A 57,671-nucleotide genomic window follows, 5' to 3' on the forward strand; every position below is an offset into this window, starting at 1 on the left:
GTCGAGGCGTTCCGCTCCACGATGGAGGAGGTCGGCGACTCCGACCTGATCCTGCACGTGGTGGACGGTTCGCACCCGGCCCCGGAGGAGCAGCTCGCCGCCGTGCGCGAGGTGATCAGGGACGTCGGCGCCACCGGTGTGCCCGAGATCGTCGTGATCAACAAGGCCGACATGGCCGACCCGCTGGTGCTCCAGCGGCTGCTGCGGGTGGAGAAGCACTCCCTCGCGGTGTCGGCCCGCACCGGCCAGGGCATCGACGAGCTGCTCGCGCTGATCGACACGGAGCTGCCGCACCCGTCGGTCGAGATCGAGGCGCTCGTGCCGTACACCCGCGGCAAGCTGGTCGCCCGCGCCCATGACGAGGGCGAGGTCCTCTCCGAGGAGCACACCGCGGAGGGCACCCTGCTCAAGGTCCGGGTGCACGAGGAACTGGCGGCGGAACTCACGCCGTACGTTCCGGCGCCGCTCGCCTGAGCACCGCCCCGCGGCAACGCCTCGCGGATCACGGACCGAGGGCCCGCCCCCTGTCGCAGCAGGGCGGGCCCTCGGTCCGCGTGGAGCGTCGGCCGCCTCACCCGCCGCCGTGCGCCTTGCTCATGGTCCGGTACATCGCCTCGGCCTCCGGGCCCAGCCGCGGGCCCGCCAGCCAGGTGTTGTCGAGCGGCCCGATCGACGTGTTCGAGACGAGCCTGGTCTCGCCGTCCACCACCCGGAACCAGCCGCCGCCCGACGAACCGCCGGTCATGGTGCAGCCGATGCGGTACATCGTCGGCAGCGACGGGCTCAGCGACAACCGGCCGGGCCGGTCGAGGCACTTGAACATCTCCAGGCCGTTGTACGGCGCGGCGGCCGGATAGCCCCAGGCGCCCATGCTCCCGGCGTCGGAGGCGGACGGTGCGGAGAAGTCCACGTCCAGTGCGGCACCCACCGTCTCCTCCAGCGACTTGCCGCCCTGCTCGGGCCGCACGCGCAGCACCGCGTAGTCGTACGCGGCACCGTCGCCGCCGGTCCCCGAACCGCCCTGGATCCACTGGTTCGAGGTCGATGCCCAGTCGGCCCACCAGGTTCCGTACGGCGCCAGCTCGGTGGTCGTCGCGCCGGACAGTTCCGCCTCGCTCCTGCCCAGGTCGTTGTACGAGGGCACGAAGGCGATGTTGCGGTACCAGCCCCCGCCCCCGCCCGCGTGCACGCAGTGGCCGGCGGTCCACACGAGGTTGGACTCGCCCGGATGGTTCACGTCCTTGACGACCGTGCCGGAGCAGACCATCGAGCCCTCGGGCGAGTCGAAGAACAGCTTGCCGACCGGGGCCGCGTGCTCGTGGTACGGCTTCTTCTCGGCCTCGGCCTCCACGGGCGCCGGTTCCGGGTCGCTGACTCCCTGACCGGCGGTGGCGTCCTTCGTCGTGACCGTCTTGTCGGCCTCCTCGGCGGACTTCATCCGGTCCGGGTTCCACAGGCCCTCGATCACCGGATTGACGAAGTCCCCGGCCTCACGCAGCCACTTGTCCTTGTCCCAGTCCTTCCAGCCGCCGTCCGCCCAGGCGTCGACGTCGATGCCGTGCTCCTCGAGCCGGTCCGCGAGACCGGCCGGGACCTCGGCCCCGCCGTCTCCGCCGGCGCCGGCCGGCTTCGAGGCGTCGCCGCCCGCCCCGGCGTCGGCCCCGCCCTTCCCCTCCGCCGAACCGCCGCACGCGGTGGCGGTGAGCGCCAGGGCGGCGACCAGCCCGGCGGCGGCCAGGGCGCGCCGGCGCCCGCGCCGCGTCACGTCGGACACAGGTGTGGAAAGCATGATGTGGTGAACCCCCGTGAAAAGTCGGCGACTCGTGGAACGCGCGGCGGGGTGCGCCCGGCCTCGGCCCGTCGCACCCCGCCGCCTTCTCGGCTCAGCGCCCGGTCACTGACCGGCGAACTTGCCGCTGACCGCTTCGTACACGCCCTTGGCCTCCTCGCCCAGCCGCGGACCTGCCAGCCAGCCGGCCGTCACCGGGCCGATGGAGGTGTTGGACACCAGCGCCGGCTTGCCGTCGGACCCCTCCGCGACCCAGCCGCCGCCGGACGAACCGCCGGTCATGGTGCAGCCGATGCGGTACATCGTCGGATCCGACGCGTTCAGCGACAGCCGGCCCGGCTTGTCAGCGCACTGGAACAACTTCTGGCCGTCGTACGGCGGCGCGGCCGGGTAGCCGGTGGCGGTCATGCTCTCGATCTGCGGCACGGCGGGCGCCTTGAAGTCGACCGGCAGCGCGGAACCGACCGTCTCCTCCAGCGACTTGCCGCCGCTGCCCTTCTCCGGCGTCACATGGATGACCGCGAAGTCGTACGAGGCGCCGTCGCCGCCCGTCGAACCGCCCTGCTCGATCCACTGGTCCGAGGTCTGAACCCAGTCACCCCACCAGACACCGTAGGGAGCGACCTCCTCCTTCGTCGCGCCCTCCAGCTCGGCGGTCGACTTGCCGGAGTCGTTGTACGACGGCACGAAGGCGATGTTGCGGTACCAGCCGCCCTGCTTGCCCGCGTGCACGCAGTGGCCCGCCGTCCACACCATGTTCGACTTGCCGGGGTGCGCCGGGTCCTGGACGACCGTCGCCGAGCAGACCATCGTGCCCTGGGGGGAGTCGAAGAACACCTTGCCCGCCGTGGCGGCGTTCTCGTGGTACGACGGCGGCACGGCCTTCGCCTCCACCGGCCGCGGCTCCGGGTCGGTCACGCCCTGGTCACCGGAGATGTCGCTCTCGTCGACCCCCTGGTCGGGCTCCTCGGCGTCCCGCATCCGGTCCGGGTCCCACAGGTCCTCGATGATCGGGTTGACGAAGTCCTGCGCCTCGCGCAGCCAGTCGTCCTTGTTCCAGTTCTTCCAGGCGCCGTTCTTCCACTCGTCGACGTCGATCCCGTGTTCCTTGAGCTTGTCCTTGATGTGGTCCGGGATCCTGATCTCGCCGTTGCCGCCGTCCGCCGCGGCCGAGGCCGACGCGTCGCCGCCGGCCTCGGGGTCACCCGACTCGCAGGCGGTGGCGGTGAGTACGAGCGCCGAGACGAGTGCCACGGCGGCCGGGAGGGAGGAGGTTCTGCGCCGCCCGCCCCTGCTCGGACGCGTGCTGGACGACGGTCGTATGGATCGCATGGTGATGACTCCCCCTGCAGTGAACGAGTGGTGCTGGGCCGTGTCCGCCGCCGAACCCGAGCCGGGTTCGCGCGGTCCGCCCGGCGTCCTGGAACGGCACCACACACTATGCGTTCGCTGTGGGGGAGTTCCGACGGAACGGCAACGGTTGCGTCACGGCAAAGATCTTGAGGCAACCCGTAACCCGGTGGACGGGCGGGGGTTGGTAGCGGTGGGGGGACCGCTGTCCGGACGCGGCCCCCCCGGGCCGAGGGCGGCGACGAAGTCGACATGACGCGACTCGCCCCTGGACAGCGGGAGGACAGGGAGCCGTGGCGGAATCCGCGTACGGGGAGTGGACGTCCGGGGCCGTCGGCGCGGGAGGCGCCGGGCGGGACCTCGGGGCGCCGGCGCGCGCCCCCCGCGACGGCGCGCCGAGGCGTCAGGCGGCGCGCGAGTCCGCGGCGCGGACCTACGCGCGTGCCCTGCCGATCGTCCCGGTCCGGGCCCGGGGGCTCACCATCGAAGGCGCGGACGGCCGCCGTTACCTGGACTGCGTGTCGGGCGGCGGGACGCTGGCCCTCGGGCACAACCACCCGGTCGTGCTGGAGGCGATCCGCAAGGTACTCGAATCGGGTGCCCCGTTGCAGGTCATGAACCTCACCACCCCGGTGGAGGACGCCTTCGTCACCGAGCTGCTGCACACCCTGCCGCCCGGGCTGGCCGACCGCGCGCGGGTGCGCTTCTGCGGACCGCCCGGCACCGACGCCGTGGCCGCCGCCGTCGGGCTGGTCCGCGCGGCCACCGGACGCAGCCGGGTGACGGCGTTCACCGACGCGCCGCTCGGCCCGCCGGCCGACGAGCCGTTGACGCGGGGGGACCGTGACGGCGCGCCGTTCGACCGCCTGCCGTACCCGCGGGACGCCCGCGGGGCCGAGGCCGCGCTCGACGCCCTGAGTTCACGGCAGTCGCCGCCCGCCGGACTGGTCGTCGAACCCGTGCGGGGCGGGGGCACGGTGTTCCCCGCCCCCGACGCCTGGATGCGGCGCCTGCGGCGGATCACGGCCGAGCGGTCGGTCCCGCTGATCGTCGACGAGACCGACACGGGTGTCGGACGCACCGGCGCCTTCTGGGCCGTGGAGCACAGCGGGATCACCCCCGACGTCCTCGTCCTGTCCAGGGCGATCGGCGGCAGCCTGCCGCTGGCCGCCGTCGTCCACCGCGACGATCTGCCCGGCGGGGGACCCGGCACCGGTGCCTTCCGCGGCAACCAACTGGCCCTGGCCGCAGGCACGGCGACCCTCGCACACGTCCGCGAGCACCGTCTCGCCGAGCACGCCGCAGCCGTCGGCGCCCGCGTCCTGGCCCGACTGCGCGAACTGGGCGAGGAGTTCGCCTGCGTCGGCGAGGTGCGGGGGCGGGGCCTGCTGATCGGGGTCGAGATGCTCGCGCCCGAGGGCGCGGGCGCCGCCGCCCCGGAGACGGCCGCCGCCGTCCAGCGGGAGTGCCTGCGACGCGGGCTCATCGTGGACCGCGGGGGCCCGTCCGCGAACGTCGTACGTCTGCTGCCGCCGCTGACCATCACCAAGGAGCAGGCCACGGCCGTACTGGACCGGCTGGCCGACGCGGTCCGGGCGGTGGCGGCGGCCGCGCCGCGTACCGACCGCGCCGCTTCCCGCGAGCCGCGCGGTCCGCACTGAGGCCCGCCGACGACCGCCGACTCCGCCGCCCGACCGAGCACGATGCGAGGATCCGCGTTGCACACAACTCCCGCACCCGAACCGGGACTCGTCACCGGCTCCGTCCCCCGGCCCGCCGACCCCCCGTGCCCGGAGGGCACCGGCCGGCCGGAACCGGACCGCCCGGATCCTCTGCACCACCCGGACCCCCACACCGCCGCGCAGGGCGCCGCGGTGGAGAACCTGCTGCGCTGCTGGACCCGCGAGACCGGCCTGCCCGCCCCCGGCGACGGCCTCCTGCGCATCCCGCTGCCCGCCAGCGGCACGGCCCTGCTCGTCCCCGTGCGCTACTGGTCCCCGACCGGCCGGCACCGGTTCGGCCCGCCCCGCCTCGCCGGCGCCCCCGCGTCGGCACGGCCGCCGGACGCGGTGACGGTCGCCGCGCTGCTCGTACGGGAGACGGCCGGACAGGCGGACGCCCACGGCACGGACCTCGTCGCACGCGTCGCCGACTCCGTGCGCCGTACCGCCGTCTTCGTCCGCGACCGGCGCGAACACGCCGAGGACGGCCCCGACCGCTTCCTCGCCGCCGAGCAGGCACTCACCCTCGGGCACCCGCTGCACCCCACCCCGAAGAGTCGTGAGGGACTCACCGACGCGGAGGCCCGGCTCTACTCACCCGAACTGCGCGGCTCCTTCCCACTGCACTGGCTCGCCGTCGCGCCCTCGGTGCTCGCCGGCGACTCGGCCTGGACCGAGCGCGGGCGCCCGGTCCCCGCGGCCCGCCTCACCGCGCGCCTCGCCGGCGGCGGCCCGGCGCTGCCCGACGGCCACGCGGCGCTGCCCCTGCACCCCTGGCAGTTCCGCGAGGTCCAGTACCGGCCGCGGGTCCGGGCACTGCTGGACGCCGGGCTGCTGCGCGATCTCGGCGCCCACGGCGACCCGTGGCACCCCACGTCCTCCGTGCGGACCGTGCACCGCGGCGGCGCCCCCGCCATGCTCAAGCTGTCCCTGGCCCTGCACATCACCAACTCGCGCCGGGAGAACCTCCGCAAGGAACTCCACCGGGGCGTCGAGGTCCACCGTCTGCTGCGCTCCGGCCTGTCCCGGCGGTGGCGGGCCGCTCACCCCGGCTTCGACATCGTCCGCGACCCGGCCTGGCTCGCCGTCGACGCACCGGACGGCACACCCGTACCGGGGCTCGACGTAGTCATCCGGCACAACCCCTTCCGCCCCGCGGACGACGTCACCTGTGTCGCCGCCCTGACCGCGCCGCGTCCGGACGCGGCCCCTGAGGGAAGCGCCGCCGCGCCCTCCCGGCTGGCCGCGATCATCACCCGGCTCGCCGCGCGCACCGGCCGCCCGCGCGGCGCGGTCGCCGCGGAGTGGTTCCTGCGGTACCTCGAACACGTCGTCCGCCCCGTGCTGTGGCTGGACGCGGCGGCCGGCGTGGCGCTGGAGGCGCACCAGCAGAACACCCTGCTCCTGCTGGACGCCGACGGCTGGCCCGCCGGCGGCCGCTACCGCGACAACCAGGGCTACTACTTCCGCGAGTCCCGCCGCGCCGAGCTGGACGCCCGGCTGCCCGGCATCGGGGAACGGAGCGACACGTTCGTCTCCGACGAGGTCGCCGACGAACGCTTCGCCTACTACCTGGCCATCAACAACGTGTTCGGCCTCGTCGGCGCCCTCGGCTCGCAGGGCCTCGCGGACGAACCATTGCTGCTCGCCGCCTTCCGCCGCTTCCTCGCCCCGCTCGCGCAGGACCCGGGCAGGCCCGGCGGCCCGCTGCCCGCCCGCCTGCTCGACTCGCCCGTCCTGCGCTGCAAGGCCAACCTGCTGACCCGGATGCACGGACTCGACGAACTGGTCGGACCGGTCGACACCCAGTCCGTCTACGTCACGATCAGCAACCCCCTGCGCCCGTGAAGACCCGACACCCCCCCGGACCTCCCTCCCGAAAGCAGCGACACCATGGCTTCCCCCCGTGCGAGCGCCGACCCCGCCACCGCCCCCACCGCCCACGGCACCGGTACGGACGCGGGTGCGGACGGGGAGGACACCCTGGACCTGCACCTGCCGGAGGAGTTCGCCGCCCTGTTCCGGACGGAGCGGGCCGGCCCCGCCCCGGCCGCGCCGGCCGGCGCCGACCTGCTCGACCGCGTCGCCGACTGGGGCCCGGCCGCCACACCCGACGGCCCCTTCGAGCTGGTGCCCGTCCAGGACGCCCGCGACATCGCGCTCGTCGGCCGCTGGATGAACGACCCCGCCGTCGCCGCCTTCTGGGAGCTGAACGGGCCGCCGGAGGTGACCGACGCCCACGTGCGCGCCCAGCTCACCGGCGACGGACGCAGCGTCCCCTGCCTCGGGCTGCTGGACGGCGTGCCGATGAGCTACTGGGAGATCTACCGGGCCGACCTCGACCCGCTGGCCCGGTACTGTCCCGTCCGCCCGCACGACACCGGCGTCCACCTCCTCATCGGCGACGCCGCCGACCGCGGACGGGGCCTCGGCACCACCCTGATCCGAGCCGTCACCGACCTCGTGCTCGCCCGGCGACCCCGCTGCACCCGGGTCCTCGCCGAGCCCGATCTGCGCAACACGCCGTCCGTCGCGGCGTTCCTCGGCGCCGGGTTCCGGCTCGCCGCCGAGGTCGAACTGCCCGGCAAGCGGGCCGCGCTCCTGGTCCGGGACCGGGGCGCGCCCGGGCTGCCGTAGGACCCGCCCGCCGACCCCGCCCGCCGAGGAGCCCGCCGTTGTCCCCGCCGCCCCCGCCGCCTCTCCCGCCCCGCCCGTCCGCCGCGGTCACCCGTTTGTCGGTGCCGGGCCGTAGGGTGGTCGCGCTATGACGAAGCCCTCACTCCCCGAACTCCTGCACGCCGCCGTCACCGCCGTCGGCGGCACGGAGCGCCCCGGTCAGGCGGCCATGGCCGAAGCCGTCGCGGGCGCGATCGACGACGGTTCCCATCTGCTGGTCCAGGCCGGCACCGGCACCGGCAAGTCGCTGGGCTACCTGGTGCCCGCGCTGGCGCACGGGGAGCGCGTCGTCGTGGCCACCGCGACCCTGGCCCTCCAGCGCCAGCTCGTGGAGCGCGACCTGCCGCGCACGGTCGACGCGCTGCATCCGCTGCTGCGCCGCCGCCCGGAGTTCGCGATGCTCAAGGGCCGGTCGAACTACCTGTGCCTGCACCGCCTGCACGAGGGTGTGCCGCAGGACGAGGAGGAGGGCCTGTTCGACCAGTTCGAGGCCGCCGCGCCCACCAGCAAGCTGGGCCAGGACCTGCTGCGGATGCGGGACTGGGCGGACGAGACGGAGACCGGGGACCGCGACGACCTCACGCCCGGTGTCTCCGACCGCGCTTGGTCGCAGGTGTCGGTGTCGTCCCGCGAGTGCCTGGGCGCCACGAAGTGCGCGTACGGCGCCGAGTGCTTCGCCGAGATGGCCCGGGAGCGTGCCAAGCTCTCCGAGGTCGTCGTCACCAACCACGCGCTGCTGGCCATCGACGCCATCGAGGGCGCGCCCGTGCTGCCGCAGCACGAGGTGCTGATCGTCGACGAGGCCCACGAGCTGGTCTCCCGGGTCACCGGAGTGGCCACCGGCGAACTCACTCCCGGCCAGGTCAACCGCGCGGTGCGCCGCGCGGCGAAGCTCGTCAACGAGAAGGCCGCCGATCAGCTCCAGACGGCCGCGGAGGGCTTCGAGCGGCTGATGGAGCTGGCGCTTCCGGGCCGCCTCGAGGAGATTCCGGAGGACCTCGGATACGCCCTGATGGCGCTGCGCGACGCCTGCCGCACGGTCATCTCCGCGATCGGCGCCACCCGGGACAAGTCCGTGCAGGACGCGGACGCGGTCCGCAAGCAGGCGCTGGCCTCGGTCGAGTCCGTGCACGACGTGGCGGAGCGGATCACCAACGGCTCCGAGTGGGACGTCGTCTGGTACGAGCGCCACGACCGTTTCGGCGCGTCCCTGCGCGTCGCCCCCATGTCCGTCTCGGGCCTGCTGCGCGAGAAGCTGTTCACCGACCGCTCCGTCGTGCTGACGTCGGCGACCCTCAAGCTGGGCGGCGACTTCAACGGCGTCGGAGCCTCGCTCGGCCTCGCCCCCGAGGGCACCGAGGGCGACGACGTGCCGCAGTGGAAGGGCATCGACGTCGGCTCGCCCTTCGACTACCCGAAGCAGGGCATCCTGTACGTCGCCAAGCACCTGGCGCGACCGGCGCGGGACGGCGACCGCGGCGACATGCTCGACGAACTCACGGAGCTGATCCAGGCGGCCGGCGGCCGCACCCTGGGCCTGTTCTCCTCGATGCGGGCGGCCCAGCTCGCCGCCGAGGAACTGCGCTCCCGCATCCCCGAGTACCCGATCCTCCTCCAGGGCGAGGAGACGCTCGGTGAGCTGATCAAGAACTTCGCCGCCGACCCCGAGACCTGCCTGTTCGGCACGCTCTCGCTGTGGCAGGGCGTCGATGTGCCCGGACCGAGCTGCCAGCTCGTGGTCATGGACAAGATCCCGTTCCCGCGCCCGGACGACCCCTTGATGAGCGCTCGCCAGAAGGCGGTCGAGGAGGCCGGCGGCAACGGCTTCATGGCGGTCGCCGCCACGCACGCCGCGCTGCTCATGGCCCAGGGCGCCGGCCGTCTCGTCCGCGCGTCGGGCGACCGCGGCGTGGTGGCCGTACTGGACCAGCGGCTGGCCACGGCCCGGTACGGGAGCTATCTGAAGGCCTCCCTGCCCGACTTCTGGTACACCACGGACCGCAGCCAGGTCAGGAAGTCCCTGGCGGCCATCGACGCGGCGGCCAAGCAGACGGAGGGCGCCTGAGCCGGCGGCCGCCGGAGACGACCGATGGGGCCCTCCCGGGAGGGCCCGGACAGCGCAGGGCCCCGGAACCGGCGCAGAGGTTCCGGGGCCCGGTCGGGGCGGCGGGTCGCTGCCGTGCAGGATCCGCCCGTCGTGGCGCTCAGACGCGGCGCAGTACGGCGACCACCTTGCCGAGGATGGTCGCGTCGTCACCGGGAATGGGCTCGTACGCCGAGTTGTGCGGGAGGAGCCAGACGTGGCCGTCCTCGCGCTTGAAGCGCTTGACGGTGGCCTCGCCGTCGAGCATGGCGGCCACGATGTCGCCGTTCTCGGCGACCGGCTGGCGGCGGACCGTGACCCAGTCGCCGTCGCAGATGGCGGCCTCGATCATCGAATCGCCGACGACCTTCAGCACGAACAGCTCGCCGTCACCGACGAGCTGCCGGGGCAGGGGAAAGACGTCCTCGACGGACTCCTCGGCGAGGATCGGGCCACCGGCGGCGATGCGCCCGACGAGCGGGACGTACGACGCGGCGGGCTTGCCGGCGGTGTCCGTGGGCTGTACGGAGGCCGCCTGGTCGGAACCGCGCACCTCGTAGGCCCGCGGGCGGTGCGGGTCGCGACGCAGGAAGCCCTTGCGCTCCAGTGCCATGAGCTGGTGCGCCACGGAGGAGGTGCTGGAGAGGCCGACGGCCTGGCCGATCTCGCGCATCGACGGCGGGTAGCCACGCCGCTGCACGGAGTCCCTGATGACCTCGATCACCCTGCGCTGGCGATCGGTGAGTCCCGAGCTGTCCGCCCGGATGCCGGGAGGTCGGCCCGGCAGGGAGCGCTTCGGCCCCTCGGGAAGCGTGGCGTCGCTCATCGCGTGCACCGGCTCAGGGCGGCCCTGGGGGCGGTCCTGGGCAGTGATGGCGGCACTGTCGGCGGTGGTGGTCACGTCGGCCCCTCTCGATGGTCTCCCTGCAGCACAACGGTAGTAGCTTTCGAAAGGTTGCGCCAAACACACGTTCGAGTGAAAAAAGGCGAATAGCTCACACGGAACAGAAGTCTGGGTGTATAGCTATCGCGGTGCCTGGCGGACAAAAGGACCCATTGCTGTACTCTTCACCGCCGGGTGCGCCCTCGCGGGGCGTCGCCCAGTCTGCCATCAGCGTCGCGCTCGACGGGGACCGGTGTCCCATCTGTCCGGTAGTCCCACGGGCCCTTTTCGCGGCGCCCACCGTATCTCCGCATGTGCGGGGCCGGCCTCCCGCGCATGCGCGCGCGGGCCCCGTGGCGGCGCCGGGCCGCGGCGCGTGTACGCACCGGCACGACACGCGTGCGGGCCGTGTATGTATGAGCCAAGCCCCACATCTAGTGGTTGGATTGCGGCAGCAGCCCACAAGTTGTGGTCCCCCGGGTCTTCGGGTCCTCCGCGATCGCCTATGCTTGGGGCTGCTTCGAGGGGCCTGAAGGGCCTCGTGAGGCTATTTGAGTCTGCTGTGAGGAGGGTTGGGATTCCATGCACTGCCCCTTCTGCAGGCACTCCGACAGCCGCGTGGTCGACAGTCGTACGACCGACGACGGCACGTCGATCCGCAGGCGCCGGCAGTGCCCCGACTGCTCCCGCCGGTTCACGACCGTGGAGACGTGCTCGCTCATGGTGGTGAAGCGGTCCGGGGTCACCGAACCGTTCAGCCGCACCAAGATCATCAATGGTGTGCGCAAGGCCTGCCAGGGCCGGCCCGTCACCGAGGACGCCCTCGCGCAGCTCGGCCAGCGGGTCGAGGAGGCGGTGCGGGCCACCGGGAGCGCCGAGCTGACCACCCACGACGTGGGACTGGCCATACTCGGCCCGTTGCAGGAGCTCGACCTCGTCGCCTATCTGCGGTTCGCCTCCGTCTACCGGGCGTTCGACTCGCTCGAGGACTTCGAGGCCGCGATCGCGGAGCTGAGGGAGGCGACGGGACGTCCCGGCGGGGACGGCGACGGCGCGGGGAGCCAGGAAGACGACCGCGGGTCCACGGGGGCGGCACAGGTCCCCGAGCCCGCAGGCGCCGCCGACTGACCGGCGGCCGGACCCGGGCGCAGGAACCGGGCCCGGCGGGCGGCGGCGAGTGGACAAAGACCTGTTGCGGGCGGCGCAGAGGGGCCCGCAGCACCAGACAGAACACCGTGCCACGGGAACAATCGGGGCACTTCAGGGCGTTTTCGCCCGTACATGGGAGGCGGCATGACAGAGACGGCGAGCGGTCCGGCACGGAGTTCCCGCGCGAAGGGCACCAAGGGCGGCAAGGGACTCCGTATCGAGCGCGTCCACACCACTCCCGGGGTCCACCCCTATGACGAGGTGGCCTGGGAGCGCCGTGACGTCGTCATGACCAACTGGCGCGACGGCTCGGTCAACTTCGAGCAGCGCGGCGTGGAGTTCCCCGACTTCTGGTCGGTGAACGCGGTCAACATCGTCACCAGCAAGTACTTCCGGGGCGCCGTCGGCACCCCGCAGCGCGAGGTGAGCCTGAAGCAGCTCATCGACCGCATCGTGAAGACGTACCGGAAGGCCGGTGAGGACTACAAGTACTTCGCCTCGCCCGCCGACGCCGAGATCTTCGAGCACGAGCTGGCCTACGCCCTCCTGCACCAGATCTTCAGCTTCAACAGCCCCGTGTGGTTCAACGTGGGCACGCCCCAGCCGCAGCAGGTCTCCGCCTGCTTCATCCTGTCCGTCGACGACTCCATGGAGTCGATCCTCGACTGGTACAAGGAAGAGGGCATGATCTTCAAGGGCGGCTCCGGCGCCGGCCTGAACCTCTCCCGGATCCGTTCCTCCAAGGAACTGCTCTCCTCCGGCGGCAACGCCTCCGGCCCGGTCTCCTTCATGCGCGGCGCCGACGCGTCCGCCGGCACCATCAAGTCCGGCGGTGCCACCCGCCGCGCCGCCAAGATGGTCATCCTCGACGTCGACCACCCCGACGTGGAGAACTTCATCGAGACCAAGGTCAAGGAGGAGGAGAAGATCCGCGCCCTGCGCGACGCGGGCTTCGACATGGACCTGGGCGGCGACGACATCACCTCCGTCCAGTACCAGAACGCCAACAACTCCGTCCGCGTGAACGACGAGTTCATGAAGGCGGTCGAGCAGGGCGGGAAGTTCGGCCTGCGTGCCCGCATGACCGGCGAGGTCATCGAGGAGGTCGACGCCAAGTCGCTCTTCCGGAAGATGGCCGAGGCCGCCTGGGCCTGCGCCGACCCGGGCATCCAGTACGACGACACGATCAACCACTGGCACACCTGCCCGGAGTCCGGCCGGATCAACGGCTCGAACCCCTGCAGCGAGTACATGCACCTGGACAACACGTCCTGCAACCTGGCCTCGCTGAACCTGATGAAGTTCCTGAAGGACGACGGCAAGGGCAACCAGTCCTTCGAGACCGAGCGCTTCCAGAAGGTCGTCGAGCTGGTCATCACCGCGATGGACATCTCGATCTGCTTCGCGGACTTCCCGACCCAGAAGATCGGCGAGAACACCCGCGCCTTCCGCCAGCTCGGCATCGGCTACGCCAACCTCGGCGCCCTGCTGATGGCCACCGGCCACGCCTACGACTCCGACGGCGGCCGCGCCCTCGCCGGCGCCATCACCTCCCTGATGACCGGCACGGCCTACCGCCGCTCCGCCGAGCTCGCCGCGGTCGTCGGCCCGTACGACGGCTACGCCCGCAACGCCGACGCCCACAAGCGCGTCATGAAGCAGCACTCCGACGCCAACGGCACCGCCGTGCGCATGGACGACCTCGACACCCCGGTGTGGGCCGCCGCCACCGAGGCCTGGCAGGACGTGCTGCGCATCGGCGAGAAGAACGGCTTCCGCAACTCCCAGGCGTCCGTCCTCGCCCCGACCGGCACCATCGGTCTGGCGATGTCCTGCGACACCACCGGTGTCGAGCCCGACCTCGCGCTGGTCAAGTTCAAGAAGCTGGTCGGCGGCGGCTCCATGCAGATCGTCAACGGCACCGTGCCGCAGGCCCTGCGCCGCCTGGGCTACCAGGAGGAGCAGATCGAGGCGATCGTCGCCCACATCGCCGAGCACGGCAATGTGATCGACGCCCCCGGTCTCAAGCAGGAGCACTACGAGGTGTTCGACTGCGCCATGGGCGAGCGCGCCATCTCCCCGATGGGCCACGTCCGCATGATGGCCGCGATCCAGCCGTGGATCTCCGGTGCCATCTCCAAGACGGTCAACATGCCGGAGACGGCGACCGTCGAGGAGGTCGAGGAGATCTACTACGAGGCCTGGAAGCTCGGCGTCAAGGCCCTGGCGATCTACCGCGACAACTGCAAGGTCGGCCAGCCGCTCTCCGCGAAGACCAAGGAGAAGGAGAAGGCCGAGGTCACCGAGAAGGCCGAGGAGACGATCCGCGCCGCGGTCGAGAAGGTGGTCGAGTACCGCCCGGTCCGCAAGCGCCTCCCCAAGGGCCGTCCCGGCATCACCACGTCCTTCACCGTCGGCGGCGCCGAGGGTTACATGACGGCCAATTCGTACCCCGACGACGGTCTCGGCGAGGTCTTCCTGAAGATGTCCAAGCAGGGCTCCACCCTCGCGGGCATGATGGACGCCTTCTCCATCGCGGTCTCCGTCGGCCTCCAGTACGGCGTGCCGCTGGAGACGTACGTCTCGAAGTTCACCAACATGCGCTTCGAGCCGGCCGGCATGACGGACGACCCGGACGTGCGGATGGCGCAGTCGATCGTCGACTACATCTTCCGCCGCCTGGCGCTGGACTTCCTGCCCTTCGAGACCCGCTCCGCCCTCGGCATCCACTCCGCCGAGGAGCGCCAGCGGCACCTGGAGACGGGTTCGTACGAGCCGTCCGACGACGAGGTCGACGTGGAGGGCCTGGCCCAGTCGGCGCCCCTCGCCCAGGAGCTGAAGGCCGTCGCCACCCCGAAGGCCGACATCGAGGCGGCCCAGCCCGCCCCGAAGCAGGCGCACACCAGTGCCGAACTGGTGGAGATGCAGCTCGGTATCCAGGCCGACGCCCCGCTGTGCTTCTCCTGCGGCACGAAGATGCAGCGAGCCGGCTCCTGCTACATCTGCGAGGGCTGCGGCTCGACCAGCGGCTGCAGCTGATCGGTAGCACCCCGTGAGCAAGGGGCGTCGGCCACGGCCGACGCCCCTTGCTCATGTTCCGGGTGTCAGGAGCGGCGCATGCCCATGACGGCCGTGAACGCCGCCGGGTCGTCCTCGAAGCCGTGGACGTGGCCGCGGAACTCCCACGCGCCCGTCTCGTCCCGCACGAACTCCGCGACCGTCGCGGCCGTCGCCTCGGGCACGCCGGCGAAGTCGTCCTCGGCCAGCACGGTGTAGCCCTCACGGATGCGCAGGCCGGGGTTGGCCACGCCCGCGAAGGTGCGCCGCCCGGAGCGTTGCTGTATCACGACGCCGACCACCACGCGCGCGTAGCGGGCGTCGAGCCGCTCCAGCTCCAGGGTCATGACCTCGTCGTAGCCGAAGCCCTTGCCGTCCTTGCTGTCCCGGTCGAGATAGACGGTGCCGTCGGGGGAGCGGCTGTCGAAGTGCACCGTGTAGGAGGGATCGCCGTACGGATCATCGGCGGGATAGGTCCCGGCGACCAGGTCGAGGTCGGCGGGTGGCGCTCCCGCCGGACTCGGGTCCCAACGCAGCGCGACCTCGACCTTGCGGATTCCCTTGCTGAGGCCGTTCACAGACTTCCCCTTCCCCGGTCCTGCCTTGCCCGCCATGCCAACTACCCCGCGGAGTCGGTCGGTTGCCCATCCTGCCATGGGGGCGAGGACGTCAGGGGGAGTGCGGTCCGCCGGATAGTGACCGGTGCCACGTTCCCTGGCCGTACGATGGCGCCGTGCTGGTCAAGTGGATTCGCTGCACCGTGGTGGACCGCCGTGGTTTCGAGCGGGGACAGCGGAAGTGGGCGGGGCTTCCGGGGGAGCCGGGTTTTCGCGGTCAGGGGGGTGGCTGGAGCCGTCGGCGGCCGGACGTGGCGCACGTCTTCGCGTTCTGGGAGAGCCGGGCCTTCTACGACTCGTTCATGGCGCGCTCGCACGACCGGCTCGCCTCCTCCCAGGCCGGCACGTTCAAGGACGCCCAGGTCAGGCTCTTCGACCACCGGTTCGACGTGAAGACCGGCTTCGAGCCCCGCTTCACGGACGCCGACCTGCTGCGGGTGGCGCTCTGCCGCGTCCACGAGGACCGGGCCGAGCACTACGTCCTGATGCAGGAGAAGGTCTGGAACCCCGCGATGGCCGGCTCGCCCGGCATGACCCGCGGGCTGTTCGCCGAGGCACCGGGCCACGAGTACCTGGTGCTGTCGATGTGGCAGTCGGCCGCCGAGCACGGCAAGTACCGCACCGAGCGGGTGGAGCGGCTCGCCCTGCGCGCCCGGACGGAGGCCGACATCGCCGCCCTCACGGGGGACATCGTGCAGCTCGAACCGTCCTGGACCGTGTGACCCGGACCGTACGGGGAACGCGAGACCTCGGTTCCGCGTCCGACGATCTAGGGTGCTGGCATGGCACGACCACGGCGCATCGTTCTTGTCCGGCACGGCGAGTCGACCGGCAACGTCGACGACTCCGTGTACGAGCGCGAGCCCGACCACGCGCTCGGCCTCACCGACCGGGGCCGCGCCCAGGCCGAGGAGACGGGCAAGCGGCTGCGCGAGCTGTTCGGCCGCGAACGCGTCAGCGTGTACGTCTCCCCCTACCGCCGCACCCACGAGACTCTGCGCGCCTTCCACCTCGACCCCGAGCTCGTACGGATACGCGAGGAGCCCCGCCTGCGCGAGCAGGACTGGGGGAACTGGCAGAACTGCGACGACGTACGCGCGCAGAAGGCCTACCGCGACACCTACGGCCATTTCTTCTACCGCTTCGCCCAGGGCGAGTCCGGTGCCGACGTCTACGACCGGGTCGACGGCTTCCTGGAGAGCCTGTTCCGCAGTTTCGACGCCCCCGACCATCCGCCGAACGTCCTCCTGGTCACCCACGGGCTGGCGATGAGGCTGTTCTGCATGCGGTGGTTCCACTGGACGGTCGCGGAGTTCGAGTCGCTGTCGAACCCGGGGAACGGCGAGACGCGGATGCTCGTTCTCGGTGAGGACGGCAAGTACACCCTCGACCGGCCCTTCGAGCGCTGGCGGGATCCGGAGCCGTACGCGATCAACGGATAGAGTGCGGGGCGATGACCGCTCATTCATCTCCCGAGGAGCCCCTCCAGCGGGCCCTGTCCAGCCTGCGCGGCCTGTCGGTGGGGGACGCGCTGGGCTCGCAGTTCTTCGTGCCGGACAACTATCCGCTGCTCAAGCGCCGCGAGCTGCCGCCGGGGACCTGGCAGTGGACGGACGACACCGAGATGGCCGCCTCCGTCGTCACCGTACTGGCCGCCCACCACCGCATCGACCAGGACGCCCTGGCCCGCTCCTTCGCCGAGCACCACGACTTCGACCGCGGCTACGGCCCGGCGGTCAACCGGCTGCTGCGCCTGGTCCGGGAGGGCGGTGACTGGCGCGAGCTGGCCGCCGCGCTCTTCAACGGCCAGGGGTCCTGGGGCAACGGTGCCGCGATGCGCATCGCCCCGCTGGGCGCCTGGTACGCGGACGACCCGGAGCAGGCCACCCATCAGGCGGAGATCTCCGCCTACCCCACGCACCAGCACCGCGAGGCGGTGGTCGGCGCCATGGCCGTCGCCGCGGCGGCCGCGCTGGCCGCCTCGCCGGACGGTCCGCCGGGCGCGCACGCGCTCCTCGACGGGGTGATCGCGCTCGTTCCGAAGAGTGCCGTCGCCGCCGGGCTGCGTCGCGCCCGGGACATGCTCGACTACGGCGACGCGACCACGGTCGCCGCCGTCCTGGGCTGCGGAAGGCGCACGACCGCCCACGACACGGTCCCCTTCGCGCTGTGGTCCGCCGCGCGGGCCCTCGATGACTTCGAGCAGGCCTTCTGGACGACGGCCCAGGTCGGCGGGGACGTGGACACGACCTGCGCCATCGTGGGCGGGGTGATCGCCGCCGGCAGGGCGGGGGCACCGCCGGCCGAGTGGACGGCACGGACCGAGGCGCTGCCGGACTGGACCTCCGGGGTCGGCCGCTCCGCCGGGTGACGCGACGGCCACGGCCCCGCCGTCGGGAGGGGCCGTGGCCGTCGGACACGCGGTGTGGTGCGGGCCGGCCCCGGATGTCCGGCCGGCGGGATCCCTCCGTCAGCCGATGCCCGGGCCGGCCGAACCGGAGAGCGCGTCCAGGTCGCTCTTGCGGACCCGGATCACGAACCAGGCCGTGGCCAGTGCGAGTACGGCCATGGCTGCGGCGGGGATGAAGGCCGCCGAGATGCCCTCCGCCAGCACGTCGTGCCCCCAGGGGGCGGGCAGTTGGTGCGTCTTGGCGAACTCCGCCTTCTGCTCGGGCGTGCTGTTGGCGAGGAAGCCGGGTATCTGCCTGGCCGCCTCGTCCCTGCTGGCCGTGCCGAACACCGTGGTCAGGATGGCCAGACCGATCGATCCGCCCACCTGCTGCATCGCGTTCAGCAGCCCGGACGCCGCGCCCGCCTCGTGCTGGGCGACGCCGGAGACCGCGGTGAGGGTCAGCGTCACGAAGTTCAGGCCCATGCCGAAGCCGAAGACCAGCATCGGGCCGAGGACGCCGCCTACGTAGGAACTGTCGGAGCTGATCAGGGCCTGCCAGCTCAGTCCGACGGCCGCCAGCGCCGAACCCACGAGCATGAACGGCTTCGGGCCGAACACGGGCAGGAAGCGCTGCGACACACCCGCACCGAGCGCGATCACGACCGTGACGGGCAGGAAGGCGAGACCGGCCTGGATCGGTGTGTAGCCCAGTACGTTCTGCACGAAGAGCACGATGTAGAAGAACATGCCGAACATCGCCGCGGCCAGGCAGAGCATGATCACGTACGTGCCGGAGCGGTTGCGGTCGGCGAACATCCGCAGCGGCGTGATCGGCTCCCTCGCCCGCGACTCGATCAGCGTGAAGGCCAGCAGCAGCACGACCGCGGCGCCGAAGGAGGCGATGGTCAGGGTGTCCCGCCAGCCCTCGTCGGCCGCGCGGATGAAGCCGTAGACGAGGGTCGCCATGCCCGCCGTCGAGGTCACCGCGCCCGCGATGTCGAAGCGCCCGGAGTGCCGCTCGGACTCATTGATGTAGAGCGGCGTCAGCACGGCGATCAGGATGCCGATCGGCACGTTGACGAAGAGGACCCAGCGCCAGTCGAGCCACTCGGTGAGCATGCCGCCCGCGAGCAGGCCTATCGCGCCGCCGCCCGCGGAGACCGCGGCGAAGACTCCGAAGGCCCGGTTCCGCTCGGGCCCCTCCGGGAAGGTGGTGGTGATCAGCGCCAGCGACGTGGGTGACGCGATCGCGCCTCCCATCCCCTGGAGGACGCGCGCCGCCAGCAGTTGCCAGGGTTCCTGGGCGAAGCCGCCGAGCAGGGAGGCGAAGGTGAACAGCAGGATGCCGGTCATGAAGACGCGGCGCCGGCCGAGGATGTCACCGGCCCGTCCACCGAGCAGCAGCAGACCGCCGAAGGTGAGCGTGTAGGCACTCACGACCCAGGTGAGGTCGGTCGTGCTGAACGCGAGGGCGTCTTGAATGTGCGGGAGGGCGATGTTCACAATCGTCGCGTCGAGTACCACCATGAGTTGGCAGGCCGCGATGACCGTGAGCGCGATGCCGGGATGTCCCGCCCGGCGGGCGGCTCCCGGCTTCTGGTCTTTGATCAAGGAAGAGGTCGTCACTATGTGTCCCCCACGACTGACTTAGTGAACGCTCGCGTTCACTGTTGCGTCAACGGTAGTGAATGGACGACAGTGAACGCAAGCGTTCACTTCTCGCGGCCGTGTACCCGTCCCCCGCAGTGGGCATGCGCCGCTTCCCCATCCCCCCGCAAACCGCCTCATTTCACCTGGAGACCCCCGAATGGTTTCTTCGCACTGGGGGGCCGCCGCCGCCCAGGCGCCTTCCCGTCGGCGCGGCGCCGTCCTCGAACGCGCGATCCTCGACGCCGCGCTGGACCAGCTCGGCACCGTCGGCTGGAACGGCCTGACGATGGAAGGGGTGGCCGCGGCCGCCCAGACGGGCAAGGCGGCGGTGTACCGCCGGTGGCCGTCCAAGGAGGACCTGGTCGCGGAGGCGCTGCGGTCCGCGCTGCCGAGCTTCGACAGCGTCCCCGACCTCGGCAGCGTGCGCGAAGATCTCCTGGCGCTGAGTCGGCTGGCCCGCGACGCGATGTTCACGCGGCCCGGCTTCGCCCTGCGGGCTGTCATTCACGAGTGCGACACCGTGCAGGCTGAGCGTTTCCACGCGGTGATCCTCGAAGGCGTCATCGAACCCACCCTCGCCATGCTCCGCGAGGTCATCACCAGGGGAATCGACAGGGGAGAGGTGCGGCAGGACGCCGCGAACGGCTATGTCTTCGACGCCATTCCGGCGATGATGATGTACCGGTCGAAGATTCGCGGAAGCGAATGGAGCGACCGGGAGCTGGAGGAGATGGTCGACGGTCTCATGGTCCCGCTGCTGCGCCCAGACGGCGGCTGAACCCGGGCCTGCGCTGGCCCTTGGCCCGCGCCGGAAACGGTCCGGACTCGATCCGGGAACCGGGGTGTCACCGGAGGTCCGGGGCGGCGTAGGCTAAGGGCGCCATGCCGTACGAACCACCTACTCACACCGTCGAGCGCTCACTCCGCGCCACGACCGGAGCCAAGATCGTCGCCGGTGTCGACGAGGTGGGGCGGGGCGCGTGGGCCGGTCCGGTCACCGTCTGCGCGGCGATCACCGGACTGCGCCGGCCTCCTGTGGGTCTCACCGATTCCAAGCTGCTCACCGTCAAGCGGCGGACCGAACTCGCCGCGGAACTGCGGCAGTGGGTGACGTCCTACGCCCTGGGGCACGCCTCTCCGGAGGAGATCGACGCCATGGGGATGACCGCGGCGCTGCGACTGGCCGCGGTGCGTGCCCTGGAGGCGCTGCCGGTCCGCCCCGACGCCGTGATCCTCGACGGCAAGCACGACTACCTCGGGGCACCGTGGCGGGTCCGTACGGTGATCAAGGGGGACCAGTCGTGCGTGGCGGTCGCGGCGGCCTCGGTGATAGCCAAGGTCCAACGCGACAAAATGATGGCCGAACTGGGTATCGACCATGCAGACTTCGCTTTCGCGGACAACGCCGGGTATCCGTCGCCCGTGCACAAGGCCGCACTGGCGGAGCGGGGCCCCACCCCGCACCACCGTTTGTCGTGGGCGTATCTTGATGCGCTGCCCCGGTGGCGGCATCTCAAGAAGGTCCGCAGTTGGGTGGACGGAAGCGTTCCGGAAATCGAGGGCCAGCTCGGCTTCGACTTCTGACGATTCCGCTCGCAGGGCTGGGCCACCCGCCGACGCCGCCCGCACCAACGTTTGATAAAAATCAGCTCATGCCTCTCATTCCCGAGGAGCCTCAGATTCACGAGAAGGCCCAGGGTCCCCGCGCCACTCCGGCCAGCGGCCGCACCGCGCCGACCCCCCGCCCCGTCCCCGGCCCCCGCCCCGCGGCTCCGCCGCGCCCCGGTCGTCCCGGCCCCCTGAGGCCGACGCCGCCGGCGCAACGCGCTCCGCGTGACACGGCCGCGGCCAAGCCCGGACCCTCGGGTCCGGCAGCTCCTGCCGCCACCACGGCAGGCCCCCAGATCCAGCTCATCCCGGCCTCTCCCGAGGGCGCGCTCGACGCCGTCGAGGAAGCCGTGGACCTGCTGCTGGACTCCGGCCGTACCCCCGGTGAGGTGCTGGTGATCACCACCGGCGAACCGCACCCGTGGGCCGCCCACGAACTGTCCTTCGGCGACGCGGCCTACTGGGCCCAGCACGACGCGGGCGACGACGTGTTCTACGCGGACGCCGCCGTCGCCGAGCGTGCCGCGGCGCGGCCCGTGGTCGTCGTCGCGCTCAACGGCGGTGCCGAATCCGCCGCCGTCACCGCTCTGTCGGCGGCCCACTCCCGGGCCGGCGCCCTGCTGATCGTCTGCGGTGACCCGCAACGGATCAACGCGCTCCTGGGCGCGACCGCCTGAGGCGTTCGCGTCACGATCGAGAGGCAGTGGGCCGACGCCGGTGGCTTCCGGGGTCGGCACTCGCGCCGCGACTGCCCGGGCGACCGGGCGGTGCGTGCGTGCCGGCAGTGCCGGACGGTGGTGCGGTGGCGAGACCCGTACCGGCGGTGGCCGCACGGGTCATGGCCCGTTCGCCGCTGATGCGGTGAGCGTGGGCCGTGAACTGGGTACGGGCGGTGCCGGGGTGTCGTGTTGTGCGGGTGCCTCCGGCGTTCGCCGGGCCTGTGGTGCGTGTCCGGTGCCGGTGGTTCTGGTGCGGCGGTGGCCTTGCGCCTGGGTTAGTTGTACGCCGGGGGTTTCGTGTCTGCCGGGGCGCGCGGGGGTGCGTGCCGGCACCGGTCGGTCAGCGTGCCGCCGCGCGGCGCAGTACGTCCGAGGCGGCACCACCGGTACGCGGCGGCGGGGGCGGTGCCTCCGCCGTGGCGAACGGCTCCGGCGCCGACACCGCGTTGGGCCGACGGCCGCCACGGCCCTCGCCGAGGACCTGCCATCCGTCATGCGTCAGCGTGATGTACGCCCCGCAGCGCAGCCCGTGCAACGTGCAGGCGTCGCGCAGCCCCCACATCCACGCGCCGTCCTCCTCCGTCCAACGCGCGTCGCCCTCGCGGCAGTAGAGCAGCACGGCGGTGCGCACCGGGGTGCGTCGCCGCAGATCGTGCGGGATGACGCGGCGGAGCTGGGAGAGCAGGGCGTTGCGGAACATCCACCCGTCCGCCTGCTCACGGCGGCTGGTGAACGAGGCGCTGGCGCGCAGCCGTTCGTCCGGATCGAGTACGGCCACGATCGCGGTCGCCGGTTCGGGACGGTGCCGCGCGTGCAGGCCGCTGACGACCTCCCGCGGATTGCGCAGCAGGGGGATTCCGGCCGAGGCCCACTCCGAGGGCTCGAGCAGGCGAGTGGCTGAGGTGGCGGACGGCGACAACGACGCCGCCGAGGACGAGGCGAATCCGAAGGTCACGTTCCTCCCTTCGGCTACGCGCCCACACTGCGGGCGGGGTCGGATTCGGGGGAGCGCGCACCGCAGTGAAGCCCTGCCGGGACACGGACCGAGCCGTGCGGGGAGCGGACTTCAATTCTTCCTGTCGAACTGGGTTGCGGCAACGAGCAATTGAGGCCGTCGACCGTTATCGGATGATGCGCGTCCTATATCCCTACCCGGACAGGCGCCGGGCGACGCATCCAGGGAGGGCGGGACGGGGCGGCGCGGACGGGAGCGGACGGCCGTGAGAGCCCCGCTCTGGGCGACCCACCAGGCCACGCCCCTGGTGGTGCGCGCCCTTGGCCGATCAGCCCTGCACGGCCAGGACCAGTGGCAACACCCCCTGCGCGCCGGACCGGCGGAGCAGCCGGGCCGCGACCGCGAGCGTCCAGCCGGTCTCGGTGTAGTCGTCCACGAGGAGGACCGGGCCCTCCTGGCCGGCGAGAGCGGCAGTCAGGGCGGGCGGCACCGTGAGCATCCCGTCGAGTGCCTTGAGGCGCTGCGCGCTGTTGCTGCGGGACATCGGGGGCGCGTCTCCCGTGTACTCGACCGAACCGAGCAGCGGCAACCGGCCGACTTCGGCGATCCGCGCACCGAGCGACCGGATGAGCCGCGGCCGCGAGCGCGAGGCGACCGTCACCACACCGACGGGCCGCGGCGGGGCGTCCACCGCGCCGGATGCCCAGCCGCCGGGGCCCTTCGCCCAGTCGGCGAGCACCGTCACGACGGCCTTCGCGACATCGTCCGGCACCGGGACGTCGGGAGCGTGCGCCGCCAGCATCGGACGCAGCCGGTTGCCCCAGCCGATGTCGGACAGGCGCCCCAACGCCCGGCCCGTCGCCGCCTGTTCCCCCGCGGGGATACGGCCCTTCAGCTCGATGCCGATGGCCGGGAGCCCGGTCGGCCACATCCGGCGCGGCTCCACCTCGACACCGGCGCGGCCCAGGTCGACCCGCGCCGCGTCCACGGCGCCGGGGGAGGTGTCCGCCGTGAAGCGCGGGCCCGCGCAGTTGTCGCAGTGGCCGCAGGGCTTGGCGCCGTCGTCGTCCAACTGGCGCTGCAGGAACTCCATCCGGCACTCCGTCGTCGACGCGTAGTCGCGCATCGCCTGCTGCTCGGCCCTGCGCTGCCGCGCGACCCAGTCGTAGCGCTCGGAGTCGTAGGTCCACGGCCGGCCGGTGGCGATCCAGCCGCCCTTGACCCGCTTGACCGCGCCGTCCACGTCGAGGACCTTGAGCATGGTCTCCAGGCGGGAGCGGCGCAGCTCCACCAGGGGCTCCAGGGCGGGCAGCGACAGGGGCCGGTCGGCGCGGGCGAGGACGTCGAGGGTGCGGCGCACCAGGTCCTCCGCGGGGAAGGCCAGCGAGGCGAAGTACTCCCAGATCGCCTCGTCCTCCTTGCCCGGCAGCAGGAGCACCTCGGCGTGGTCGACGCCGCGCCCGGCGCGGCCGACCTGCTGGTAGTAGGCGATGGGGGAGGACGGCGACCCCAGGTGCACCACGAAGCCCAGGTCGGGCTTGTCGAACCCCATGCCCAGCGCCGAGGTGGCGACCAGGGCCTTGACCCGGTTGGCGAGGAGGTCGTCCTCGGCCTGCTGCCGGTCGGCGTTCTCGGTCTTCCCGGTGTAGGAGGCGACCGTGTGGCCCCGCTGCCGAAGGAACGCGGTGACCTCCTCGGCGGCCGCCACCGTGAGCGTGTAGACGATCCCGGAGCCCGGCAGTTCGTGGAGGTGGTCGGCGAGCCAGGCCATCCGGTGCGCCGCGTCGGACAGCCGCAGCACCCCGAGGCTCAGGCTCTCCCGGTCCAGGGGGCCGCGCAGCACCAGCGCGTCCGACGTGCCGCCGGTACCGAGCTGCTCCGCGACGTCCGCGGTCACGCGCGCGTTGGCGGTGGCGGTCGTCGCCAGCACCGGCACACCGGGCGGGAGGTCGGCGAGCATCGTCCGCAGCCGACGGTAGTCCGGGCGGAAGTCGTGGCCCCAGTCGGAGATGCAGTGGGCCTCGTCCACCACCAGCAGTCCGGTGGCGGCGGCGAGCTCGGGCAGCACCTGGTCGCGGAAGTCGGGATTGTTGAGCCGCTCGGGACTCACGAGCAGGACGTCCACCTCGCCGGCGGCGATCTCGTCCTGGACGGCGCCCCACTCCTCGGTGTTCGACGAGTTGATGGTGCGGGCACGGATACCCGCCCGGGCAGCGGCCTCGACCTGGTTGCGCATCAGCGCGAGCAACGGCGAGACGATCACAGTGGGACCGCTGCCCCGGGCCCGCAGCAGCGCGGTGGCCACGAAGTAGACCGCGGACTTCCCCCAACCGGTGCGCTGGACGACCAGGGCCCGCCGACGGTCGGCGACCAGCGCCTCGATCGCCCGCCACTGGTCCTCCCGCAGGCGGGCGGCGCCGGAGGCGTCCCCGACGAGGCGGGCGAGGACCGTGTCGGCCGCTGTCCGGAGATCCGCGTTGTTCGTGTGCTCCATGCGTTCCATACAACAGGACGCGACCGACAGCCGGTGCCGCGGGCGGCCGCGCTGTGGAAGTCGACTGTTGAAATGACGTGTCCCTGATGGGAGTTGTCCACAGGGTAAAGCGGAATTTCTTGATCCGCGAGATCGTCGGGCCATGACGAACCACAGCGAAACGACTGGATCCGACGGCAACGGCGACATCACCGGACCCGCCCGTCCCAGCCCCGCGGCGCGGACTTCCCGCGACCGCCCGGGCGGCGAACCCCAGGTCACCCTGCGCACCCCGGCCGAGCTGGCCGACGCCCTGCCCTACCTGCTCGGATACCGCCCCGAGGACAGCATCGTGCTGGTCGCCCTGCGCGACAGGGACGGGCGGGGCCGGTTCGGCGGCCGGGCCCGGCTCGGCATCCCGGCGAACCCGGACGACTGGACGAGCGCGGCGGGACAACTGGTCCACGGACTGATCACCGGCAGCGAGCGGCGCGGGGCCCGGCCCGAGCAGATGGTGGCCTACCTCTGCCAGGAACCGGGTCGGGGCGAGACCGGCCGGCAGGTGATGGAGCGGCTGCGGCCCCTGGCCCAGAAGCTGCGCGTCGAATGCGGCACCCTCGACGTACCGGTGGTGGAGGCGCTGTGCATCTCCGACGGCCGCTTCTGGTCGTACTGCTGCGACGACCAGGACTGCTGCCCCTCCGAAGGGGTCCCCATGGGGCTGCCGGGCACGTCCGTGCTGGCCGCGGCGGCCACCTACGCGGGGATCCAGGTGCGCGGCTCACTGAGCGAGCTGCGGGCCAGGCTGCTCCCGTGGGAGGGCTCGGGGGCACTCGCGCAGGAGGTCGCCCTGGACACCGCCGGTCTGACGCTCGTCTCCCGGATCCTCGACGACGCCAGGCGCGCCGACGTCGCCGACGAGACGCTCGCCCTGGCGGAGCGGATCATGGGCCGCCTGGCCCGGGCGGCCCCGGCGTCCGGCACCCGGGCCCAGGACCTCCGGGACGACCGGCTGATCGGGCACGACGAGGCCGCCGCGCTGATCCTCGGCCTCCAGGACCGCACGACCCGTGACCGCGCGGCGGCCTGGATGGAGGGCGACGAGGCGGGCCCCGCGCTCCGCCTGTGGCGAGCGCTGGCCCGCAGGTGCGTCGGGCCCTACGGCGAGCACGCCGCGGCGCCCCTCACCCTCGCCGGATGGGTGGCCTGGTCCACCGGCGACGAGCTGGAGGCCCGGGAAGCCCTGGCCATGGCCCTCGGCGCGGACCCCGACTACCTCTTCGCCCGCCTCCTGCACCAGGCCTGCAACGAGGGCCTCGACCCCGAGTCGGTCCGCCGGTGCCTGCGCGCCGACCGTGCGAGCGGTGAACGCACGCAGGGCGGGACGGAGGCCGACGCGGGGCGAGCCGACGGGCCGGAGCATCGCGCGACGCCCGGCAAAGCGGCCGAAGGGGAGGCACGCACGCCCCGTACACCCCGGATGGCTGCGGCCACCGTCGCCGACGGCGCCGCCCGGCGCCGGACGAGGGCACAGGGGCGCGGTCCGCGAGCCGACCGTGGGCCGCGGGCGACGGTGGTGCGCCCCCGGACCCCGGTGAGCGGCGCACATCCCGGCGAGACCCGGCCGAGCCGTGGACGGCCGCGGACGTCCGACAGGTCCGCGGGCGGACCGGGCACCTGCCCGGAGGGCGCGCGCCGCGGGGGATCCGGAACCGGAGGGGAGCACTGAGGGCAGGGCCATGACCAGGCACGACATCGCCCGCCGGGGTGCCCGGGAAGAGGCGGCGGGACGTGTCGGGACCGAAGTGGATCAGCCATCGAAGCGGCCGACGAAAGGAGTGTTTATCGTCAGGCAGACGACTATGATCGCCACATGCCCTACGACCCGTCAGCGTTCCCGCCCTTCGCCGTCACCGTGGACCTGGTCGTGCTGACCGTGCGCCGCCACTCCCTGTGCGCGCTGGCGGTACGCCGGGGTGAGCCGCCCTTCCAGGGCCGCTGGGCCCTCCCCGGCGGTTTCGTGCGGGCCGACGAGGACCTGGCACAGGCGGCGGCGCGAGAGCTGGTCGAGGAGACGGGGCTGCGCGTCCACGACCCCGCCGTACCCGTCCAGGACAACGGCGCCCACCTGGAACAACTGGCGACGTACGGCGACCCGGGCCGGGACCCCCGGATGCGCGTGGTCAGCGTCGCGCACCTCGCCCTCGCCCCCGACCTGCCGGCGCCGCGGGCGGGCGGCGACGCCAGCAACGCGCGCTGGGCACCGGTCGAGGAACTGCTGGAGCAGGCAGGCTACGGCCGGGACGGAGAGCCGGTGGCGCCGCTGGCCTTCGATCACGCCCAGATCCTGGCGGACGGGGTGGAACGGGCCCGGTCCAAGATCGAGTACTCGTCGCTGGCCACCGCGTTCTGCCCGCCCGAGTTCACGGTCGGCGAGCTGCGGCGCGTCTACGAGGCGGTGTGGAGCGTGGCCCTCGATCCGCGCAACTTCCACCGCAAGGTGACGGGCACGCCGGGCTTCCTCGTCCCCACCGGCGGTACGACCACCCGCCAGGGCGGCCGTCCCGCCCAGCTCTTCCGGGCCGGCGGCGCGACGCTCCTCAACCCCCCGATGCTGCGCCCCGAGGTGTGACGCGGCGGGCTCACGGGAGCGCCGAGCGAACGGCACGCGACGGAACCGCGTGATCGACCGCCTGTGCCCGAAAGCTGCGCGATGCCCGAAAAGTGCGAGATTGCGCGCTATCTTGCTGCGGGTGATCCAGGCCTTCGGACTGACCAGCAAACCCCGCAAGGCGCGTTTGCCCGCCGTCGACGACGTCTCCTTCGAGGCCCGCGCCGGCCGCGTCACCGCACTGCTCGGAGCACCGGGCGCGGGCAAGACGACGGTGCTCAGGCTCATGCTCGAACTCCAACACGGCCGTGGCATCACCTACTTCAGGGGCCGCCCCCTGCACCGCGTCGCCCATCCCTCGCGCGAAGTCGGCGTGCTCCTGGGCGATGTGCCGGGGCATCCCGCCCGCACCGTCCTCGGGCACCTGCGGATGCTGTGCGCGGCCGTCGGCGTGCCCGTCCTGCGCGCGGACGACGTCCTGGAGGCGCTCGACCTCACCGGCCTGCGCGACGAACGCATCGGCACCCTGTCGCGCGGCATGGACCGGCGTCTCGGCCTGGCCTGCGCCCTGCTGGCCGACCCGCACACCCTGGTGCTCGACGACCCGGCCGGCACCCTCTCCGCGCGTGACGCCCGTCGGCTGCACGGCGCCTTGCGCGCCCACGCGGAGCAGGGCGGCGCGGTCCTGTTCGCCACGGCCGACCCCAAGGAAGCGGCACGCGCCGCAGACCACGTCGTCACCCTGGAGAAGGGCAGGGTCGTCGCCGACCAGGAGGCCGCGGACTTCTCCCGGACCCGCCTGCGGCCCCGCGTTGCCGTGCGCAGCCCGCACGCGGCCCGGCTCGGCGCCTTCCTCGCCAAGGAGGCACGCGCGGCCCGTCGTTCCGTCGAGGTCGTCCAGGAGAGCGGCAACCGTCTCGCCGTGTACGGCAGTACGTGCGCCGACATCGGCGAGATCGCGTTCCGCCACGGCATCCTCGTGCACCAACTCGCCGACGAGATCGGTGACATGGGGCCGGGTGCGGGTGCGGGTGCGGTGCCAGTGCCGGTAGAGGAGACGGGCCCGGCTGAGCGGGGCGGGGTCGCCGTGCGGGACCAGTACCCCGGCGCGCGCCCCGGGACTGAAACGGCCGCTTCGGCCACGGGAGCGTCGGCCTTGGTCGGTGTCTCTTCGGCTACCGGCTCGGGCTCGTCGGCCACCGAGGCTGCCACTTCGGCCATCGACCAGGCTTCGTCGGCCACGGGCGTCACCTCTTCGGCCATCGACCAGGCTTCGTCGGTCACCGGCGTCGCCTCCGCGCCCACCGGCCAGGGGGCGGGGGCCACAGGCGCCGCTCCTTCAGTAACCGGGCCGGGAGCGTCGGTCAGCGGCGCGCACCCTTCGCCTGCCGACGCGGACGCTTCGACCGCCGGCGGCGGAACCGGCGCCGATCCCGCCGTCACAGGCACGCCTTCCCCGGCCACCACCGGCACCGACCTCTCGGCCACGGGCACGGGTCCTTCAGCGACCGTCACCAGCGATGGCCCATCAGCCGAGGGCGAGGCCTCCGCAGGCGCCGACGACCCGGCCTCCGCGCCCACCAGCGGTGATCCCGCCACCGGCGCAGGCCCATCGCCCGCCGGCACAGCCCCGTCAGCGGCCATCACCACGCCCACCGCCGCCCCCGTGACCACCGACCACGCTCCGGCCGCCCCCCACACCCCCGCCGAAGTCACCGGCCCCGCTCCCGAAACCACCGACCACGACGGCACCCCCGCCCACACCCGGGCCCCCCTCGCCACGCCTGACACCACCACCCCGCCAAGCCCCGCGCAGCACGACCCCGTAGGCACACCGGAGACAGCCACTCCCCACCGCATCCCCGGCCCCGCCGCAGCGCCCCGGCCCACGGACGCCCCGCCCGCCCACCGGACACCGCGTCCGCGCGGCGCGCTCAACCCCGGTGGGGCCGCCCCCGGCCGGACCCCGGCGCCCCTCCCGCCGCCCATCTCCGTCCGCTCGGCGCCGAGCCCCCTTCGCCCGCTCCGGTACGAACTGCGCCGGGCGACCGGGATCAGGACCGGTTTCCTCACCGGGGCGGTCGTCCTGCTCGTCTCCGCCGTGACCGCCGTGATCGCGGCCCGCGTCGGCCACACCCCGCAGCCGCGCCTGCTCGCCGCGTGGCCACGGGAACTGCCGCTGCCGCCCGCGGCACTCGGCGCGGGACTGCTCGGCGCACTCGCCTTCGGCGACGAGTTCCGCCACCCCGCCCTGGCGGCGGACCGCGGCACCGTGCCCCGCAGGCTGGGCCTGCTGACCGCCAAGCTCGTCGTCTCCGCGGCCACCGCGCTGCTGCTGGCCGCCCTCACCGCGGCCTGTGACGCCGGGGTGCTCCATCTGTTCTACGGACAGGAGATCGCGAGGATTCCCGCGGACTGGCCGGTGCTGGGCGCCGGTTGGCTCGGGCTCTGCGTCGGATGCGCCTGGGCCGGTCTGCTCGCCGCGGGGATCTTCCGGTCCACGACGGCGGGGCTCGCGGCGGTGGTCGCCGTCCCGGTCCTCGTCGTACCGCTCGTACAAGAGGTCTGGGAGGGACCGTCCGTACGGTCCGCCGCCGGCCTTCCGGTGCGGCTGCGCGAGGTGCTCCTGACGCTGTGGCCCTTCGGAGGACAGCGTTACCTGGCCGAAGTTCTGCGGGTGATCGCCGAACCCGTGGGGAGCGCACTGACGTTGTCGCTGACCGCTCTGCTCTGCGCCTATCTGCTCATGACCCTGCGCACCAGGGCCCGATGACGGGCCACTGCCCCCTTCCCGTTCGACCGTGTGCGCAACTCCCCGGGGAAAGCCCATTTCTTTCTGATAAGGCGTCAATTGCGACGGGGTGAGCGATCACCCTTTCGTGTGCTTTTCACCAAAGCCCTCAAGGGAGTTGAGGACGGGGCCGACAAAGGATGCGTGAGTACCCTTGCGCACACCATGATGACCGCCGCCCGCTCCGCCGACTCCGGCCTCGCGAACCCGGGCGAACTCGACCGCTACCCCTACGCCGAGGCGCCCGCCGTCGACCGCGTCGGGGCGCCCGCCTGGGAAGGGGCGGAGCCCGAGCTGGGGCGTGTGGGCCGGCGTACCGCGGGCAGCCGCGGGCGCGGACTGCACGGGCAACTCGTCCAGCAGCTCGGCCAGATGATCGTTTCGGGTGACCTGGGCGCCGACCGTCCGCTGGTGCCGGAGGAGATCGGCCAGCGTTTTGAGGTTTCCCGCACCGTCGTCCGTGAATCGCTCCGTGTCCTTGAGGCCAAGGGGCTGGTCAGCGCGCGTCCGAACGTCGGCACGCGCGTGCGCCCCGTCAGTGACTGGAATCTCCTCGACCCCGACATCATCGAATGGCGTGCGTTCGGCCCGCAGCGCGACGATCAGCGCCGCGAGCTGAATGAGCTGCGCTGGACCATCGAACCCCTGGCCGCGCGCCTGGCCGCCGGGCACGGACGCGAGGACGTCCAGCAGCGGCTGTGCGACATGGTCGGGATCATGGGCCATGCCATGACACAGGGGGACGCCCTGACCTTCTCGCGAGCGGACGCCGAGTTCCACACCCTGCTCATCCAGGTCGCGGGCAACCGCATGCTGGACCACCTGTCCGGCATCGTGTCCGCCGCCCTCCAGGTCTCGGGCGGCCCGGTCACCGGCTGTGACCGGCCGAACGACGCGTCGCTGGCGCAGCACGGCCGGATCGTCGACGCCCTGGCCGCCGGTGACGGAGCTGCGGCCGAGGCCGCCATGCGCCAGCTCCTGACCGTCCACCCCGAGGTGGAGCGTGTGGTGCCCGCCCCGCGCGAGCACTGACCGCGTTCCGCCGACACGGCGCGCGACGGCCGGGCCGGACCCCTCCTGTGGCAGTGGCCGTCCCGTGCGCCGCCGCTCGGACCTCGCGGGCCCCGACCGGTCCCGCGAGGTCCGACGGTCTCCGTACTCTTCCGGCGGTGCGATGAGACGCCGAGGACCCGGCGCGGTCTTCGACGTCATCATCGGCGACCTCATTTGTTACCACTTGACCGGTTTTGAATGCTTACGGGGTGTGACTCGGGCCACGCGGAATGGGCGTAACGCTCCTGGGGTCAACGCGATGACCTAAGAGGTGACAGCCGCGGAAGGAATACGGACGCCGTTCACGGCGCTGTGCCTCTCCCCGGCCCCCGCCCGCGCCGTCGGCCCATCCCCAAGCCGGCGGTCGGCTCCTGTCCGTCCCGGACGGGGCCGGAAGCCGTTTTCCAACGTTCCGAGAGGTTGTTCGTGTCGGCCAGCACATCCCGTACGCTCCCGCCGGAGATCGCCGAGTCCGTCTCTGTCATGGCTCTCATTGAGCGGGGAAAGGCTGAGGGGCAGATCGCCGGCGACGACGTGCGTCGGGCCTTCGAAGCTGACCAGATTCCGGCCACTCAGTGGAAGAACGTACTGCGCAGCCTCAACCAGATCCTCGAGGAAGAGGGTGTGACGCTGATGGTCAGTGCCGCAGAGCCCAAGCGCACCCGAAAGAGCGTCGCAGCGAAGAGCCCCGCCAAGCGCACCGCCACCAAGGCGGTCGCGGCGAAGACGGTGACCAGCAGGAAGGCCACCGCCCCCGCCACCGCGGCGGCGCCCGCCACCGACCCCACCGCCGAGGAAGAGTCGACCGTCAAGAAGGCGGCGGCCAAGAAGACGACCGCCAAGAAGGCGGCCACGAAGAAGACCACCGCCAAGAAGACGGCGACGAAGAAGGCCACCTCCAAGAAGGACGACGCCGAGCTTCTCGACGACGAGGCGATCGAGGAGCCGAAGGCGGCCACCGAGGAGCCCGAGGGCACCGAGAACGCCGGCTTCGTGCTCTCCGACGAGGACGAGGACGACGCGCCCGCCCAGCAGGTCGCCGCGGCCGGCGCCACCGCCGACCCGGTCAAGGACTACCTCAAGCAGATCGGCAAGGTCCCCCTGCTCAACGCCGAGCAGGAGGTCGAACTCGCCAAGCGCATCGAGGCGGGCCTGTTCGCCGAGGACAAGCTCGCGAACTCCGACAAGCTCGCCCCGAAGCTCAAGCGCGAGCTGGAGATCATCGCCGAGGACGGCCGCCGCGCCAAGAACCACCTCCTGGAGGCCAACCTCCGGCTCGTGGTCTCCCTGGCCAAGCGCTACACCGGCCGCGGCATGCTCTTCCTGGACCTCATCCAGGAGGGCAACCTCGGTCTGATCCGCGCGGTCGAGAAGTTCGACTACACCAAGGGCTACAAGTTCTCCACGTACGCCACCTGGTGGATCCGTCAGGCGATCACCCGCGCCATGGCCGACCAGGCCCGCACCATCCGTATCCCGGTGCACATGGTCGAGGTCATCAACAAGCTCGCCCGCGTGCAGCGCCAGATGCTCCAGGACCTGGGCCGCGAGCCCACCCCGGAGGAGCTGGCCAAGGAACTCGACATGACCCCGGAGAAGGTCATCGAGGTCCAGAAGTACGGCCGCGAGCCCATCTCGCTGCACACCCCGCTCGGCGAGGACGGCGACAGCGAGTTCGGTGACCTCATCGAGGACTCCGAGGCGGTCGTCCCGGCCGACGCCGTCAGCTTCACGCTGCTGCAGGAGCAGCTCCACTCCGTCCTGGACACCCTGTCCGAGCGCGAGGCGGGCGTCGTCTCCATGCGGTTCGGTCTCACCGACGGTCAGCCGAAGACCCTCGACGAGATCGGCAAGGTGTACGGCGTCACGCGTGAGCGCATCCGCCAGATCGAGTCCAAGACGATGTCGAAGCTGCGCCACCCGTCCCGCTCGCAGGTCCTGCGCGACTACCTCGACTAGTCGCGGGCGTACGACCGCAAGGCCCGGTTTCCCCGCACGGGGGGCCGGGCCTTCGTGTGGGCCAGCGGGTGCGAGGTACGACGGGCTGGATCACTCTGGGTGTTCCCTGTCCACCCTCAGTGAGGAGTCCGTATGCGTCGCCTCTTTGCCCGGGCCCTGGCCGGGCCGCTGGTCCTGGCGGCCGCGGCGACCGCGATACCGCTGGTGTCCGCCGCCCCCGCCTACGCCGACAGCATCGTCGTCGGGGGTTTCCCCGTCGACGTGTCCGACAGTCCGTGGACCGTGGCCCTGTCCAGCCGTGACCGGTTCGGAGGTACGCGCGCGGGACAGTTCTGCGGGGGCGTGGCCGTCGGCCGCACCACCGTGCTCACGGCGGCCCACTGCCTGGCGAAAGAGGTGCTGGGCTCCCCGCCCGAGAAGGTGTCCGACCTCAAGGTCATCGCGGGGCGCACCGACCTGCTCTCCGACGAGGGAGCCGAGATCCCGGTGCGGGACGTCTGGGTGAACCCCGCGTACGACGACGCCACCAACGCCGGCGACTTCGCCGTCCTCACCCTCTCGCGGGCCCTCCCGGCCGGCTCGACCATAGGCATGGCGGCCGAGGGGGACCCGGCGTACACCCCGGAGACCGGGGCGTTCGTCTACGGCTGGGGGGACATCTCGGGGGCCGGGGACTACGCCAACGGTCTGCGGGCGTCACGTGTGCGTGTTCTGCCCGACGCGGAGTGTGAACGGGCGTATCCCGGAGGCGGTGACGGAACGTACCTCGCCGGCAGCATGATGTGCGCCGGGGAGGAGACGGGCGGGCGGGACGCCTGCCAGGGGGACAGCGGAGGGCCGCTGGTCGCCCAGGGGCGGCTGATCGGGCTCGTGTCCTGGGGGAGCGGCTGCGGGCGGCCCGGCAGTCCGGGGGTCTACACGCGCGTCTCCGCCGCTCTGCGGGCCCTCGGCTGGGAGACGGCCGCGCACCGGCCCCACGGCGCCTGACGCGCTCCACGGGCACAGCACGGGCGGCCGCCTCCGGTGGAGGCGGCCGCCCGTTTGTCGGCCTGTGCCGGGTTCGCTCGTCGTCGGGCGCGTAGGGTCAGCGCTCTTCCTCGGGGGAAGAGGCCGGAACAGCGGTCAGCCGCTCCGTCTCGTCCTGTATCTCAGCGGCGATCTTCTTGAGTTCCGGCTCGAACTTGCGACCGTGGTGGGCGCAGAAGAGCAGTTCTCCGCCGCTCAGCAGGACGACGCGCAGGTATGCCTGGGCGCCGCAGCGGTCGCAGCGATCGGCGGCCGTCAGCGGGCTCGCGGAAGTCAGAACAGTAGTCACGTCGCCTCTTCTCTAGCTCGACGAGCTGTCGTACCAGGGTCAACATCCAACCAGCCCCAAAACGTTCCCGCTCGTGGCTTTTCCTCGAAAAAATTTCTTCCGAGTGGCCGGCTGTTGCCGGTTGGCGGCGAATGTGCCGTATTGCGTGTCTCTGTGTCGTACGGGTTCGCGCAGTCGGTCGGTGGTCGGTCCCACCCGGCTGGGTTGCCGGTTTGTTCATGAGGACGTGCCCGGAGCCTAAATGGTTCATGCCTCGAAGGGAACGTGATGTGTACTTCACTCCATCGAGGGATCGAACACGCATGCGACAGTGGACTAGGGTGAGTTCTCGACGAGGGTGGCGTTACAACGGCTCTACCAGGCCTCGGTACCCTCTGACCGGTGAACCGAGCCGCGCCTTTACCCAGCGGGGCCCCATCTGAAATTCAGCGAGGAGCGAACCGCGTGACCGCCGATACGTCCGTGCCGTCCACTGCGCTGCTGGCAGGAGCAGACCGGGACGGATCCAACTACACCGCGCGGCACCTGCTCGTCCTCGAGGGGCTCGAGGCCGTGCGCAAGCGTCCGGGCATGTACATCGGATCGACCGACAGCCGTGGTCTGATGCACTGCCTCTGGGAGATCATCGACAACTCCGTCGACGAGGCCCTCGGCGGCTACTGCGACCACATCGAGGTGATCCTCCACGACGACGCCTCGGTGGAGGTCCGTGACAACGGCCGGGGCATCCCGGTCGACATCGAGCCCAAGTCCGGCCTGTCCGGCGTAGAGGTCGTCATGACCAAGCTGCACGCCGGCGGCAAGTTCGGCGGCGGCTCCTACGCCGCCTCGGGCGGTCTGCACGGCGTCGGCGCCTCCGTGGTGAACGCCCTGTCCAGCCGGCTGGACGTCGAGGTGGACCGCGGAGGGCACACGCACGCCATCAGCTTCCGGCGCGGCGTCCCCGGCGCGTTCACGGGCGCGGGGCCGGATGCCAAGTTCGAGCCCAAGAGCGGACTGCGCAAGGCCAAGAAGATCCCCAAGACCCGCTCCGGCACGCGCACGCGCTACTGGGCGGACCGGCAGATCTTCCTCAAGGACGCGAAGCTGTCCCTGGAGACCCTGCACCAGCGCGCCCGCCAGACCGCGTTCCTGGTGCCCGGACTGACGATCGTCGTCCGCGACGAGTTCGGCCTCGGTGACGGCGGCAGCAAGGGTGAGGAATCCTTCCGCTTCGACGGCGGCATCAGCGAGTTCTGCGAGTTCCTGGCCGGCGACAGGCCCGTCTGCGACGTGTTGCGCTTCACCGGTCAGGGCACCTTCAAGGAGACCGTCCCGGTCCTCGACGAGTACGGGCAGATGACCCCCACCGAGGTCACCCGCGAGCTCGGGGTCGACGTCGCCATGCGCTGGGGCACCGGGTACGACACCACGGTCAAGTCCTTCGTCAACATCATCGCCACGCCCAAGGGCGGTACCCACGTCGCCGGCTTCGAGCAGGCGGTCGCCCGGACGATGAACGAGGTGCTGCGCGCCAAGAAGCTGCTGCGCGTCGCCGAGGACGACATCGTCAAGGACGACGCCCTGGAGGGGCTGACGGCGGTCGTGACCGTCCGCCTCGCCGAGCCGCAGTTCGAGGGGCAGACGAAGGAGGTCCTCGGCACCTCGGCGGCCCGCCGCATCGTGAACAACGTGATCAGCAAGGAACTCAAGGCGTTCCTGACCTCGACCAAGCGCGACGCCGCCCAGCAGGCCCGCGTGGTCATGGAGAAGGCCGTCGCCGCCGCGCGTACGCGCATCGCCGCCCGCCAGCACAAGGACGCCCAGCGTCGCAAGACGGCCCTGGAGTCCTCGTCGCTGCCCGCGAAGCTCGCCGACTGCCGCAGCGACGACGTCGACCGCAGCGAGCTGTTCATCGTCGAGGGCGACTCCGCGCTGGGCACGGCGAAGCTCGCCCGGAACTCCGAGTTCCAGGCGCTGCTGCCGATCCGCGGCAAGATCCTCAACGTCCAGAAGTCGTCCGTGTCGGACATGCTGAAGAACGCCGAGTGCGGCGCGATCATCCAGGTCATAGGAGCCGGCTCGGGCCGCACCTTCGACATCGACACGGCCCGCTACGGCAAGATCATCATGATGACCGACGCCGATGTGGACGGCTCCCACATCCGGACGCTGCTCCTGACGCTGTTCCACCGCTACATGCGGCCCATGGTCGAGGCCGGCCGGGTCTTCGCCGCGGTGCCGCCCCTGCACCGCATCGAACTCGTCCAGCCGAAGAAGGGCCAGGACAAGTACGTCTACACGTACTCGGACCGCGAACTGCGCGACAAGCTCCTGGAGTTCCAGACCAAGGGTGTCCGGTACAAGGACTCCATCCAGCGGTACAAGGGCCTCGGTGAGATGGACGCCGACCAACTGGCCGAGACCACCATGGACCCGCGGCGCCGCACCCTGCGCCGGATCAACCTGACCGACCTGGAGTCCGCCGAGCAGGTCTTCGATCTGCTCATGGGCAACGACGTCGCCCCCCGCAAGGAGTTCATCTCCAACTCGGCGGCGACGCTGGACCGGTCGCGCATCGACGCGTAGCGGCGGGTCCCCGCGGCGACGGGAAGATCCACGCCCCACCGGCGAGGCGGTCACCTGATGGGGTGAAGCGGGCGGGGAAGAAGAGTCGCGGATCTTCCCGTTCTGTCCATCCTTGGGCATGCAGTCAAGCAATGATCGCTCCCGCCTCGCCGGGGACGGTCCCGGCGGAGCGGCCGGCCACCGCGAGGTCCGGGACCGTGCCGGTGCCGAGACGCCGGGGTACGACGACCCCTGGTACGACGCCCTCGCTTCCGGCTGGGGCGAGCCGGCGGGCCCGGAAGGCCATGTGGCACCGGTGCCGCGGGCGCGCCGGGAAGCGACGGGACCGGCACCCCGGGGCGCGGCCGAGGTGTACCTGGAGGTACAGCGCAGCGCGGCCTTCCAGGAAGTCCGCAGCCGCTACCGGAGGTTCGTGGTGCCGGCGGTGGCCGCATTCCTGGTCTGGTACCTCGCCTACGTGGTGACCGCCACGGCGGCGCCCGGGCTGATGGCCCGCCCGGTCGCCGGATCCGTGAACGTGGCGATGCTCGCGGGGCTCGGTCAGTTCCTCACCACGTTCCTGCTCACCTGGGCGTACGCGCGTCACGCGCGGCTGCGCAGGGACCGGGCCGCGCTCGAACTGCGCTGGGACACCCAGGAACTGACCCGCGGCGTCAGGGGCGGTGCCTCATGACGGGCGATCACCAGACGTTGGCCCTGCTGCTGTTCAGCACCTTCGTCGCCGTCACCCTGGGCATCACGACGTGGGTCAGCCGCAACCGCCACGGCTCCGCCGAGGAGTTCTACGCGGGCGGCCGCCTGTTCTCCCCGATGGAGAACGGTTTCGCCATCGCGGGTGACTACATGTCGGCCGCGTCCTTCCTGGGGATCTCGGGCCTCATCGCGCTCTACGGCTACGACGGCATGCTGTACTCGGTCGGCTTCCTGGTCGCCTGGCTCGTCGTGCTGTTCCTGGTCGCCGAACTCGTGCGCAACTGCGGACGGTTCACCCTCGCCGACGTCGTGGCCGCGCGCATGAGGGAACGCCCGGTGCGGATCGCGGCGGGAACCTCCTCGGTCACCGTGTCCGTTCTTTATCTGGTGGCGCAGATGGTGGGCGCGGGCAGCCTGGTCGCGCTGCTGCTCGGGGGCACCGGCGACGCGGCGCGGACCTGGACCGTCGTCGCCGTCGGCGCGCTCATGGTGATCTATGTGTCGCTGGGCGGGATGCGGGCCACCACCTGGATCCAGATCGTGAAGGCGGTCCTGCTGCTCGGCGGCACGGTGGCGCTGACCGCGCTCGTCCTGATGCGCTTCCACGGCGACATCGACCGGCTGCTGCGCACGGCGGCCGACCGCAGCGGCCACGGCGAGTCGTTCCTCGCGCCCGGACTGGCGTACGGCGGGGACTGGACCTCCCGCTTCGACTTCATCAGCCTCGGCCTCGCCCTGGTGCTGGGCACGGCCGGGCTGCCGCACATCCTGTCCCGCTTCTACACCGTGCCCACCGCCCGCGCGGCCCGGCGGTCGGTCGTCTGGTCGATCGGCCTCATCGGCGGCTTCTACCTGATGACGATCGTCCTCGGCTTCGGCGCGGCCGCCGTGGTCGGACCGGAGGCCGTCAGAGCGTCGAACGCGGCGGGCAACACCGCGGTGCCGCTGCTCGCGCTCGACCTCGGAGGCGGCGCGGATTCCACCGGGGGCACGGTGCTGTTCGCGGTCGTCGCCGCCGTCGCCTTCGCCACCATCCTCGCGGTGGTCGCCGGCATCACCCTGGCCTCCTCGGCCTCCGTGGCCCACGACCTGTACGCGTCCCTGCGCCGCCGTGGCAGCGAGCCGCGCAGCGAGGTCGCCGTGGCGCGCGTCGCCGCCGTCGGGATCGGCGCCGTCGCGATCGCGCTGAGCCTGCTCGCCCGCGACCTCAACGTCGCCTTCCTGGTGGGACTGGCCTTCGCCGTCGCCGCGTCCGCCAACCTGCCGGTGCTGCTCTACTCGCTCTTCTGGCGCCGCTTCACCACCCGGGGCGCCGTGTGGGCCGTGTACGGCGGGCTGATCCCGGCCGTCGTGCTGGTGCTGCTGTCGCCCGTGGTGTCGGGCAGCTCGCAGTCGCTGTTCCCGGACGTCGACTTCCAGCTGTTCCCGCTGCAGAACCCCGGGCTCGTGTCGATCCCGCTGGGCTTCGTCGCGGGCTGGCTCGGCACGGTCACCTCCCGGGAGGCCCCGGACGAGGCCAGGCACGCCGAGACGGAGGTGCGGTCGCTCACGGGCGCGGGCGCCGTGTAGGCAACGGCGGCTCGGCGCTTCTCAGGCGCGGGTCGCCCACTCGTAGCGGTGCTCCGGACGGCCGGCGTCGCCGTACTTGAGGGTCAGCCGGGCCCGTCCCGTACGCTCCAGGAGCTTCAGGTAGCGCTGCGCGGTCTGGCGGCTCACGCCGGTCCGCTCCGCGATCTCCTGGGCGGAGAGCGGCCCGTCCGCCTTCATCAGGCACTGGCGCACCAGCTCCGCGGTGGTGGGGGAGTGCCCTTTGGGCAGCCCCGGCTCCGACGGCGCCGACAGGGCGCCGAAGATCCGGTCCACCTCGGCCTGCTCCGCCTCACCGCCGCCGTCGAGTGTGCGCCGCAGTTCCGCGTACGCCGCCAGCTTGGCGCGCAGGCCCGTGAAGGCGAACGGCTTGACCAGGTACTGCAGGGCTCCCTGGCGCATCGCGGCCTGGACGGTCGACACGTCCCGCGCCGCCGTCACCATGATCACGTCGGTCTGGTGACCGCGTCGCCGCATCTCCTGGACGACCTCCAGACCGGTCCGGTCGGGCAGGTAGTGGTCCAGCAGGATCAGGTCCACGCGGGGCAGGGTCTCCAGGCCTCGCAGCGCTTCCGCCGCGCTGTGCGCCTCGCCGGCCACGTGGAAGCCCGGCACCTTCTCGACGTAGGCGGCGTTGACCTGCGCGACCCGCGTGTCGTCGTCCACGACCAGGACCTCGATCATCGGGACTCCTCCTCGGAGACGGTACTGACGACGCCGGTGTCCGGGGCGGAGGCGAGGGCGGGCCGCCGGTCCGTCCCGGCCAGTGCCTCGGGCAGCACGACGACGAACTCCGCGCCCCCGCCGTGCGCCGCGCCGACGGTGGCGCTGCCCCCCTGCCGCTCCGCGAACCTGCGCACCAGGGACAGCCCGATGCCGCGCTGGCGGTGCGCCGGAGGTTCCTTCGTGGACCACCCTTCCGTGAACACCAGCTCGCGGTGGTCCGCCGGGATGCCCGGCCCGTTGTCGCGCACCGACAGCGTCACCGCGCGGCCCTCCGCGCGCAGCTCGACCTCCACGCGCGCGTGAGGTGCGCCCGCGACGGCGTCCAGCGCGTTGTCGACCAGGTTGCCGACGACCGTGACGAGGCTCCGGGGGTCGACCAGGCGGTCCGGCAGCCGCGTCCGGTCCGACACCCACAGGGTCACACCGCGTTCGGCGGCGACGGTCGCCTTGCCGACCAGCAGCGCGGCCAGCAGCGGGTCCCGGACCCGTTCGGTGATCTGCTCCGCGGTGGCCCGGTGGTCGCCGACCACCTCGCCGACGAACTCCACGGCGTCGTCGTACATCTCCAGCTCCAGCAGCCCCAGCAGCGTGTGCATGCGGTTGGCGTGCTCGTGGTCCTGCGCGCGCAGGGCGTCGATCAGGCCGCGCGTCGAGTCCAGCTCCCGGCCGAGCTGGTCCAGCTCGGTGCGGTCGCGCAGGGTGGCGACGGCGCCGCCGTCGCCGGTGGGCATCCGGTTGGCGACCAGGACCCGCTGGCCGCGCACCGTCAGCAGGTCGGTGCCGGTGACCCGGCCGGCCAGGACGTCGGCGCTGCGGCCCGCCCCGAGCGCCTCGTCGGGGGAGCGGCCCACGGCCTCGCCGCCGATGCCCAGCAGGCGCTGCGCCTCGTCGTTGAGCAGCCGGATCCGGCCGTCGCGGTCCAGGGCGACGACGCCCTCCCGGATGCCGTGCAGCATCGCCTCGCGCTCCGCGAGCAGCCCCGCGATGTCGGAGAAGGCCAGGTCCCGGGTCTGCCGCTGGACCCGGCGCGAGATCAGCCAGGCGGCCAGCGCGCCCACGGCCAGGGCGCCCCCGGCGTAGGCGAGCAGGCCGGGGATGGCGTGGATCAGCCGGGCCCGGACGCTGTCGTACGCGATGCCGACCGAGACCGCCCCCACGACGTCCCCGTCGGCGTCGCGCAACGGCACCTTGCCGCGCGCGGAACGCCCCAGGGTGCCGTCGTCGATCTCCATGACCTCCCGGCCGGCCAGGGCCTGCCCGGGGTCGGTGGACACGACCGAGCCGATCCGCGCCGGGTCGGGGTGGGACCAGCGCACGCCGTGGCGGTCCATCACGACGACGTACTCCGCCTTGGTCGCCTCCCGGATCCGCTCCGCCTCCCGCTGCACCGGGCCGCCCGGCGTCGGCGGGGTGCCGCGCAGGTCCCGGACGATCTGGGGCTGCTGCGCGGTGGTCTGCGCGATGGCGAGGGCGCGGCGCATCGCCTGGTCGTCGAGCTGGTTACCGAGCGGCGCCAGGAACAGCCCGGTGGCGAGCACCGCGACTCCCGCGGCGATCGCGAGCTGCATCAGCAGCACCTGCGAGAACACCCGCCGAGGCAGGCCGAGGCGCAGACGCCGTACGGGGGGAGTGGAGCTCATATCCATGACGGTACGTGGGGGCGCAGCGGGGCGCGGCCGGGTGTGGCGCGGATCTCGCGCGGCGGGGGAACCTCAGCTCGCCAGCGCCGTCACCGCGAGTTCCCGCACCGCCGTGACGTCCATCCGGGCCGGCGAGCCGAGCACCGATGTCCCGCAGCTCTCCGGGCGGGCGGGCAGCGACGCCCCCTGGACGACGGTCACCCTCCAGTGCCGCCCGTCGACGTGGGCCACGGTCACCTCCCAGCGCGGTGCGCAGCCGTCCGTGCCGACGACGCTCAGCACCTGCGCGGCGTCCTCGCCGAGCGCCGCACGCACGGCGAGTTCGGCGGCCTGCCCGGGCCGCTCCCACGCCGAGTTGCCGCGGCAGTCGTCCACCACGATCCGGCCCTCCCGCACGCCCTCGACGATCGCCTCGACGTCATGGGCCCGGACCCGGCCGTAGGCGTACCCGTACGGCAGGACGAGCATCGTCGGCGAGAAGCGGTGCCCTCCGAGGTGGGTGACCTCCCAGACGCCCTCGGTTCCACGGGCGTCGAGTTCCGCGGCCAGGGGCCGGCCGAGGAGCGCGCAGCACCGGTCGCGCTTGCCGTTGGTGCACACGAGGACGAGCGGACCGCCCGTGTGTGACCCGCCGGACAGCGCCGTGTCGAACGAGCGGCTGTCGCCCCTGCCGAGCGCGGCGAAGTCGAGGTCCGTCAGCCGCCGGGGGTCCGTGATCGTGGCGGCGTGCAGCCATACGTTCCCGGGCGTCGTGTGCGCCGCGTACACCCGGCGTTCCGTGACGGTGCCGGCGTCCGCGTGGCGTCCGGGGCGGCGGATGAGCGCGATGCGGACGCCCGTGCCCTTGGCGGCGGCCTCCAGGGCGCGGCCCAGCGCGGGGTCCAGATGGCTCGACGTGAGCGCCTTGGCGCCCCACGGGCCCGGCTGTTCGAGCAGCAGCCAGGTCCGCGCGACGGGGGCCGTTCCCGAAACGGGTTCGTCGAGTTCCCGGGAGGCGGTTGAGCACGTACTCACAGAGGTGAGCCTAACCTGAGTTGGGCGGCGATGACGTCCAGCCGCGCCCTCGGGCTACTCCGGGAGCGGCTGCGGCGGCCTCGGACCCGAGTAGAGACCGCTGGGGCGCATCCGCAGCGGACGCTCCCCGTACTCCTCCAGCGCGTGCGCGATCCAGCCCGCCGTCCGGGCCACCGCGAAGATCGTCTCGCCGGCTGTCGAGGCCATGCCGGAGGAGGCGGTGAACACGGCGAGCGCCAGGTCGACGTTGGCGTGCAGGGGGGTGTGGCGGGCGGTGGTGGCCACGATGTCGCGGGCCGCCGCGAGGGCGGACGCGGCTTCGGGAAGACCCTCCAGGAGAGCGAACAGCGCCCGCGCGCGTGGATCCTCGCCCCGGTAGAGCCGGTGGCCGAGTCCCGGGATCCGGCGGCCGGCCCGCAGTTCCTCGGCGACCACCGGTGCCGCGCTGCCCCGGTCGAGCACCTCCAGCAGCATCCGGTGGGCGAGTCCGCCGGCCGCTCCGTGCAGCGGGCCCTCGATCACCCCGAGCCCGGCGGAGACGGCGGCGTACGGGTGCGCACGGGCCGACGCGGCGACCCGCACCGCGAGCGTCGAGGCGGCCAGGTCGTGGTCGACGAGCAGGGAGAGCGCCGTGTCGAGGACGCGCAGCGACGCCTCGTCGGCGGGACGCCCGCTGAGCCGCGTCCACAGCCGGTGGGCGAGCGGACCGTCTCCGGGGTCGCCGCGCAGCACGGGCGGCAGCGCGGCGACCAGGGTGGGGATGAGGACCCGCGCGGTGCCCAGCACGGCGTCCTCGGACAGGTCGAAGCGGAGCGGGTCGGCGGCCGCGGCGGCGACGACGGCGACACGCAGCCGGTCGGCGGGGCCGGCGTGCTCGGGCAGGGAGTCCACGGCCCGCCGGGCGACGGCCGCGTAGGCCTCGGGCGCGGTGAACGAGGCGCCGGGGCGCATCCGCCCGGTCCACAGCCACTCGGCGACCTCCTCGTAGCTGTGGCGCGCGGCGAGCTCCACGGCGTCGACGCCCCGGTAGTAGTACCGGTCCTGGTCGATGAGCGTGATGCGCGTGCGCACGGAGAGCTCCTGGCCGGAGGCGGGGGCCGCCGAGACGCCGGTGCCGCCGTCGCGGCGGTTGCGCCTGCCGAGGGTCCGTACCTCCTCGGCGTCGAAGGTGCTGCCCCGGCCCCCAGGCGCGCGCCGGCTGCTGAGCTGTCCGCGGCTGACGTACGCGTACACGGTCTCGGGTTTCACGCCCAGCAGCTCGGCGGCCTCCCGCGTGGTCAGACGCCGTTCGGTGCCGGGGTCGGTGGGGAGGCCGGGCTCTTGATCGCGCATGGGGGTCACCGTATCGATCCTCGGGGCCGGGATGGCGGGCCATGTTGATTCAATCAATATTGACAGGTTGATGGTCAAGTGCGGACAGTTGTATCAACTACAGGAGGTCGCATCATGTCTGTCAATGTGCCGCGAGGACTCGCCGGTGTCGTGGTCGCCGACACCGAGGTCGGAGACGTCAGAGGGCTTGAGGGCTTCTACCACTACCGCCAGTACTCGGCCGTGGAACTGGCACGGACGCGGGGCTTCGAGGACGTCTGGCACCTCCTGGTCCACGGCGAACTGCCGGCCGCGCGGCGGGGGGCCGCCTTCGCCGCCGAGACCGCCGCGCTGCGCCGGCTGCCCGACGAGGTGCGGACGGCGCTGCCCGCGGTCGCGGCGGCCGGCGGACGCTCCGGGCCGCTCGCCGGGATGCGCACGGCGCTGTCCCTGCTGGGCGCGGCCAGGGGTTTCCGGCCGGTGTACGACGCGGACGCCGACGAGCGCCGCCGGGACACCCTCGCGGCGGCCGCGGCGGTGCCGACGCTGCTCACCGCGCTGCACCGGCTGGGGCGGGGGCTGGAGCCCGTGGAGCCCCGCGAGGATCTGCCGTACGCGGCGAACTACCTGTACATGCTGACCGGCACCGAGCCGGACGAGCGGCGGACGCGGGCGATCGAGCAGTACTTGATCTCCACCATTGATCACGGCTTCAACGCGTCAACCTTCACCGCGCGGGTCATCGCCTCCACGGGCGCGGACGTGGCGGCGTGTCTCACCGGCGCCGTGGCGGCTCTGTCCGGGCCACTGCACGGAGGGGCGCCGAGCCGGGCGCTCGACACCCTGGACGCGATCGGCACACGCGAGCGCATTGATCCCTGGATCCGGGAACGCGTGCTCGCCGGCGACCGCATCATGGGCTTCGGCCACGCGGTCTACCGGACCGAGGACCCCCGCTCCCGGCTGCTGCGTGAGGTGGCGCGGGAATTCGGCGGCCCGCGGGTGGAGTTCGCCGTCGAGGTGGAGCGGCAGGTCGAGGCCATCCTCGCCGAGCTGAAACCCGGGCGGGAACTGCACACCAACGTCGAGTTCTACGCGGGCGTGGTCATGGAACTGTGCGGTCTGCCGCGGGAGATGTTCACTCCGACGTTCGCCGCGGCACGGGTCGTGGGCTGGAGCGCGAACATCCTGGAGCAGGCCGAGGACTCGAAGATCATCCGGCCGGCGGCGCGGTACGTGGGGCCGGGAGCGCCGGTCAGTGTGCCCGTGGCCGGCTGAGCGGTGAGCGTGTGACGGTGCGACGCGCCGGGCCTGGTGCCGTTCGGGCGCCAGGCCATGGGCGGGGCGTCGAGCAGGGACGGGGTGCCCGGTTGCTCGCCGGTGCGGCGTCCGGCGCGGGGAGGTGGGTGCGGCCGGAGACGGAGGGGACGGGATCAGGCGTCGGGGATGTCGGCCTTGGCCCGGATCAGGGTTTCCCTGCTGATGACCACGATGCGTTCGTAGTCCGCGCGGGAGGCGTCGGCGGGCAGCTCACGCTCCAGCGCCTCGGTGGCCTCCGTGCCGATGACGGCGAAATTGCCGTCGCTCAGTTCGAAGAGGTCCGGGCAGCTCGCTCCGGAAGTACTACCGCGCAAGCTGGGAGGCACACCGATGCGGCGCACGATTTTCAAGGGGTACCTGTCCTTACACGTGGGGCAAAACGTGCTCCGCACGTTACTGGGACCAGTGAGCCTGGTGTGGCTGCAGGGCCGAATGACACTCGCTGGAATCGACGTCATTACCTGATCGGCTTTCGCCGCCGGTGGTGTCAGACCGCCGGGGGAGTGCCCACCACCCACCACACCTCCGAGTCCGCCTCGTCCAGGTCCCTGACGAGCCCGTCCACCATGCGTCCGATGCGTGACTCGGGAGATGCCGCGTTGAACGACGCGCGGTGCTCCCTCGACGCCTCCCAGTACTCCCGCATCACCGGAGCATGGAAGACCTCCCGCAGGCGTCCGAACAGTTCCTCCTGATCCAGAAGGCCGGCGAGGTGAAGATGGTAAAGGCTCACATACCACGCGTTCGCATAGAAGAACTGCCGGCGCCGCTCGGCCGGAATGCTCTTGTCGTACGTGTCGATGACCTCCGCCAGGGACGGGTCGTCGAGCGCCCTCGTCAGCAGCTCCCAGTGCATCCGCTGCTCCAGTTGTCGCGCGTACAGGCGCGCCAGCGTCATCCCTGCCGTGGCGAGCAGCATCCCCGCTGCCGCGGGGCCGAACCTCCCCACGACGTTCTTCCGTGTGGCCATGTCAACCCCCGAATCAGGCGACGGCCGCCGGTCGTCGAGTGCGGGTCGGCTGACGGGGACCGGCGAGCGATGGGCGGCGCTTGCCGCCTCCAGGGTGCCGAGCGGCGCTGACCGGCGGGGAGGCGGAGAGAAGGCGCACGGAGGGAAGCGAGGGTCGCACGGTCCGGCGCCATGTCCAACGTCTGCCCCGCCAGTGCTGCTAACAATCGTTCACTTCGCCCGGACTCCACCTGCTCGTATCCTGAGCGGGCAGTTCCGTTCCCGCCGGTACGCCCCGCCGCGGACCGGCGTACGCACAGGAGAGAGAGGTCGCACGGTGGGCCAGAGCCCCGATTCCCGGCAGATCCCGGTCGTCGTACTCGCCGGATTCCTCGGCTCGGGGAAGACCACCCTGCTCAACCACCTCCTGCACCGCAGCGGAGGCAGCCGCATCGGCGCCGTCGTCAACGACTTCGGCTCCATCGAGATCGACGCCATGGCCGTCGCCGGCGCGCTCGGCGACTCCACCGTCTCGCTCGGCAACGGATGCCTGTGCTGCGCCGTCGACCCCGGCGAGCTCGACGGATACCTGGAACGGCTCGCCCGGCCCGAGACCGGCATCGACGTCATCGTCATCGAGGCCAGCGGACTGGCCGAGCCGCAGGAACTCGTACGCATGCTGCTCGCCAGCGAACAGCGGGAGATCGTCTACGGCGGCCTCGTCGAGGTCGTGGACGCCGCCGAGTTCGACGCCACGCGTGCCAGGCACCCGGAGATCGACCGGCACCTGGCGCTGGCCGACCTCGTCGTCGTCAACAAGACCGACCGGATCCCGGACGCCGACCGCGTCCTCGCCCTGGTCCACTCCCTGACCGACCGCGCGGCCGTGGTCCCCGCGACCTGGGGCCGCGTCGACCCGGAGTTCCTGTTCGACTGCCGGCCCGGTGAGGAGCGCATCGGGCAGCTCTCCTTCGACGACCTGTACGACCACTCGCCGGACGACACGCACGGCGGGCATCTGCACAGCGCCTACGACAGCGTGTCCTTCGTCTCCGACGTGCCGCTCGACCCGCGCCGGCTGATGCGGTTCCTGGACAGCCGGCCCGAGGGCCTCTACCGGATCAAGGGCCACGTCGACTTCGGGCCGCACGACACCCGGAACCGCTACGGCGTGCACGCCGTCGGACGCTTCCTGCGCTTCTACCCGCAGCCCTGGCCGTCCGCGGACGCCCGCCTCACCCAGCTCGTCCTGATCGGCGCGGGCATCGACGCCCCCGCGCTCCGCAAGGAACTCGACGGCTGCCGCAGCGACGTCCCGCACGCCGACGAGCACGCCATGTGGGGCGTCCTGCGCTACGTACCGGACCCCGAGGACGGTGACCCGGCGGAGCCGAGCGGCGAGGAAACGCCGCTCACCTCCTGAGCCTCCGCCGGAACCCGTCCCGCCCCGTCTAGGCCGGGCCCGCCACCACCGCCACCGTCTTCGGCAGCGACACGCCCGAGCCGTCGCGGCGCGGGTCCATGTCCGGGAGCTGGGCGGGGGTGCCGTTCTTCTGCGCCGCCCGAGCCGGGGCGGGGCCGGCCCAGGCCAGGGCCAGGCAGTCCTCGCCCTTCAGGAACCGCTGGCAGCGCACGCCACCCGTGGCGCGGCCCTTGCGCGGGTACTGGTCGAACGGGGTCAGCTTCGCCGTGGTCTGCACGGAGTCGTCCAGCGTGCCCCGCGAACCCGCGACCGTGAACACGACCGCGTCCGCCGCCGGGTCCACCACCGTGAAGGAGATGACCTTCGCGCCCTCGGCGAGCTTGATGCCCGCCACCCCGCCCGCCGGCCGGCCCTGCGGACGCACCTGCGAGGCCTGGTAGCGCAGCAACTGGGCGTCGTCCGTGATGAAGACCAGGTCCTCCTCGCCGGTGCGCAGCTCGGCCGCGCCGACGATCCGGTCGCCCTCCTTGAGGGTGATGACCTCCAACTCGTCCTTGTTGGAGGGGTAGTCGGGCACTACCCGCTTGACGACACCCTGCTCCGTGCCCAGCGCCAGACCCGGCGAAGACTCGTCCAGCGTGGTCAGGCAGACGACCGTCTCGTCGTCCTCCAGGGACACGAACTCCGCGAGCGGCGCCCCGCCCGACAGGTTCGGCGTCGGCATCGGCTCGGGGAGCTGGGGCAGGTCCACGACGTTCACCCGCAGCAGGCGTCCGCCGGACGTCACCACGCCCACCTCGCCGCGGGCCGTGGCCGGCACCGACGAGACGATCAGGTCGTGCTTGACGCGCTTGGCACCGGCGTCCGTGACGAGCGGAGCGTCGTTCGCGGTGCGGGCCAGCAGACCCGTCGAGGACAGCAGCACCCGGCACGGGTCGTCCGCCACCTGGAGCGGAACGGCGGCCACCGGGGTGCTCGGCGACTCGATCAGCACCGTACGCCGGTCGGTGCCGAACTTCTTGGCCACCGACGCCAGTTCGGCCGAGACCAGCTTGCGCAGCTCCGCGTCCGACTCGAGGATCCGCGTCAGCTCCTCGATCTCCGCGTTGAGCCGGTCCTTCTCCGCCTCCAGCTCGATGCGGTCGTACTTGGTCAGCCGGCGCAGCGGCGTGTCCAGGATGTACTGCGTCTGCACGTCGCTCAGCGAGAAGCGGTCCATCAGGCGCTGCTTGGCCTGCGCCGAGTTCTCGCTGGAGCGGATGAGACGGATGACCTCGTCGATGTCCACCAGGGCGGTGAGCAGGCCCTCCACCAGGTGGAGGCGGTCACGGCGCTTGGTGCGGCGGAACTCGCTGCGCCGCCGCACGACCTCGAAGCGGTGGTCGAGATAGACCTCCAGCAGCTCCTTGAGGCCCAGGGTGAGGGGCTGGCCGTCGACCAGGGCGACGTTGTTGATGCCGAAGGACTCCTCCATCGGCGTCAGCTTGTAGAGCTGCTCGAGGACCGCCTCCGGGACGAAACCGTTCTTGATCTCGATGACCAGGCGCAGCCCGTGCTCACGGTCGGTGAGGTCCTTGACGTCGGCGATGCCCTGGAGCTTCTTGGAACCGACCAGGTCCTTGATCTTCGCGATGACCTTCTCGGGGCCGACCGTGAAGGGCAGCTCGGTGACGACGAGGCCCTTGCGGCGGGCCGTCACCGTCTCCACGGTGACCGTCGCCCGGATCCTGAAGGTGCCGCGGCCCTTCTCGTAGGCGTCCCGGATGCCGGGCAGGCCGACGATCTGGCCGCCGGTGGGCAGATCCGGGCCCGGCACGTGCTTCATCAGGGCTTCGAGGTCGGCGTTCGGGTGCCGGATGAGGTGCCGGGCGGCCGCGACGACCTCGCGCAGGTTGTGCGGCGGCATGTTGGTGGCCATGCCGACCGCGATGCCGGAGGCGCCGTTGACCAGCAGGTTCGGGAAGGCGGCGGGCAGCGCCACCGGCTCCTGCTCCTGGCCGTCGTAGTTGGGGGCGAAGTCGACGGTGTCCTCGTCGATGGACTCCGTCATCAGGCTCGTCGCCTCGGCCATCCGGCACTCGGTGTACCGCATGGCGGCCGGCGGGTCGTCGTTGCCGAGCGAGCCGAAGTTGCCGTGGCCGTCCACCAGGGGCACACGCATCGAGAACGGCTGCGCCATGCGCACCAGGGCGTCGTAGATCGACGCGTCGCCGTGCGGGTGCAGCTTGCCCATCACCTCGCCGACGACACGGGCGCACTTCACGTAGCCGCGCTCGGGGCGCAGGCCCATCTCGTTCATCTGGTAGACGATGCGGCGGTGCACCGGCTTGAGGCCGTCGCGGGCGTCCGGCAGGGCACGGGAGTAGATGACCGAGTACGCGTACTCGAGGAAGGAGCCCTGCATCTCGTCGACGACGTCGATGTCGAGGATCTTCTCCTCGTACGAGTCGTCGGGCGGCGGGGTCTTCGTACTACGGCGGGCCATCGCTGCCGGCTCCTTGCTGAAGCGTGAACGGTGATCTGACGCGGTCCATTGTGGACCGCGGCACTGACAGCGACCGACCAGGACCCGTCACGGGCTGCCCGGCCCGGCGCGCTGCCCGCAGGGTACGCCCTCGCGCCCGGCCGCCCGCCAACCCCGTTCTCGCTCTCGGCGTACGCGGACCGGGAACTCCACCGGCGGCCCGCACGCTTGCATACAGTGGCAGGACCGGCGGAATTCCGCGGTTCCGCCCCACGATTCCATCAAGGATTCCGCGATCGAAGGGACGTACATGCCCATGGGTCACACGGCCACAGCGCAGGCAGGCTCCGGCGGCCTGACAGCGACCGAGCACCGGCTGGCCAACGGCCTGCGCGTGGTGCTCTCCGAGGACCACCTGACCCCGGTCGCGGCGGTGTGCCTCTGGTACGACGTCGGCTCCCGCCACGAGGTCGAGGGCCGCACCGGTCTGGCCCACCTCTTCGAGCACCTGATGTTCCAGGGCTCCGCCCAGGTCAAGGGCAACGGCCACTTCGAGCTGGTGCAGGGGGCGGGCGGCTCGCTCAACGGCACCACCAGCTTCGAGCGCACCAACTACTTCGAGACCATGCCCGCCCACCAGCTCGAGCTCGCCCTGTGGCTGGAGGCGGACCGGATGGGCTCCCTGCTCTCCGCCCTGGACGACGAGTCGATGGAGAACCAGCGCGACGTCGTCAAGAACGAGCGCCGCCAGCGCTACGACAACGTGCCCTACGGCACCGCGTTCGAGAAGCTGACCGCCCTCGCCTTCCCCCAGGGCCACCCCTACCACCACACGCCGATCGGTTCGATGGCCGACCTGGACGCGGCGACGCTGGAGGACGCGCGCGCGTTCTTCCGCACCTACTACGCGCCGAACAACGCGGTGCTGTCGGTGGTCGGCGACATCGACCCCGAGCGGACGCTCGCCTGGATCGAGAAGTACTTCGGCTCCATCCCCGGGCACGACGGCAAGCCCGCGCCCCGGGACGGCTCCCTGCCCGACGTGATCGGCCGGGAGCTGCGCGAGGTCGTCGAGGAGGACGTCCCGGCGCGCGCCCTGATGGCGGCCTACCGGCTGCCGGAGGACGGCACGCGCGCGTGCGACGCGGCCGACCTCGCGGTGACCGTGCTGGGCGGCGGCGAGTCGTCCCGCCTCTACAACCGGCTGGTGCGCCGCGACCGCACGGCCGTCGCGGCCGGATTCGGCCTGCTGCGGCTCGCCGGGGCGCCCTCCCTGGGCTGGCTGGACGTGAAGACGTCCGGCGACGTGGAGGTGCCGGTCATCGAGGCCGCCATCGACGAGGAGCTGGCCCGGTTCGCCGAGGAGGGCCCCACCGCCGAGGAGATGGAACGCGCCCAGGCCCAGCTCGAGCGCGAGTGGCTGGACCGGCTCGGCACGGTCGCCGGCCGCGCCGACGAACTGTGCCGGTACGCCGTCCTGTTCGGTGACCCGCAGCTCGCCCTCACCGCCGTGCAGCGGGTCCTGGACGTCACCGCCGAGGAGGTCCGCGAGATCGCCGCGGCCCGCCTGCGTCCCGAGAACCGCGGGGTGCTCGTCTACGAGCCGACCGCCTCCGCCGACGAGAACGACGCCACCGACGAGAACGAGGAGGCGGCCAAGTGACCGAGCTCGCCACGATGGAATTCCACCCGCAGCCGCAGGCCGGCGAGCCCAAGCCCTGGGCGTTCCCGGCGCCCGAGCGCGGCAGCCTCGACAACGGCCTGACCGTGCTGCGGTGCCACCGCCCCGGCCAGCAGGTCGTCGCCGTCGAGGTGTCGCTGGACGCCCCGCTGGACGCCGAGCCCGCCGGCCTCGACGGTGTCGCCACGATCATGGCGCGCGCCTTCTCCGAGGGCACCGACAAGCACTCCGCCGAGGAGTTCGCCGCCGAGCTGGAGCGCTGCGGTGCCACCCTCGACGCGCACGCCGACCACCCCGGTGTGCGGCTGAGCCTGGAGGTGCCGGTCTCCCGCCTCGCCAAGGCGCTCGGCCTGATCGCCGACGCGCTGCGGGCGCCCGCGTTCGACGACAGCGAGGTCGAACGGCTGGTGCGCAACCGGCTCGACGAGATCCCGCACGAGCTGGCCAACCCCTCGCGCCGCGCCGCCAAGGAGCTCTCCAAGGAGCTGTTCCCGGCCGACTCGCGCATGTCGCGCCCGCGCCAGGGCACCGAGGAGACGGTGGCGGCGATCGACGCGGCCGCCGTCCGGGCCTTCTACGAGAAGCACGTCCGCCCGGCCACGGCCACCGCCGTGGTCGTCGGCGACCTCACCGGCGTCGACCTCGACGCGCTGCTCGGCGAGACCCTCGGCGCCTGGACCGGTGCCCCCGCCGAGCCGCGCCCCGTGCCGCCGGTGAACGCCGACGACACCGGACGGGTCGTCATCGTGGACCGCCCCGGCGCCGTCCAGACGCAGCTCCTGATCGGCCGCACCGGAGCCGACCGCCACGACCGCGTGTGGCCCGCGCAGGTCCTCGGCACGTACTGCCTGGGCGGCACCCTCACCTCGCGCCTGGACCGCGTCCTGCGCGAGGAGAAGGGCTACACCTACGGCGTGCGGGCGTTCGGGCAGGTGCTGCGGTCCGCGCCCGACGGCACGGGTGCCTCGATGCTCGCCATCAGCGGCTCCGTCGACACGCCCAACACCGGCCCGGCGCTCCAGGACCTGTGGACGGTGCTGCGCACCCTCGCCGAGGGCGGGCTCACCGACGCCGAGCGCGACGTCGCCGTGCAGAACCTGGTGGGCGTCGCGCCGCTCAAGTACGAGACCGCGGCGGCCGTCGCCGGCACGCTGGCCGACCAGGTCGAGCAGTACCTGCCCGACGACTACCAGGCGACGCTGTACCGCCAACTCGCCGCCACGGGCACCGTGGAGGCCACGGCGGCGGTCGTGAACGCCTTCCCGGTGGACCGGCTGGTGACGATCCTCGTCGGCGACGCGGCGCAGATCAGGGAGCCCGTCGAGGCCCTCGGCATCGGCGAAGTCACCGTCGTCGCCGCCGAGTAGCGGCGCACGCGTGCGGCGGCCCTGGTGACCCGAGCGTCACCAGGGCCGTTTTTTGTCCCAATTGAGGGAGAGGCTGCCTGTCCGTCCTGTGGCGTGCGCTACAAAAACCCTGTTGCGTTTGAGGATCGAAGTCGGCCGCGTCTAGCGTCGTCCCGGCTGTCCGTCAGGCAGTGCGCCGCACCCGCGGCACCGGACAGTCATCGCCGAGTCCCCGTACGGCGCGAGCCAGGGGAGCCGGGGACCCATCACGTCCCTGGGGTGAATCGGACGCCCGCGCGTGCAGCGAGGGGGTCCGTAGGAGACCTTCCTGCTCCGAACCCGTCAGCTAACCCGGTAGGCGAGAGGGAAGGAAAGGACCAGCCTCTACATGGCGTTCACGCGCGCCTCCGGGAAGCACCGCCGTCCCAGCCGCATGCAGCGCACCACCGCCCACGCGGCGGGCGTCGCGGCCCTCGCCACCACCGGCGTCGTCGGCACTCTCGCGGCCCCGGCCCTCGCCGCCGAGGCCGAGGCCGAGCAGACCGGTCTCACCCCCGTCGTCACCATCGGCGACTCCGTGGCCGCCGAGATCGACGCCCAGGCCACCGCCCAGCAGGAGGCCGCGCAGCACGCCGCCGCCCGCGAGGCGGCGATGGAAGCCGCGCGTGAGCGGGCCGCCGAGGCCGCCAAGGAGGCCCGCGAGGCCAAGGAGCGCGCCGCGCGCGAGGAGGAGCGCAAGCGCCTCAACACCTACGTCTCGCCGATCACCGGCTCCTACGTCTCCACGTCCTACCAGGCCGGCAGCTCGCTGTGGTCCTCCGGCAGCCACACCGGCGTCGACTTCCACGCCGCCACCGGCACCACGGTGCACGCGGTCGGCGTCGGCACCGTCGTCGAGGCCGGCTGGGGCGGCGCGTACGGCAACCAGGTCGTCATCAGGATGCACGACGGCACGTACACGCAGTACGGCCACCTGTCGTCGATCGGCGTCTCGGTCGGCCAGTCGGTCGTCGCCGGCCAGCAGATCGGCATCTCCGGCGACACCGGCAACGTCACCGGCGCCCACCTGCACTTCGAGGCCCGTACGAGCCCGGAGTACGGCTCGGACATGGACCCCGTCGCCTACCTCCGCTCCCACGGCGTGAACATCTGACGACGGACGGTACGGATGTCCGAGGCCCCGGCTCACCGAGCCGGGGCCTCGCGGTTCTCGGCCCCGGGGGCGACCGCACGGCGCCCGCCCGCGGAAGGACGCACGAAAGGCCCGCCCGGTGGTCCGGGCGGGCCTTTCGGCGCGTGATCGCTTCAGACGGTCTCGGGAAGCTCCTCGAGCCCCTCGGCGACCAGCCTGGCCAGACGGTCCAGGGCCGCGTCCGCGCCCTCGGCGTCGGAGGCGAGGACGATCTCCTCGCCGCCCTGGGCGCCGAGGCCGAGGACGGCCAGCATCGAGGCCGCGTTGACGGGGTCGCCGTCGGCCTTGGCGATCGTCACCGGGACGCCGGTGGCCGTGGCGGCCCGGACGAAGATGGAGGCGGGGCGGGCGTGGAGACCCTCGGCCCAGCCGACGTTGACGCGGCGCTCAGCCATGTGTTGCTGCCCTTCAGGTGTACCGGGTTGTCTAGACCAGTTTCCCACATCATGACCCATGGCCGGACGGCCGTGCGACGCGCGGGCCGGCTGTCCGGCCGCGGCCCCCGCCCGGCCCTCCGTTTCTCCACAGACTGCCCCGCGCCGTTGTCGTACGCGAGCCGTACTCTGGGGCCCATGCAGACCTCGTCGGACCGGCACGAGTACCCCGCCCACTGGGAGGCCGACGTGGTGCTGCGCGACGGCGGCACCGCACGCGTGCGCCCCATCACCGTGGACGACGCCGAGCGCCTGGTCAGTTTCTACGAGCAGGTGTCCGACGAGTCGAAGTACTACCGTTTCTTCGCGCCGTACCCGCGCCTGTCCGCCAAGGACGTCCACCGCTTCACGCACCACGACTTCGTGGACCGGGTGGGGCTCGCGGCCACGATCGGCGGCGAGTTCATCGCGACCGTGCGCTACGACCGGATCGGCGCCGGCGGGGCGCCCGCGTCGTCCCCCGCCGACGAGGCGGAGGTCGCCTTCCTGGTCCAGGACGCCCACCAGGGCCGGGGCGTCGCCTCGGCGCTCCTGGAGCACATCGCCGCCGTCGCCCGCGAGCGCGGCATCCGCCGCTTCGCCGCCGAGGTGCTGCCCGCGAACACCAAGATGATCAAGGTGTTCATGGACGCCGGGTACACCCAGAAGCGGAGCTTCGAGGACGGCGTGGTCCGCCTGGAGTTCGACCTCGAACCGACCGACCGCTCGCTCGCCGTGCAGTACGCGCGCGAGCACCGCGCCGAGGCCCGTTCGGTGCAGCGGCTGCTCCAGCCCGGCTCCGTCGCCGTCGTCGGCACCGGCCGCGCGCCCGGCGGTGTCGGCCGCAGCATCCTCGGCAACCTCCGGGACGGGGGCTACACCGGCCGGCTCCACGCCGTGAACAAGGCCTTCCCCGAGGACCAGGGGGACGTCGACGGGGTGCCCGCCCGCCGCTCCGTGCGCGACATCGACGGACCCGTCGACCTCGCCGTCGTCACGGTGCCCGCCGAGCACGTCCCCGAGGTCGTCACCGAGTGCGGCGAGCACGGTGTGCAGGGCCTGGTCGTGATCTCCGCCGGGTACGCCGACAGCGGGCCCGAGGGACGCGAACGCCAGCGCGCGCTCGTGCGCCAGGCGCGTTCGTACGGCATGAGGATCATCGGCCCCAACGCCTTCGGGATCATCAACACCTCCCCGCGGGTCCGGCTCAACGCCTCCCTCGCGCCCGAGATGCCGCGCGCCGGCCGCATCGGCCTGTTCGCCCAGTCCGGCGCCATCGGCATCGCCCTGCTCTCCCGGCTGCACCGGCGCGGCGGCGGGGTCACCGGCGTCACCGGCGTGTCCACCTTCGTCTCCTCCGGCAACCGGGCCGACGTCTCCGGCAACGACGTCCTCCAGTACTGGTACGACGACCCCGACACCGACGTCGCGCTGATGTACCTGGAGTCCATCGGCAACCCCCGCAAGTTCACCCGCCTGGCGCGGCGCACGGCGGCGGTCAAGCCCCTGGTCGTCGTGCAGGGCGCCCGGCACGGCGGTGTCGCGCCGCAGGGGCACACCGTACGGGCGACGCGACTGCCCCACGCGACGGTCTCCGCGCTGCTGCGGCAGGCCGGGGTGATCAGGGTCGACACGATCACCGACCTGGTCGACGCGGGCCTGCTGCTCGCCCGCCAGCCGCTGCCCGCCGGACCCCGCGTGGCGATCCTCGGCAACTCCGAGTCGCTGGGTGTGCTCACGTACGACGCGTGTCTGTCGGAGGGGCTGCGGCCGCACCCCCCGCTGGACCTGACGACGGCGGCCTCCGCCCAGGACTTCCACGCGGCCCTGTCCCGGGCGCTCGCCGACGACACCTGCGACGCGGTGGTGGTGACCGCGATCCCGACGGTGGGGGAGGGCGTGGCGAAGGACGCGGCACTGGCGGAGGCGCTGCGCTCGGCGGCGGCCGCGGTGCCCGGCAAGCCCGTCCTGGTGGTCCACGTGGAGCTGGGCGGCCTCGCGGAGGCCCTGTCCGCCGCGGCGAGCACGGCACCGCAGGCGGCGGGGGACACGGCGGCCCGGGTCACCGCGGGTGCCGGGTCCTCGTGGGCCGACGCGGGTACCGGGCCTTCCGCGGAGGGCGTCACCGCGGTCTCTCCGGCCACGGGAGCCACCGCGGGCACCCCGGCCCCGGACGCGCCGGCCCGCGTGGACGGCGCCGGCGACGGACAGGTCCCCGCCGATCCCGGAGAGATCCCGGACGGCGCCCGCCTCATCCCCGCCTACCCCGCCGCCGAGCGCGGTGTCCGGGCCCTCGCCCAGGCCGTCGCCTACGCACAGTGGCGCCGCGACGCCGCCGACCCCGGCAAGGTCCCGGAGTACGACGACATCGACGAGAAGGGCACCGCCGAGCTGATCGCCGGCCACCTCGCCCGCGGCCAGGGGCTCGCGCTCGACGCCGACGACATCTGCGAGCTGCTCGGCAGGTACGGCATCCACGTCCACCGCGCCCTG

The 57,671-nt window shown here is 72.4% G+C and carries 44 protein-coding genes and 1 riboswitch (2 of these 45 cut by a window edge); of the genes, 28 read left to right on the forward strand and 16 right to left on the reverse strand.

From position 1 onward, the window contains the following. Positions 1–474 carry the 3' portion of a GTPase HflX gene (hflX, locus tag ACH499_RS12190; RefSeq protein ID WP_356203212.1) on the forward strand. 1,020 nt of this gene lie to the left of the window's left edge, so only the last 474 of its 1,494 coding nucleotides appear in the window; its start codon lies off the left edge, out of view; it ends in the stop codon at positions 472–474. A 97-nt stretch (positions 475–571) separates the two neighbouring features. Here hflX and ACH499_RS12195 read toward each other — a convergent pair whose 3' ends face one another. Further along, positions 572–1,789, reverse strand: a complete 1,218-nt coding sequence (locus ACH499_RS12195; RefSeq protein ID WP_399015232.1) for a trypsin-like serine peptidase — start codon at positions 1,787–1,789, stop codon at positions 572–574. Between the two features lie 105 nt (positions 1,790–1,894). Next, on the reverse strand, positions 1,895–3,121 hold the full coding sequence (locus tag ACH499_RS12200; RefSeq protein ID WP_399015234.1) for a trypsin-like serine peptidase: 1,227 nt from the start codon (positions 3,119–3,121) through the stop codon (positions 1,895–1,897). A 311-nt stretch (positions 3,122–3,432) separates the two neighbouring features. Here ACH499_RS12200 and ACH499_RS12205 point away from each other — a divergent pair, with 311 nt between their 5' ends. The 4 genes from ACH499_RS12205 (at position 3,433) to ACH499_RS12220 (ending at position 9,601) form a co-directional block, all read left to right on the forward strand. Continuing rightward, positions 3,433–4,800: an aminotransferase class III-fold pyridoxal phosphate-dependent enzyme gene (locus tag ACH499_RS12205; protein WP_399015236.1), complete on the forward strand. Its 1,368-nt coding sequence runs from the start codon at positions 3,433–3,435 to the stop codon at positions 4,798–4,800. A 42-nt stretch (positions 4,801–4,842) separates the two neighbouring features. Further along, positions 4,843–6,708: an IucA/IucC family protein gene (locus ACH499_RS12210; protein WP_399015238.1), complete on the forward strand. Its 1,866-nt coding sequence runs from the start codon at positions 4,843–4,845 to the stop codon at positions 6,706–6,708. A 45-nt stretch (positions 6,709–6,753) separates the two neighbouring features. Further along, the gene (locus ACH499_RS12215; protein ID WP_399015240.1) at positions 6,754–7,497 is read left to right on the forward strand and encodes a GNAT family N-acetyltransferase; all 744 of its coding nucleotides are present in this window, start codon (positions 6,754–6,756) and stop codon (positions 7,495–7,497) included. A gap of 127 nt (positions 7,498–7,624) precedes the next feature. Continuing rightward, on the forward strand, positions 7,625–9,601 hold the full coding sequence (locus tag ACH499_RS12220) for an ATP-dependent DNA helicase (protein WP_399015242.1): 1,977 nt from the start codon (positions 7,625–7,627) through the stop codon (positions 9,599–9,601). Positions 9,602–9,740: 139 nt separating this feature from the next. Here ACH499_RS12220 and lexA read toward each other — a convergent pair whose 3' ends face one another. Next, a complete protein-coding gene (gene lexA / locus ACH499_RS12225; protein ID WP_356203219.1) occupies positions 9,741–10,520 on the reverse strand; it encodes a transcriptional repressor LexA in 780 nt (259 codons plus the stop codon). A 564-nt stretch (positions 10,521–11,084) separates the two neighbouring features. Here lexA and nrdR point away from each other — a divergent pair. Both nrdR and ACH499_RS12235 read left to right on the forward strand, forming a co-directional pair. Further along, complete coding sequence (gene nrdR, locus ACH499_RS12230; protein ID WP_356203221.1) at positions 11,085–11,630, forward strand: transcriptional regulator NrdR; 546 nt, start codon at positions 11,085–11,087, stop codon at positions 11,628–11,630. A 165-nt stretch (positions 11,631–11,795) separates the two neighbouring features. Next, on the forward strand, positions 11,796–14,690 hold the full coding sequence (locus tag ACH499_RS12235) for a vitamin B12-dependent ribonucleotide reductase (RefSeq protein WP_356203222.1): 2,895 nt from the start codon (positions 11,796–11,798) through the stop codon (positions 14,688–14,690). 65 nt (positions 14,691–14,755) lie between these two features. On the opposite strand, the gene ACH499_RS12240 is transcribed toward ACH499_RS12235, so the two are convergent. Beyond that, a complete protein-coding gene (locus ACH499_RS12240; RefSeq protein WP_356203224.1) occupies positions 14,756–15,286 on the reverse strand; it encodes a TerD family protein in 531 nt (176 codons plus the stop codon). A 155-nt stretch (positions 15,287–15,441) separates the two neighbouring features. Here ACH499_RS12240 and ACH499_RS12245 point away from each other — a divergent pair, with 155 nt between their 5' ends. From ACH499_RS12245 to ACH499_RS12255, 3 genes are read left to right on the forward strand one after another with little or no spacing between them, the layout of a single operon-like run. After that, the gene (locus ACH499_RS12245) at positions 15,442–16,047 is read left to right on the forward strand and encodes a YdbC family protein (protein ID WP_356203225.1); all 606 of its coding nucleotides are present in this window, start codon (positions 15,442–15,444) and stop codon (positions 16,045–16,047) included. 60 nt (positions 16,048–16,107) lie between these two features. Then, positions 16,108–16,767, forward strand: coding sequence for a histidine phosphatase family protein (locus tag ACH499_RS12250; RefSeq protein ID WP_356203227.1), 660 nt, complete (start codon positions 16,108–16,110; stop codon positions 16,765–16,767). 11 nt (positions 16,768–16,778) lie between these two features. Next, complete coding sequence (locus tag ACH499_RS12255; protein ID WP_399015247.1) at positions 16,779–17,696, forward strand: ADP-ribosylglycohydrolase family protein; 918 nt, start codon at positions 16,779–16,781, stop codon at positions 17,694–17,696. Positions 17,697–17,795: 99 nt separating this feature from the next. Here ACH499_RS12255 and ACH499_RS12260 read toward each other — a convergent pair whose 3' ends face one another. Continuing rightward, the gene (locus ACH499_RS12260; protein WP_356203231.1) at positions 17,796–19,343 is read right to left on the reverse strand and encodes an MFS transporter; all 1,548 of its coding nucleotides are present in this window, start codon (positions 19,341–19,343) and stop codon (positions 17,796–17,798) included. 181 nt (positions 19,344–19,524) lie between these two features. On the opposite strand from ACH499_RS12260, the gene ACH499_RS12265 reads away from it, so the two are divergent. The 3 genes from ACH499_RS12265 (at position 19,525) to ACH499_RS12275 (ending at position 21,652) form a co-directional block, all read left to right on the forward strand. Continuing rightward, the gene (locus ACH499_RS12265) at positions 19,525–20,145 is read left to right on the forward strand and encodes a TetR/AcrR family transcriptional regulator (protein WP_356203232.1); all 621 of its coding nucleotides are present in this window, start codon (positions 19,525–19,527) and stop codon (positions 20,143–20,145) included. A 104-nt stretch (positions 20,146–20,249) separates the two neighbouring features. Next, complete coding sequence (locus ACH499_RS12270) at positions 20,250–20,951, forward strand: ribonuclease HII (RefSeq protein ID WP_399015249.1); 702 nt, start codon at positions 20,250–20,252, stop codon at positions 20,949–20,951. A gap of 68 nt (positions 20,952–21,019) precedes the next feature. Next, complete coding sequence (locus ACH499_RS12275; RefSeq protein ID WP_399015251.1) at positions 21,020–21,652, forward strand: hypothetical protein; 633 nt, start codon at positions 21,020–21,022, stop codon at positions 21,650–21,652. Positions 21,653–22,034: 382 nt separating this feature from the next. Here the strand turns inward: ACH499_RS12275 and ACH499_RS12280 are convergent, their stop codons facing one another. Next, positions 22,035–22,649: a hypothetical protein gene (locus tag ACH499_RS12280; protein WP_356203237.1), complete on the reverse strand. Its 615-nt coding sequence runs from the start codon at positions 22,647–22,649 to the stop codon at positions 22,035–22,037. Between the two features lie 328 nt (positions 22,650–22,977). Further along, a complete protein-coding gene (locus ACH499_RS12285; protein WP_399015253.1) occupies positions 22,978–25,143 on the reverse strand; it encodes a RecQ family ATP-dependent DNA helicase in 2,166 nt (721 codons plus the stop codon). A 142-nt stretch (positions 25,144–25,285) separates the two neighbouring features. Between ACH499_RS12285 and ACH499_RS12290 the strand changes: the two genes are divergently transcribed. From ACH499_RS12290 to ACH499_RS12315, 6 genes are all read left to right on the forward strand, one after another. Next, entirely contained in the window at positions 25,286–26,851 is a 1,566-nt protein-coding gene (locus ACH499_RS12290) for a DUF4192 family protein (protein ID WP_399015255.1), read from the forward strand. A gap of 144 nt (positions 26,852–26,995) precedes the next feature. After that, positions 26,996–27,754 (forward strand): NUDIX hydrolase, encoded by a 759-nt coding sequence (locus ACH499_RS12295; protein WP_356203242.1) that lies wholly within the window; start codon positions 26,996–26,998, stop codon positions 27,752–27,754. A gap of 121 nt (positions 27,755–27,875) precedes the next feature. After that, positions 27,876–30,506, forward strand: a complete 2,631-nt coding sequence (locus ACH499_RS12300) for an ATP-binding cassette domain-containing protein (protein ID WP_399015511.1) — start codon at positions 27,876–27,878, stop codon at positions 30,504–30,506. 162 nt (positions 30,507–30,668) lie between these two features. After that, positions 30,669–31,556, forward strand: coding sequence for a sporulation transcriptional regulator WhiH (gene whiH, locus ACH499_RS12305; RefSeq protein ID WP_356203246.1), 888 nt, complete (start codon positions 30,669–30,671; stop codon positions 31,554–31,556). A 447-nt stretch (positions 31,557–32,003) separates the two neighbouring features. Further along, positions 32,004–33,536, forward strand: coding sequence for an RNA polymerase sigma factor (locus ACH499_RS12310; RefSeq protein WP_399015258.1), 1,533 nt, complete (start codon positions 32,004–32,006; stop codon positions 33,534–33,536). A gap of 132 nt (positions 33,537–33,668) precedes the next feature. Next, positions 33,669–34,523, forward strand: coding sequence for a S1 family peptidase (locus ACH499_RS12315; protein ID WP_399015260.1), 855 nt, complete (start codon positions 33,669–33,671; stop codon positions 34,521–34,523). Between the two features lie 97 nt (positions 34,524–34,620). On the opposite strand, the gene ACH499_RS12320 is transcribed toward ACH499_RS12315, so the two are convergent. After that, entirely contained in the window at positions 34,621–34,851 is a 231-nt protein-coding gene (locus tag ACH499_RS12320; protein ID WP_122618489.1) for a hypothetical protein, read from the reverse strand. 444 nt (positions 34,852–35,295) lie between these two features. On the opposite strand from ACH499_RS12320, the gene ACH499_RS12325 reads away from it, so the two are divergent. From ACH499_RS12325 to ACH499_RS12335, 3 genes are all read left to right on the forward strand, one after another. Further along, positions 35,296–37,419, forward strand: a complete 2,124-nt coding sequence (locus ACH499_RS12325) for a DNA topoisomerase IV subunit B (RefSeq protein WP_356203251.1) — start codon at positions 35,296–35,298, stop codon at positions 37,417–37,419. Positions 37,420–37,537: 118 nt separating this feature from the next. Next, entirely contained in the window at positions 37,538–38,092 is a 555-nt protein-coding gene (locus ACH499_RS12330) for a DUF485 domain-containing protein (protein WP_399015263.1), read from the forward strand. Continuing rightward, positions 38,089–39,681, forward strand: coding sequence for a cation acetate symporter (locus ACH499_RS12335; RefSeq protein WP_399015265.1), 1,593 nt, complete (start codon positions 38,089–38,091; stop codon positions 39,679–39,681). Before ACH499_RS12330 ends, ACH499_RS12335 begins: the two co-directional genes overlap by 4 nt. Positions 39,682–39,702: 21 nt before the next feature. Here ACH499_RS12335 and ACH499_RS12340 read toward each other — a convergent pair whose 3' ends face one another. From ACH499_RS12340 to ACH499_RS12355, 4 genes are all read right to left on the reverse strand, one after another. After that, positions 39,703–40,383: a response regulator gene (locus tag ACH499_RS12340; RefSeq protein WP_356203256.1), complete on the reverse strand. Its 681-nt coding sequence runs from the start codon at positions 40,381–40,383 to the stop codon at positions 39,703–39,705. Beyond that, on the reverse strand, positions 40,380–42,065 hold the full coding sequence (locus ACH499_RS12345; RefSeq protein ID WP_399015268.1) for an ATP-binding protein: 1,686 nt from the start codon (positions 42,063–42,065) through the stop codon (positions 40,380–40,382). The genes ACH499_RS12340 and ACH499_RS12345 overlap by 4 nt, the downstream gene beginning before the upstream one ends. A gap of 72 nt (positions 42,066–42,137) precedes the next feature. Then, entirely contained in the window at positions 42,138–43,079 is a 942-nt protein-coding gene (locus ACH499_RS12350) for a sucrase ferredoxin (protein WP_399015270.1), read from the reverse strand. Between the two features lie 54 nt (positions 43,080–43,133). Further along, positions 43,134–44,411, reverse strand: coding sequence for a citrate/2-methylcitrate synthase (locus ACH499_RS12355; protein WP_399015273.1), 1,278 nt, complete (start codon positions 44,409–44,411; stop codon positions 43,134–43,136). 114 nt (positions 44,412–44,525) lie between these two features. On the opposite strand from ACH499_RS12355, the gene ACH499_RS12360 reads away from it, so the two are divergent. After that, the gene (locus tag ACH499_RS12360) at positions 44,526–45,668 is read left to right on the forward strand and encodes a citrate synthase/methylcitrate synthase (RefSeq protein WP_399015275.1); all 1,143 of its coding nucleotides are present in this window, start codon (positions 44,526–44,528) and stop codon (positions 45,666–45,668) included. A 155-nt stretch (positions 45,669–45,823) separates the two neighbouring features. On the opposite strand, the gene ACH499_RS12365 is transcribed toward ACH499_RS12360, so the two are convergent. Together ACH499_RS12365 and ACH499_RS12370 are read right to left on the reverse strand one after the other, a co-directional pair. Then, complete coding sequence (locus ACH499_RS12365; protein WP_399015277.1) at positions 45,824–46,060, reverse strand: hypothetical protein; 237 nt, start codon at positions 46,058–46,060, stop codon at positions 45,824–45,826. A gap of 137 nt (positions 46,061–46,197) precedes the next feature. Next, a complete protein-coding gene (locus tag ACH499_RS12370; RefSeq protein ID WP_399015278.1) occupies positions 46,198–46,680 on the reverse strand; it encodes a DUF6082 family protein in 483 nt (160 codons plus the stop codon). Between the two features lie 316 nt (positions 46,681–46,996). Here ACH499_RS12370 and ACH499_RS12375 point away from each other — a divergent pair, with 316 nt between their 5' ends. After that, a complete protein-coding gene (locus ACH499_RS12375; protein WP_399015280.1) occupies positions 46,997–48,082 on the forward strand; it encodes a CobW family GTP-binding protein in 1,086 nt (361 codons plus the stop codon). A 28-nt stretch (positions 48,083–48,110) separates the two neighbouring features. On the opposite strand, the gene ACH499_RS12380 is transcribed toward ACH499_RS12375, so the two are convergent. Next, positions 48,111–50,567, reverse strand: coding sequence for a DNA topoisomerase (ATP-hydrolyzing) subunit A (locus tag ACH499_RS12380; protein ID WP_399015282.1), 2,457 nt, complete (start codon positions 50,565–50,567; stop codon positions 48,111–48,113). A gap of 289 nt (positions 50,568–50,856) precedes the next feature. Here ACH499_RS12380 and ACH499_RS12385 point away from each other — a divergent pair, with 289 nt between their 5' ends. From ACH499_RS12385 to ACH499_RS12395, 3 genes are all read left to right on the forward strand, one after another. Further along, entirely contained in the window at positions 50,857–52,209 is a 1,353-nt protein-coding gene (locus ACH499_RS12385) for a M16 family metallopeptidase (protein WP_399015284.1), read from the forward strand. Continuing rightward, positions 52,206–53,594: a M16 family metallopeptidase gene (locus tag ACH499_RS12390; protein ID WP_399015286.1), complete on the forward strand. Its 1,389-nt coding sequence runs from the start codon at positions 52,206–52,208 to the stop codon at positions 53,592–53,594. Before ACH499_RS12385 ends, ACH499_RS12390 begins: the two co-directional genes overlap by 4 nt. Before the next feature lie 191 nt (positions 53,595–53,785). Beyond that, a riboswitch (cyclic di-AMP (ydaO/yuaA leader) is annotated at positions 53,786–53,949 on the forward strand. Between the two features lie 12 nt (positions 53,950–53,961). Then, a complete protein-coding gene (locus tag ACH499_RS12395) occupies positions 53,962–54,726 on the forward strand; it encodes a M23 family metallopeptidase (RefSeq protein ID WP_356203274.1) in 765 nt (254 codons plus the stop codon). Between the two features lie 152 nt (positions 54,727–54,878). On the opposite strand, the gene ACH499_RS12400 is transcribed toward ACH499_RS12395, so the two are convergent. Beyond that, on the reverse strand, positions 54,879–55,160 hold the full coding sequence (locus ACH499_RS12400; RefSeq protein WP_356203276.1) for an HPr family phosphocarrier protein: 282 nt from the start codon (positions 55,158–55,160) through the stop codon (positions 54,879–54,881). Positions 55,161–55,337: 177 nt separating this feature from the next. On the opposite strand from ACH499_RS12400, the gene ACH499_RS12405 reads away from it, so the two are divergent. Then, a protein-coding gene (locus ACH499_RS12405; RefSeq protein ID WP_399015288.1) for a GNAT family N-acetyltransferase crosses the window boundary here: on the forward strand, positions 55,338–57,671 show its 5' portion. 615 nt of this gene lie beyond the right edge of the window; the window shows 2,334 of its 2,949 coding nt (coding positions 1–2,334); it begins with the start codon at positions 55,338–55,340; its stop codon lies off the right edge, out of view.

It is taken from the genome of Streptomyces sp. NPDC018947, from assembly GCF_044390505.1.
Lineage (GTDB): Bacteria > Actinomycetota > Actinomycetes > Streptomycetales > Streptomycetaceae > Streptomyces.

Coding starts and splice junctions, on each gene's coding strand:
- ACH499_RS12195 (WP_399015232.1), bottom strand. CDS start 1,789: ATGCTTTCCACACCTGTGTCCGACGTGACGCGGCGCGGGCGCCGGCGC.
- ACH499_RS12200 (WP_399015234.1), bottom strand. CDS start 3,121: ATGCGATCCATACGACCGTCGTCCAGCACGCGTCCGAGCAGGGGCGGG.
- ACH499_RS12210 (WP_399015238.1), top strand. CDS start 4,843: ATGCGAGGATCCGCGTTGCACACAACTCCCGCACCCGAACCGGGACTC.
- ACH499_RS12215 (WP_399015240.1), top strand. CDS start 6,754: ATGGCTTCCCCCCGTGCGAGCGCCGACCCCGCCACCGCCCCCACCGCC.
- ACH499_RS12220 (WP_399015242.1), top strand. CDS start 7,625: ATGACGAAGCCCTCACTCCCCGAACTCCTGCACGCCGCCGTCACCGCC.
- nrdR (WP_356203221.1), top strand. CDS start 11,085: ATGCACTGCCCCTTCTGCAGGCACTCCGACAGCCGCGTGGTCGACAGT.
- ACH499_RS12235 (WP_356203222.1), top strand. CDS start 11,796: ATGACAGAGACGGCGAGCGGTCCGGCACGGAGTTCCCGCGCGAAGGGC.
- ACH499_RS12250 (WP_356203227.1), top strand. CDS start 16,108: ATGGCACGACCACGGCGCATCGTTCTTGTCCGGCACGGCGAGTCGACC.
- ACH499_RS12255 (WP_399015247.1), top strand. CDS start 16,779: ATGACCGCTCATTCATCTCCCGAGGAGCCCCTCCAGCGGGCCCTGTCC.
- ACH499_RS12265 (WP_356203232.1), top strand. CDS start 19,525: ATGGTTTCTTCGCACTGGGGGGCCGCCGCCGCCCAGGCGCCTTCCCGT.
- ACH499_RS12270 (WP_399015249.1), top strand. CDS start 20,250: ATGCCGTACGAACCACCTACTCACACCGTCGAGCGCTCACTCCGCGCC.
- ACH499_RS12275 (WP_399015251.1), top strand. CDS start 21,020: ATGCCTCTCATTCCCGAGGAGCCTCAGATTCACGAGAAGGCCCAGGGT.
- ACH499_RS12285 (WP_399015253.1), bottom strand. CDS start 25,143: ATGGAGCACACGAACAACGCGGATCTCCGGACAGCGGCCGACACGGTC.
- ACH499_RS12290 (WP_399015255.1), top strand. CDS start 25,286: ATGACGAACCACAGCGAAACGACTGGATCCGACGGCAACGGCGACATC.
- ACH499_RS12295 (WP_356203242.1), top strand. CDS start 26,996: ATGCCCTACGACCCGTCAGCGTTCCCGCCCTTCGCCGTCACCGTGGAC.
- ACH499_RS12315 (WP_399015260.1), top strand. CDS start 33,669: ATGCGTCGCCTCTTTGCCCGGGCCCTGGCCGGGCCGCTGGTCCTGGCG.
- ACH499_RS12330 (WP_399015263.1), top strand. CDS start 37,538: ATGCAGTCAAGCAATGATCGCTCCCGCCTCGCCGGGGACGGTCCCGGC.
- ACH499_RS12335 (WP_399015265.1), top strand. CDS start 38,089: ATGACGGGCGATCACCAGACGTTGGCCCTGCTGCTGTTCAGCACCTTC.
- ACH499_RS12340 (WP_356203256.1), bottom strand. CDS start 40,383: ATGATCGAGGTCCTGGTCGTGGACGACGACACGCGGGTCGCGCAGGTC.
- ACH499_RS12345 (WP_399015268.1), bottom strand. CDS start 42,065: ATGAGCTCCACTCCCCCCGTACGGCGTCTGCGCCTCGGCCTGCCTCGG.
- ACH499_RS12355 (WP_399015273.1), bottom strand. CDS start 44,411: ATGCGCGATCAAGAGCCCGGCCTCCCCACCGACCCCGGCACCGAACGG.
- ACH499_RS12360 (WP_399015275.1), top strand. CDS start 44,526: ATGTCTGTCAATGTGCCGCGAGGACTCGCCGGTGTCGTGGTCGCCGAC.
- ACH499_RS12370 (WP_399015278.1), bottom strand. CDS start 46,680: ATGGCCACACGGAAGAACGTCGTGGGGAGGTTCGGCCCCGCGGCAGCG.
- ACH499_RS12380 (WP_399015282.1), bottom strand. CDS start 50,567: ATGGCCCGCCGTAGTACGAAGACCCCGCCGCCCGACGACTCGTACGAG.
- ACH499_RS12385 (WP_399015284.1), top strand. CDS start 50,857: ATGCCCATGGGTCACACGGCCACAGCGCAGGCAGGCTCCGGCGGCCTG.
- ACH499_RS12395 (WP_356203274.1), top strand. CDS start 53,962: ATGGCGTTCACGCGCGCCTCCGGGAAGCACCGCCGTCCCAGCCGCATG.
- ACH499_RS12400 (WP_356203276.1), bottom strand. CDS start 55,160: ATGGCTGAGCGCCGCGTCAACGTCGGCTGGGCCGAGGGTCTCCACGCC.